Origin of the sequence: Micromonospora sp. NPDC001898, assembly GCF_042891255.1 — a bacterium.
Taxonomy (GTDB): Bacteria; Actinomycetota; Actinomycetes; order Mycobacteriales; family Micromonosporaceae; genus Micromonospora.
This window is the reverse complement of sequence record NZ_JBIATC010000013.1, coordinates 117569-167189: the sequence shown is the minus strand read 5'-3', so window position 1 is coordinate 167189 and position 49621 is coordinate 117569. Positions and strand designations below refer to the sequence as shown.

The window sequence follows — 49621 nt, the reverse complement described above, 5'->3', positions numbered from 1 at the left end:
CAACGACGTCCACGTCGCACTATCCACCGGCACCACCTTCACCCCCACCACCAAATGGCACGACTTCTTCGGCCTCCCCGGAGAAACCACCCTCTGAACCCCCCACCACCTGAATCGCCTCGCCGTCTTTCCCGGGGAGGCACCGAGTGCGCCCGGCCGGACCGGCCGGGCGGGAAGGAACTGACATGGCACTGGACCGTCGTGCATTCCTCGGCAGGGTCGCCGCGGTCGCCACGGCCTCGGCCGTCGCGCCGGCCCTGGCCTTCCCCGGCCCGGCCCAGGCCGCCGCCTGGAAGAAGCGCCTCACCGGCGCCGACCTGGACACCAACAGGCGGTGGCAGGTCGCCGGCACGGACCTGGGCATCCCGTACGTGCTGGAGAACGGCTCGATCGGGTACCTCTTCGGCGACACCTTCAACACCCCGTGGCCCGAGGGTCCGCCGCTGCCCAACGACTGGCGGTCCCCGGTGATGCTGCGTTCCAACGTCCACCCCGGTGCGCCCGGGGGGATCGTCTTCGACAGCGCCGCGCGAGTGGCCGGCAACGGCCGGGCCCCCGAGATCATGCACAACGGTCACCACGGGATCGGGATCGACGGGCTGTGGGAGGTCAGCGTCATCCCCAACGACGGGATCAGCTTTCCCGAGACCGGCCGCCAACTGATCTCCTACATGAGCATCGAGAACTGGGACTCCGCCGGTCCCGCCGGCCCGCACTGGCGTTCGCGCTACGCCGGCCTGGCCTATTCCGACAACGGCAACGACTTCGTCCGGACCCCGCTGAAGTGGTGGAACAACGGCAACAACACCGACCCGTTCCAGATGTGGACGATGCAGCGCGACGGGGACTGGGTCTACGTCTTCTCCGTCCGCGCGGGTCGTCAGGACGGCCCGATGATGCTGCGCCGGGTCCGCTGGGACCGGCTGTTCTACCCCGAGTCGTACGAGGGTTGGGGCTGGAACGGCAGCAACTGGGGCTGGGGCAGGCCCTGCACCCCGATCCTCAACGGCCGGTTCGGCGAACCGTCGGTACGCAGACTGCACGACGGCACCTGGGTCATGTCCTACGTCAACTGTGTGACCGGCTGCATCGTCACCCGCACCGCAGGCGGGCCGGACCAGGTGTGGACCGCCGAGAAGATCCAGGTGTTCCCGTGGCAGGAGCCCGCGCTGTACGGCGGCTTCATCCACCCCTGGTCCGGCAGGAACGCCAACGAGCTTCACCTGATGGTCTCGAAGTGGACCAGGGGGCCCGACAACCGCAGCACCGCCTACCACGTCAGCCAGTTCGTCGGATCCCTCTGAACCATCCGAGGTCGCCGGGCGGCGACGGTGTGCCGTCGTCCGCCCGGCGGCACTCGACGCGGGACCGGATCGCGGTGGTCGGTCAGGAGGCGCCTTCCGGCGCGGCGAGGGACCGCAGCGCCGGCCTGAGGCGGATCTGCTCGACCGCACGGTCGTAACCGGCGAGCATCAGGAACGAGTCGTCGCCGACGCCGACCTGGCACATCGACCGGATCCAACCCGTCGAGCCGGTCAGCAGGCCCAGCAGCGACGCGGTGCCCAACGAGCCCCGGCGCGTCCCGCTCGCCGGATCCCACAGGGTGACGCCGATGCCGTCCCCGGCTGCGGCGAGGAGCACCTCGCCGTCCATTTCCACCACGCAGAGCGCGTAGCGGGGGGCCTCGTCGTGGAAGGAGCCGAGGCGCTCGCCGCCGTCGGGGTCCCACAGGACCACGGTGCCGTCGCCGGCCGCCGAGGCGAGCCGGGTCGTGCCGTCGACGGTGACCGCGCAGACGGCGTTGACGCCGCCCTGCTGGGCACCCAGGTGTCGGACCAGTCGCCCGTCGGCCGGGTCCCACAGCCGGACGGTGCCGTCGGCGTATCCGGCGGCGAGCAGGATCCGACCGTCCACCGGCACGGTGCACAGCGCCCGGACGACCCACCGCGCCTGCCGGCCGACGACCCGCACCTGGCGACCCGTCTCCGGTTCCCAGATCCGGATCCGGCAGTCGTCCCCGCCGGAGGCGAGCAGGACGGTGTCGCCGACCGGCACGGCGCACAGGGCGTTGACCGGGCCCAGGTGTCCGGCGAGGGCGTGTACCGGCTGGCCGGTCTCGGGGTCCCACAGGTGCACGGCGTCGCCGTAGCCGGCGGAGGCGAGCAGCACCCGCCGCGGCGTCTCGATCGCGCAGGCGGCCCGTACCAGGCCGGGGGTGAGGCGGTCGAGGAACTGGCGGAGCCTGTCGGGGGCCGGGTCCGGCAGCATGCCCGACAGGTCGGCGAGCACGCCGCCGGAGCCCATCGTCCGCAGGTGCTCGCGGGCGCCCGGGTCGCCGATCCCGACAAGGTGCCCGATCCCGCCGTACGCGGCCCGCTCGCGGCCGCCCACGGTCACCGGCGTCACGCAGGCGTGCCACGGCCTGGTCCACGCCAGGGTCGTGCCCGCGACGAGGGTGCCTCCCGCGACGAGGCCGCCCAGCAGCGCGCCGGGCCACCGGTGCGCCGACTGCACGCCCGGCATCACCTCGACAGCGGCGAGATACCAGGCCGCCGGCACCACGAACCGCGCCGCGAGCCGGGCCACGCCGAGCACGTCCGGCGGGAACGGCTCCGCCCGCAGCGCGCGACCACCGCCGCGCAGCAGCGAGAACAGCACCGCCAGCGTCACCAGGATCCCACCGACGACCGCCGCCGGACCGGGCTCGCCGGTGAACGCGGCCAGCAGGACGAACGCGACGGCGGTCGAGAGGAACCCGCGGATCCACGGCGCGGCCCGGGAGAAGGCGACCCGGGACAGGCCCAGGGTCAGGGCCGAGCCGACGGCCGTCACCACCGCGACCGCCGCCAGCGGCCAGAATCCGTCGACCCGCAGGGCGTCCGGTTGCGACCATCGCACCGCGATCAGCACCAGCAGCGTCGCGACGACCGGCAGGATGAGTCGCACCATCGGATGACCTCACAGTCCGCGTCCCCGGCCCGTCCGGGGATCGATGAGCTTTGAGCGAATGCCGGTCCGATTGTGCCGAACGGCCGCCACCGTGCGGTGCCGGCCGGTCGCGCTACGCGAAGCGGGACGGGTCCCCCGCGCCGACGCGGACGACCTCGGGTTCGCCGTCGGAGAAGTCGACCACCGTGGTCGGTTCGGTGCCGCAGTCACCGGAGTCGACGACCGCGTCGACGACGTGGTCGAGGCGCTCTTTGATCTCCCAGCCCTGGGTCATCGGTTCGGCATCTCCGGGCAGCAGCAGCGTGCTCGACAGCAGCGGCTCGCCCAGTTCGGTGAGCAGCGCCTGGACGACGGAGTGCTCGGGGATGCGGACGCCGACGGTCTTCTTCTTCGGGTGCAGCAGCCGGCGGGGCACCTCCTTCGTGGCGGGCAGGATGAAGGTGTAGCTGCCGGGGGTGGCCGCCTTCACGGCGCGGAACACGGCGTTGCCCAGGTGGACGAACTGGCCGAGCTGCGCGAAGTCCCGGCACACCAGGGTGAAGTGGTGGCCGCTGTCGAGGTGGCGGATCTCCCTGATCCGGTCCATGCCCTCCTTGTTGCCCAGCCGGCAGCCCAGGGCGAAGCACGAGTCGGTCGGGTAGGCGATCAACCCGTCCCCCCGGACGAGGTCGACCACCTGGCGGATCGTCCGGGGTTGCGGGTTGTCGGGGTGCACGTCGTAGTACTTCGCCATGGCGGCAGCTTAGGCCGACGCCTGGCGGTGTCGTCTTCCTGACAGTGCTGGATCCCCCTGCGGGTAGACCTCCATCGTTGTTCCATGGTGCTTCGACCGCCCCGCGCCGGTGGGTACGACGGCGTGCTGCGCCGCCCCCCGATGCCCGGCCCCGTGCTGGCCACCGTGCTCGCCTTCGCGCTGCTGGCGCTGCTGTTCGCGCTGGCGACGGTGCACCGGCTGCTGGCCGAGGACGGCTCCCTCGGCGCCGCCGTGTTCTTCGCCGCCATGGCCCTCACCTGCGCCTTCGTGGCGTTCAGCCTGTCCGGCCGCCGCCCCTGGGCGGCCTACCCCGCGTATGCGTCGTCCGGGCTGTTCGCCGTGGCCTCGCTCGGGATGTTCGGCGCGATCACCATCGTCGGGGTCGGCCTGTTGGCCTGGGTGCTGTGGGCCCTGAACTCCCGGTCCGCCCGGGAGTGGCTCAGCGGCCGTCACCGGCTGCGCTGACCACCGCCCCCGCGTCGTGCGGGCGGGCCGCCTCGACGACCGCCACCAGGTCGTCGAGGGTGTCCAGCCGGTGGCCGGGTTCGGTCAGCTCGACCTCCACGCCGTACTCCAGTTCGATCGCGTCGACCAGGCGCAGCAGGCCGAGGGAGTCGACGCCGAGGGCGACCAGCGACCCTCCGCCGAGGATGTCGGCGGCCGGCACGTCACCCCCGGTGGCCTCGCTGACCAGTGCGGCGACCCGCGCGCGCAGCTCGGTCGTGCCCATCAGAGTTCCTTTCCGGACTGTCGGACGATCTCGGCGATCTCCGCGATCGTGGGGGTGTCGAAGAAGGCGTCGAGCGGCACCTCGACGCCGAGCCGCTGCTGGATCCGGCCGCTGATCCGGGTGATGGTCAGCGAGTGCCCGCCCAGGTCGAACAGGTCCTCGTGCACGCCGATGTCGGGGATCTTCAGCACGTCCTGCCAGATCTCGCGCAGCGTCGCCACCACCGGGTCGTCGTCGGCCGCCGCGTTCCCGGCGACGATTCCGACCGGCGCGTCCCGGGGCGCCGGCGCGGGCAGCGCCGCCCGGTCGACCTTGCCGTTCGGGCTCATCGGGAGCCGGTCCAGCAGCACCCAGTCGGTGGGCAGCACGGCCGTCGGCAGGCTCAGCGCCAGGTGCCGGCGCAGGTCCGCCGGGTCCGCGACCGCGCCGGCCCGGGCCACCACGTACGCCACCAGGCGGGCCTCGCCGTCGCCGTCGGCGCGCAGCGCCGTGGTGGCCTGCGCCACCGCCGGGTGCTCCAGCAGGCGGGCGTCGACCTCGCCCAGCTCGATCCGGTACCCGCGGATCTTGACCTGGTCGTCGGCCCGGCCGAGGAAGTCGAGCCGGCCGTCCGGCCGCCACCGGCACCGGTCGCCGGTGCGGTAGAGCCGCCCCTCGCCGTCTCCGAACGGGTCCGGCACGAACCGTTCGGCGGTCAGGTCGTCGCGCCCGAGGTAGCCGTCGGCCAGCCCGGCGCCGGCCAGGTACAGCTCGCCGGGCACCCCGACCGGCACCGGCCGCAGCGCCTCGTCCAGCAGGTACGCCCGCACGTTCGGCAGCGGGCGGCCGATGGTCACCTCGGCCGGGTCGGCGGGGACGTCGGCGGCGGTGGCGTAGATCGTCGCCTCGGTCGGGCCGTACCCGTTGACCAGCTGGGTGGTGCGGGCCCGCAGCTCCCGGGCCAGGGCGACCGGCAGGGCCTCCCCGCCGGCGAGGGCGACCAGCGGGCCCGCCGTGTCCAGGCCCGCCTCCAGCAGCACCCGCCACCCGGACGGGGTGGCCTGGACGTGGGTCACCGCGGCATCGCGGACCAGCCGCAGCACCCCGGGGCCGTCCAGCGCGCTCACCGCCGAGGCGACGACCACCCGGCCGCCGGTGACCAGCGGCAGGAACACCTCCACCGCGGAGATGTCGAACGACGGCGAGGTGAGGTGCAGCCAGCGGTGCCCGGACCGGCTGTCCAGCAGGTCCCGCATCCCCAGCAGCAGGTTGGTCAGCGCGCCGTGGCGTACCGCGACGCCCTTCGGCCGGCCCGTGGAGCCGGAGGTGTACAGCACGTACGCCAGGTCTGCGGCGGTCGGCGCGTCGCTGTCCCGGGTCGGGACCGGGCCGGCGAGCAGGTCCACCCCGTCCAGGGCGAGTTCGGGCCGGGCGTCCTGCGTGCCGCGGGACGCGGTCACCACCAGCGCCGGGTCGGCGTCGGCGAGGACCAGGTCCCGCCGGGCCGGCGGGTGGCCGGGGTCGACCGGCAGGTACGCGGCCCGGCGGCGCAGCACCGCCAGCATCGTCACCACCGTCCGCCAGGACCGGTCCAGCGCGACCGCGACCAATGACCCGGGGCCGACGCCGCGCTCGCGCAGCAGCACCGCGAGCCGGGCGCTGGCGGCGTCGAGCCGGGCGTAGCTGAGCGTGACGTCGCCGTCGACGACGGCCACCGCGTCCGGGTCCGCCGCGACCCGGGCCGCGAACAGTTCGGGCACGGTGTCGCCGGGGTACGCCCGCGCGGTGTCGTTCCAGCCCCCGGTGACCCGGTGCAGCTCGTCGGCGGGCAGCACCGGCAGGTCGCCGACCTGCCGGCCGGGGTCGGCGACCACGGCGGCGAGCAGGGTGCGCAGGTGGGCGCCGATCCGGGTGACCGCGTCGGTGTCGATGGCGGCGGGGCTGTGCTGGAGGCTCACCGTGATCCCGGTCGGGCCGTCCACGATCTGCACGTGCAGCGCGTTGCGGGCCGCGCCGCCGAACAACGTCCAGTCCACGTCGGTGGCCACCCCGGGGAAGGCCGGCTCGGCGCCGCGCCGCCGGTAGCCGACCGAGACCCCGGTCAGCGCGGGCGCGGGGCGCAGCCCCGACACGGCGTGGGCGAGGGGCACCGCGCGGAACCGGTACAGCTCGCGCAGCCGGGCCCGCACGGCGCGGGCGTGGTCGGCGAAGGTGCCGGCGACCGGGTCGGCGGCGACGGGCAGCTCGTTGACGAACAACCCGATCCGGTCGGCCTGCGCGGCCGTGCGGGTGGACAGCGTGACCCCGACCGGGACGCCCCGGTTGCCGTACCGGGCCAGCAGGGCGTGCACCGCAGCGAGCAGCAGCTCGAACCGGGTCACCCCGAGCGCCCCGGCGGCCCGGCCCACGCCGTCGGCCAGGTCGGCGGGCAGGTCGACGTCCACGGCGGCGCCCGGTTCCGCGCCCGTGGGCAGCCGGCGCAGGCCGGGCAGCACCACGTCGCCCGGGCCGGACCAGTGCCGCGCCCAGTACGCGCGGGCCGCCGGCAGGTCGACCGCGACGCGTTCCCGCTCGGCGGACGCGTCCCCGGCGTACCCGTCGAAGTTGGGCGCGGCCCGCGCCGGGAGGTCGGCGAGCGCGGCGGCGTACGCGTCGGCCAGGTCCCGGGCCAGCACGTCCTTGGACATCCCGTCGAACCCCAGGTGGTGGACGGTGACCAGCAGCAGGTGCCGGCCGTCGGCGGCGGTGAGCAGCGTGAACCGGGACAGCGGGCCGACCCGCAGGTCGTGGGGGCGGGCCAGCTCCCGCGCGACCCGGTCGTCGGTCCACTCGCCGAAGGCGACCGCCGGCCGCACGTCGGCCGGCGCCAGCCCGGGGGTGCCGTCGGCCTCGGTGACCACCCGGGTGCAGAGGACCGGGTGCCGGTCGGTCACCGCCGCACACGCCTCGACGAGGGCCCGGCGGTCCAGGTCGGCGGCGAACCGGACGCCGAGTGCCATGTGGTACGCCGTGCCGGCGACCCCGGCCTGCTCGGTGAACCAGACGGCGTGCTGCGCGTATGTCGCCTCGGCGGTGCCCACATGCTCTCCCATGAATCGCGGTCCCGTGCTGGTGGTCAGTTGTCGAACAGGCCGGCGAGCTGCCGCTTGAGCACCTTGCCGCCCTCGTTGCGGGGCAGGCCGTCGAGCAGCAGCAGCCGGGCGGGAAGCTGGTGGTCGGCGAGCCGGTCGGCGAGGAAGCCGCGCAGCACCGGCAGGGTCAGCCCGTCGGTGACGGCCTGCGGCCGGGGCACCACGGCGGCGGCGACCGCCGACCCGAGCACCGGGTGCGGCACGCCGACCACGGCCGCCTCGGCGACCAGGGGGTGCTCGTGCAGCGCCGCCTCCACCTCGAGGGAGGAGATCTTGAACGCGCCGGACTTGATGACGTCCTGGTGCCGGTCGGTGAGGTAGAGGAAGCCGTCGGCGTCGATCCGCCCGACGTCGCCCATCCGCACCCACCCGTCGCGGAAGGTGGCCCGGTTGGCGACCTCGTCGCGGTAGTAGGCGCGGGGGTACGGGGCCCGCAGCCACACGTCACCGGTCGTCCCGGGCGGCAGCGGGGCGCCGTCGGCGTCGGCGACGCGTAGCTGCCCGCCGACCGGGCGGCCCACCGCGTCCCGACGCGCCGGGTCGTAGATCATCGTGGTCTGGGCCGGTGCCGCCTCGGTGGAGGTGTAGTAGTTGACGATGGTGGCCTGCGGGAACGCCTCGGCGAGCCGGGCCGCCACCGCCGGCGGCAGCGCCGCCGCGGTCGACCCGATCAGGTGTACGCCGGCCAGGTCGCGGCCCCGCAGCGCCCCCGAGTCGAGCAGCTCGATCGCCATCGACGGGACGACGAACAGCGTCCCCGTGCCCGGGGTCTCGACCAGCCGGGCGAACCGGACCGGGGTGAACGCGGGCAGGGTCAGCGCGCCGGCCTTCGCGGTCAGCGCGTTGAACAGCATGGTCTGCCCGGCGTTGGTGCCGATGGGGAACGCGTGCAGGAACCGCTGCGAATGGCCCAGCGCCAGCCGCCGCGGGTTCGTCGACACGCCGACGGTCAGGTTGGCGTGGCTCGCCCCGACGCCCTTCGGGCGGCCGGTGGTGCCGGAGGTGTAGAGGATCTGCGCGAGGTCGCCGGGGCGTACCGTCGGCAGGTCGGCGTCGGTCGCGGGCCCGGCGGCCAGGTCGCCGGCCCGCCACACCGGCAGCCCGGCGGGGGCGTGCGGCGCGGCGGTGTCGTCGCCGTGCACGACGGCGGCGGCCGCGCAGTGGGTCAGCGCGTGGCCGAGCTGCCCGGCGGCGAGCCGGTCCGACAGCGGCACCGCGACCCCGCCGGCCCGCAGCACCCCGCAGTACGCCACGGCGAACCGGGTCCAGTCGCGGGCGCCGAACACCAGCCCGACCCGGTCGCCGGGGCGCAACCCCCGGCGGCGCAGCCCGGCGGCGACGGCGGTCGTGCCGGCGGACCACTGGGCGAAGGTCAGCGCGGCCACCCCGGCCACCTCCACCGCGACCCGGTCCGGGTGCAGGCCGGTGCGCCACGCCAGCAGCTCCGGCACCGTCCGGGCGGCCGGTGGGCCGCTCGTCGTCGCGGTCACCGCCGTCCACCCCCGGTCCCGGCGACCTCGGCCCGGCGCTCCCGGCCACCGCCGGTGACGGTGGCGCGGGCTTTCGTCCCCCCGACGTCGACGGTGGCGCGGGCCTGGCGTTCCTCGATGCCGACGAGGTCGTCCGGCGGCGCGTCGGGCACCTCGTCGTCGAACCGGGACAGCACCGGCGTGGCCAGCGCGACCAGCGCGGTCAGCGCGATGCACACCCCGAACACGACGTACAGCAGGCCGTGGCCCCGGCCGGGGCCGACGCCGATCACCGCGCCGACCGTGCCGGCCAGCGCGCCGCCGGGCAGCAGCAGCGGCTCGGTCACCTTCGCGGCGAACGGGGCGATGAGGCCCCAGCCGAGGGGCATGGTCGACCAGGCGATCATCTGGTTGAGCGCGAACACCCGGCCGTGGAAGCGCGGCGGCACCTTGGTCTGGATGATCGTGTTGTAGACGCCGTTGACGATGCCCAGCGACAGGTACATGCCGAACGCGCCCGCGCCGACCAGCAGCGGGTCCGGCCGCAGCCCGGTCAGCACGGCGGCCACCGCGATGCCCAGGGTGCCCAGCAGCACCGCCCGCATCCGGCGGCGGCTCGGGCCGCCCCAGACCAGCATCACCAGGCCGCCCACGGCCGCGCCGACGCCGCCGGTCAGCGCGATCCGCGCCACCTGGTCCAGGTCGGCGAAGCCGAGCACCAGCGGGGAGAGCAGGTACAGCGCCGGGAACAGGAACAGGTTCAGGGCGGCGAAGAAGGTCAGCATGGCGCGGAACTCCCGGCGGCGTAGCGCGTAGCGCAGCCCGGCGACCATCTCCTCGCCGAGGCCCTCCCGGCGTTGCAGGGCCAGGGTTCGGGGGAACCTGATGAGCCCCAGCACCCCGATCGCGAACACGTACGACGCCACGTCGATGAGCAGGATGCCGCGCAGCCCGACCGCGTCCAGCAGGGCGACCGCGACCAGCGGGACGGTGAACTGGGTCAGGCCCATCGCGGTCTGGGTCACCCCGTTGGCGTGGCCGAGGAAGCGCTTGGGCACCAGCTGCGGCACCGCCGAGACGAACGCGAGGCGTTGGAAGGCCAGCGCCACCGACAGCCAGGCCACCAGCGGGTAGAAGTGCCACACCTGCGCCCGGTCGGCCAGCACCAGGGCGGCCAGCACCGCGTTCGCGCCCCCGGCGGCGACGCCCGCCGCCAGCAGTACCCGCCGCCGGCTGGTCCGGTCGATCAGAGCGCCGGCCAGCGGGGCCACCAGCAGGCCGGGTAGCAGGCCGAGCACCGCGAACAGGGCGAACCGGGCCAGCGACCCGGTCTCCAGGTAGATCCACAGGGGGATCGCGAAGTTGGTCAGCGCGGTGCCCATGCCGGAGACGACCTGCCCGGCCGCGACCAGCCCGAAGCGGCGCATGCTCGGCTCCGGCGCCGTCGCCGGCCCGGCGGTCGGGGCGTCCGGCGTGCCGGGTGGCCCGGCCGGCTGGCGGGAGACGGCGACCAGTTCCCATGCGGGCTCCGGCCCGACCGCCCCGCCGGCCGGCTCAGGGCCGGTCGGGTCGGCGGTCCCGGTCCGTCCGGAGGCCCCGGCCAGCCCGGCGGGCGGTGCGGGTGGGACGGGCGAGTCGACCTGCCGGTGCACGGTCGTGACGATCTCGGCCAGCTCGCCGGCCCGGTACTTCAGGAAGTAGTGCCCGCCCTCGTCGATCACCGCGAGCGCGGTGCGGTCGGTGAGGAAGTGCCACTCCCGGAACCGCTCACTGTGATAGTCGGTGCTGCGGTCCCGCTCGCCGACCACCGAGACCACCGGCGCCCGCAGCGGGGTCACCCGCTGGCGCATCAGCTCGGTGAAGTACTCCTCGGAGACCCGGGCGTCGTGGCGCATCGCCCGGATCAGGAACGCCACCTCGTTCGGGTCGAGGGAGCCGACGGACGTGCCCTGCGCCTGCAACCAGGTCCGGTAGATCCGGTCGCTGCGCATCCGCTCGGCCAGGCGCAGCCGCAGCAGCGGCCCGAGCAGCCCGTCGGCCGGCCGGCCGAACGGGAACACCGCGCCGAGGTACACCGCCTCCAACTCCCGGCCGGCGGCCTCCAGCAGCCGGGCCACCTCCACGGCGAGGGCCCCGCCGGGGCCGCAGTGCCCGTACAGCACCAGCGGGCCCTCCACCCGGGACAGGATCTCGGCGGCGACGTCGGCGGCGACCTCCTCGACCGGCGCCGGGTCGTCGGCCAGACCGATGTCGTGGCCCGGCATGGCCACCGACAGCAGCCGGTACCCGGCCGGCAGCGCGTCGGCCAGCGGCTGGTACACCACGGCGCTGCCGCCGCCGTACGGGACGCAGACCAGCGTGGCGACCCGGTCCGCGGCGGCCATCGGCGGGGTCAGCTCGTGCAGCAGCCCGTCCGGCCCGGCCCCGCCGCCGGTCGCCAGGACGGCCAGCTCGCGGACGGTCCGGTGCCGGAACAGGTCCATCACGCTGACCGTGCCCGTCGCGCCGCCGTCGACGCTCGGCAGCTCCCGGCGCAGCCGGGCCACCACCTGGGTGGCCAACAGCGAGTGCCCGCCGAGGTCGAAGAAGTCGTCGGTGGCACCCACCTCGGCCACCCCGAGCACGGCCTGCCAGATCCCGGCGATCAGCGTCTCCACGGGCCCGACCGGCGGCACCCGCTCCCCGGCGGGGAGTTCGTCGGTCGGCTCCGGCAGCGCCCGCCGGTCGACCTTGCCGTGCTCCTGCAACGGCAGCCGGTCCAGCACCACCCAGCGGCCGGGCACCATGTGCTCGGGCAGCCGGTCGGCCAGGAGCCGGCGCAGCCCGGCCACATCCGGCGGCTGCGCCCCGGGCGTCGGCTCCAGGTACGCCACCAGCCGGTCGTCGCGTAGCAGCACCGCCGCCTGACACACCCCCGGGCAGTCCCGCAGCGCGGCCTCGACCTCGCCCAGCTCCACCCGGTACCCGCGGATCTTCACCTGGTGGTCGCGGCGGCCGAGGAACACCAACTGCCCGTCGGCGCGCCACCGGCCCAGGTCCCCGGTGCGGTAGAGGCGTGCGCCCGGCGGGCCGTACGGGTCGGGCACGAACCGCTCGGCGGTCAGGCCGGGCCGGTTGAGGTAGCCGCGGGCGAGGCGGTCCCCGCCCAGGTACAGCTCGCCGGGCACCCCGACGGGCACCGGCCGCATCCGCTCGTCGAGCAGGTACACCCGGGCGTGCGGCAGCGGCCGGCCCGTCGGCACCGGGCCGGTGGCGGGCCCGCCGGCGCCCACCTCGTACGTGGCGACGCCGACGGTGGCCTCGGTGGGACCGTAGTGGTTGAACACCCGGGCCCCGCCGGCGGCGGCCAGCGGCACGATCCGCTCCAGGTCGGACGCCTCGCCGCCGAGGATCAGCCCGCGGGCCGGCAGCAGGTCGCCCGGACCGGTGTCGGCGGCCAGCGCCGCCAGGTGCGACGGGGTGATTTTCAGGTAGTCGATCCGATGGGCGCGCAGCTGCTCGGCCAGCTCCGCCCCCGTGCACCGGCGCTGCACCAGGTGCACGGTCCCGCCGGTGGCCAGCGCCAGGTAGAAGACGGTGACGGCGAAGTCGAACGACATGGACTGCATCAGCGCGTACCGGGCGGCCGGGACGACGGCGAACCGGTCGGCCACCCCGTCGAGGTAGCGCAGCACCTGCCGGTGCGCCACCGCCACCCCCTTCGGGGTGCCGGTGGAGCCGGAGGTGTAGATGACGTACGCCAGGTTCCCGCCGGTCGCGCCGGTGGGCGGCGGCGTGTCGGGCCCGGCGGCGACCTCCGCGGTCACGGCGTCCAGGGCGGTTGCCTCGACCCCTTCGGGCAGCCGGTCGCGCAGCTCGGCGCTGGTGAGCACCACCGCCGGCCGGGCGTCGGCGAGCATCAGGCCCAGCCGGGCCGGCGGCTGCTCCGGATCCAGCGGCAGGTACGCCCCGCCGGCCCGCAGCACGCCGAGCAGCGCCACGGCCAGCTCGACCGACTGCTCCAGCAGCACCCCGACCAGCGCGTCCGGGCCGACGCCGCGCCCGCGCAGCCAGTGCGCCAGCCGGTTGGCCCGCCGGTCCAGTTCCCGGTAGGTCACCGCGTCCGCGCCGCACACCACGGCGGGGGCGTCGGGGGTCGCGTCGACGTGCGGGGCGATCAGATCGGCGAGGGTGACCGCCGCCCCGGTGACCCCCGGGCCGCCGGCCCCGGCCCCACCGGCCCCGGGCTCGGCGCGGCCGGCCTCGTCCTGGTCGGGCCGGGCCAGCGCCAGCACCTGGTCCCGCTCGGCGGGACCGAGCAGGTCCAGGTCGACCACCGGCAGGTCCGGCTGCGCGACCGCCGCGCGCAGCAGCGTGTCGAGGCTCGCGGCCAGCCTGGCGATCGTGTCCGCGTCGAACAGGTCAGTGTTGTAGACGAACATCCCGCGCAGCCCGTCGGCGGTCTCGCTGACGTACAGCGACAGGTCGAAGCGGGCGGCGGCGGCGTCCGTGCCCAGGCTCTCGGTGCTCAGCCCCGCCGGCCACCGGCCGCCCGTGCGGGCGTAGTTCTGCAGGGTGAACAGCACCTGGAACACCGGGGAGCGGCTGACGTCCCGGGGCACGTTCAGCTCCCGGACCAGCCGCTCGAACGGGATCTCCTGGTGGGCCAGGCCCTTCACCACGGTGCCACGGGTGCGCCGCAGCAGCGCCGCGAAGCTGGGCTCCGTGCCGGGTGAGTCGACGCTCGCGCCCACCGGGGAGAGGTCGACCCGCAGCGCGAGGGTGTTGACGAACAGGCCGATCAGGTTCTCCAGCTCCGGCACCACCCGGCCGGCGACGGGGGATCCGATCGCGAAGTCCCGCTGCCCGCTGTGCCGGAACAGCACCGCCTGCAGGCCGGTGAGCAGGGTCATGTAGAGGGTGGCCCGGTGCGCCCGGCTCAGCCGGCGCAGCCCGTCGGTCAGGTCGGCGTCGACGGCGAACCGGTGGGTGCCGCCGGCGTACGACTGCACGGCCGGTCGCGGCCGGTCGGTGGGCAGCTCCAGCGGCGGCACGCCGGCCAGCGCCCCGGCCCAGTAGGCGAACCCGTCCCCGGTCGCCGGGCCGTCGAGGCGGATCCGCTGCCAGGCGGCGTAGTCGACGTACCCCGTCGTCGGGGCCGCCGGCGCCGGCCCGCCGTCGCGCAGCGCGGCGTAGCCGGCCGCCACCTCGCCCAACAGCAGGTCCAGCGACCAGCCGTCGCTGACGATGTGGTGCATGGCCAAATGCAGGACGTGGTCGTCCGCGCCCAGGCGGACCACCGTCGCCCGCAGCAGGGGAGCGGCGCCGAGGTCGAACGGGGTACGCACGGACGCGGCCACCAGCTCGTGGGCCTCCGCCAGCGAGCTCGCGCCGGTGACGGTGACCGGCACCCGCACCTCGGGCAGCACCTCCACCACTGGCTCGCCGTCGGCGTTCTCGGCGAAGCGCATGCGCAGGCTGTCGTGCCGGGCGGCGGTGCCGTCCAAGGCAGCAGACAGCAGTTCGATCTCCAGGGGCCCGCGCAGCCGGGTCGTCGACCAGACGAGGTACGCGGCGGTGCCGGGCGTCAGCTGCTCGGTGAACCAGATCCGCTCCTGACCGAACGACAGCGCCGGTCCCGCGGCGATGTCGGGCGGCGTCGCGGGCGACGGGAGGGGGATGGCCCGCGTCGGTAGGTCGAGATTCGTCACGCGGAAGCCTTCACACCGGTGTCGGACAGGAGCCCGTAGTCTGCATGCTGCAAACGGGGCATCGCGTCGTCTGATCGGTCCACGGTGGAGAATCCGATCGACCGACCCCGGGCGGCACGGCCCGTCGTACGGTCGGGGATGCGATTTGCCGATGCCGTGGTGCCCGCCGAATGGGCGGACGAGATGCTGGTTCACGCGCCCTTTTCCGGTGCCGACGCCGGCACGGCGCCGCTGACCTGGGCCCAGCAGGTGACCTGGCGGGCGAACGCCCGACACGGCTCCAACCACCACTTCCTCAACCTGCGTCGCACGGTGCCGGTCTCCGCCCGGGCCGGCGCCGACACCGAGCGCGCCACCCGGGCGCTCGGCGCGCTGGTCGGCCGGCATGGGTCGCTGCGCACCCGGGTCCGCACGGTCGACGGCGAGCACCGCCAGGAGACCGCCGCCACCGGGCACCTGCCGCTGCTGGTGCTCGCCGGCACCGGTGACGGCGCGCGGGACGCCCGGGACGCCGCGGACCGTCTCGGCGGCGTGGCGTTCGACCATGCGCGGGAGTGGCCGGTGCGGGTCGCCCTGGTCACCGTGGACGGCCGGGTACGGCAGGTCGTGCTGGTCTTCAGCCACTCGACCGTCGACGCCCATGCCGCAGAGGTGGTCCTGCGGGACCTGCGGCTGCTCCTGCTGCGCGGGCGGATCGACACCCCGCCCGGGCCTCAGTCGGTGGACGTGGCCAGGCTCCAGCACGGCGCCGAGGGACGCCGCTCAGAGCGGGCCGTGGCGTACTGGCTGCGGGAGTTCGCGGGGCTGCCCACCGAGCCGCTGCCGCCGGGCGGCCCCGGGCTCACCCCCCGGCTGCGCCGGGGAGTGCTGGTCTCCTCGGCCGTCGACCTGGCGGCCCGGGCGATCGCCGCCCGGCACCGGGTCAGCACCTCGGCGGTGCTGCTCGCCGGCGTGACGGCGCTGGCCGCCGCCCGGTCCGGGCGGGACCGCTGCGGCCTGTTCCCGATGGCGCACAACCGGTTCCCCGCCAGGTACGCGAACGCGGTAGCGAACCTCGGGCAGATCGGGTTCGGCGTTGTGGACGTGGCGGACCGCCCCGCGTTCCCGCTGCTGCTGTCCCGCGTCTGGCAGGCGTCGCTGAACGGCCTGCGGAACGCCTTCTACGACCCCTCCGCGCTGCGCCGGGGTTTCGTCGACGCCGACCGCGACTACGCGACCGCATTCCTGCCGCACTACTATTTCAACGATGTCCGGCTGCCCGCCGGCACCGCGGTTGCCGCGCCGGAGGTGACCCGTCGCGACCTGCGGGCCGCCATGGCGCGCACCGGCTTCTCCTGGGCCAGGGGGCTGGACCGGGCGTCCTGGCACCTGCTGACCCACGTGGTCGACGAGCCGGGCGGGGTGGGGTTGACCCTCACCGTCGACACCCGTCACGTCGCGGTCGACACGGTCGAACCGTTCCTGCGCGAGCTGGAGGAACTGCTGGTGGAAGCGGCATTCGCCGAGGTGTCCTGGCCGTCGGCGGTCCCGTCGGCGGCTCCGGTGGTGGCGGCGGGGCCGCCCGTGGTGCTCCGTGCCGAAGCCGGCGAGGAGGTGGCGTACGCCCGGTTCGCGGGCGGCCGGGTCGGGACCGGCCCGCTCACCTGGGGCCAACGGGCGATGTGGCGGGCCGTCGAGGAGTTCGAGTCCCCGAGCCACAGCGTGCTGAACCTGCGCCGCGTCCTGGCCGTCTCCCGGCGGGCCGACGTCGACGTGGCGCGGGCCGTGCGGGCCGTCGCGGCCCTGGTGGACCGGCACGAGTCGCTGCGTACCCGGGTGTGCTCCGTCGACGGCGAGTTGTACCAGTCCGCCGCCCCGGCGGGCCGGCTGCCCGTCCTGGTACACCCGGTCCCGGACGCCGTGGTCGATCCCGACGGCCGGACCGCCGCCGCGGCCCTGGCCGACCGGCTGGGCGCCCCCCGCTTCGACCACGCCGCCGAGTGGCCGATGCGGGCCGCGCTGGTCACCGTGGACGACCGGGTACGGCGGGTCGTGCTGGTATTCAGTCACTCCACCGTGGACTTCCACGCCACCGAGACCGTGCTGCGGGACCTGCGGATGCTCGTGCTGCGCGGTTCGCTGCCCACCCCGCCCGGACCGCAGTCCCTCGACGTGGCCGAGCGGGAGCGGGACGGGGAACGGCGTCGCGGCGACCGGGCGGTGGCGTACTGGACGCGACAGTTCCCCGGCCTCACGGTGGGCCTGTTCGACCAGGTAGGACCCGGGCTCAACCCCCGGTACCGTCGGGGCTCGCTGGTTTCCGAGGCAGTGCATCACGCGGCCCGGCTCGTCGCCGCCCGGCACGGCGTCAGCAACGCCTCAGCCCTGCTCGCGGCGACCGCCGCCGTGCTCACCGCCGACAACGGCGGGGACGTCTGTGGCGTGTTCACCATGGCGAACAACCGGTTCCAGCCCGAGTACGACGTCGCGATCAGCAAGCTCAACCAGATCGGGCTCTGCCGGCTCGACCTGGCCGACCGGCCTGGGTTCGCCGAGTTGCTCTCCCGCGCCCGTGGGGCGTCGCTGGACGCGTACCGGCACGCCTACTACGACCCGGCCGAGCTGGATCGCGCGTTCGCCGAGCGGGGGCTCGACTACCGCACCGCCCTGGCCCCGTTCTGCTACCTCAACGACATCCGGTTGCCGCACGCCACCGACCCCGAACCGGTCGGCCCGGACGAGGCTGCCCTTCGGGCGGCGGCGGGCCGCAGCACGTTCCGCTGGCTGGAGGAGCTGGACCGGTTCGCCTGGCGCTGCCGCCTCCAGGTCATCGACGCACCCGGCGCGGTCGAGCTGGCGATCACCGTGGACACCCGCTACCTGCCGCCGGAGCGCGCCGAGCGGTTCCTGCGGGCCGTCGAGGCCCTGCTGGTCGAGGCCGCCTTCCGCGACGTGCCCTGGCCGTGGTCGCCGTCGCCGGCCCCCGCCTTTCCCCGGCAGGGCTGACGGGTGGCGCGGGTGTGGCGGCGGGTCGCCGGCATGCCCGCGCGCCTGGGCCGGCAGCCCCGGTGGCCGAGCTGTCGCCTTGACGAGGTCTGATTGATCCGGCCTGGCGTCATCTGTCAAAGACCGGTGCCCGCGACGGTATCTCCGCTCGCCGCTCCGGCTCCTGAAGCCATGACCACACCGACGCGGGGCCGGAAAACCCCCGGGCCGGTCACCTCCGTCGATGGGAGACAGTTGTCATGGCTTTTCTGGGTAGCCGTGCCCGCCGCGTGGCGGTGGCCCTGCTCGCCGGCACGGCCCTGGCGAGCCTGTTGGCCGCCACCGCCACCGCCGCTCCACCGGCTGTGAAGCCGGACCGGGTCATGGCCGTCACCGACGTCTGGATGCGGGACGTCGCCACGGACGTCGGTCTCCAGCCGCACTCGGGCAGCCCGATCTGGGCCAGCCCCGACGTCAAGATCTGCCCGACGGCGGTGGAGTGCGCGACCAGCGGGAACGCGATCGTCGGCGTGACCAACTACATCTCCGTCACGCTGCGCAACCCCGGCCCGTACGGCTCGGGCATCGACAGCGGGGTGCTGCGGTTCTACCGCACGACCCCCGGCGGCAGCCTGGCCTGGCCGATGGGCTGGCTGCCGGTGGCGGCGGTGAGCGTCGTCGCCGCACCGGGCGTCACGACGGTGAGCGTTCCGTGGGGCGGCGTCCCCGGCCCCGGCCACTTCTCCCTGCTGGCCGTGTGGGAGTCCCCGAACGACCCGTTGCCGTTCCTGACCGCCGACATTCTGACCAACGTCCGGAACAACAACAACATCGCCTGGCGCGACCTCAACTCGATCAACCCGTTCACGGGTGGGCCTCCGGCCCCGGCGTCTGATTGATCCGGCCTGGCGTCATCTGGACAACCGCCACCCCCGGTGTCGGTATCTGCGGTCGGTCGGCCGGCTCCTGAAGGCATGACCACGCCGGCGCGGGGCCGGAAAACCCCCGGGCCGGTCACCTCCGTCGATGGGAGACAGTTGTCATGGCTTTTCTGGGTAGCCGTGCCCGCCGCGTGGCGGTGGCCCTGCTCGCCGGCACGGCCCTGGCGAGCCTGTTGGCCGCCACCGCCACCGCCGCTCCACCGGCTGTGAAGCCGGACCGGGTCATGGCCGTCACCGACGTCTGGATGCGGGACGTCGCCACGGACGTCGGCCTCCAGCCGCACATGTACAACCCGATCTGGGCCAGCCCCGACAACAAGGTCTGCCCGATGGTACCGCCGTGCGCGACCAGCGGGAACGCGATCGTCGGCGTGACCAATTACATCTCCGTCACGCTGCGCAACCCCGGGCCGTACGGCTCGGGCATCGACAGCGGGGCGCTGCGGATCTACCGCACGTCCCCGGGCGGTGGGATGGCTTGGCCGACGGACCTGACCTGGGTCGCGACGGTGCCCGTCGTCGTGCCGCCGGGGGCCACGACCGTGGTCGTTGCGTGGGGCGCCGTACCCGGCCCCGGGATCTTCTCGTTGCTTGCCGTGTGGGAGTCCCCGGACGACCCGTTGCCGCTGCTCACCCCGGACCTACAGGCCAACGTCCGGTACAACAACAACATCGCCTGGCGCGCCCTCCAGTCGGTCTAGCCTTCGCGGGCGGAGCGCCGGCAGGTGCCACCGGGTGGAAACCCGGCGTCATCCGGTGCCGGGAGGGGGCGCCGGCTCGATGCGGAAGACCTGGCCGCCTCTGCCCACGCAGCGTCCCAGCACCGCCTCGGTCCCCACCGTGGTGCCGGAGTCGCTGATGCCCACACACCCCTGGCCCGGAAGGCGGAGGACGTAGGTGTTGCTGTCGTACGAACCCGACGGCTCGATCCGGAAGCGGCTGCCGCGTACGCAGTCGTCCCAGGGCTCCAGGAGCCCGGCGCCGGGCCCCGCGGTCAAGCCCACCAGACAGCCCGGACCGTAGTCGGGGTGGTCCCACCTGATGCGGTAGGTCCCGTCTTCGGTCGGCTGGAGCACGGTCGTCTGCGGCCACACCTCGCCGCACGACCGCTGCACCGCCACCAAGGGGGTGTACCGGCGGTCCAGGACACGGCCGTCCGTCAGGCACAGGTCGGGTGCGGTGACGGGGCGGATCCGGACCTCCCGGAGGAGGTTCGTGGGCAGCGGCGGGGCCTGCCGGACGGCCGTGCCGGTCGACGCCCGGCCCGTGATTGCCGTCGGGTCGGGCCATGTGTCCCGGGCCGACGTCGTCGCCAGCAGCGCTCCGACACCGATGGCCAGCAGGCTCGCCAGTAGTGGCGTGACCAACGGCGGAGGGAACCAACGTCCCGCCGGCCACCACCGGGCCGCCGGTGTACGACGGCGGGTGTAGCCGCCGGAGCGACCATCCGTGGTCGCGGTCGGGCCGTCGTCCGGGGCCGGGTCGGGCCGGTCACCGGCGGGGGGCGCGGGCGGACCCGGTGGCGGTTTTCCGGGCGGCACGGGTTGACCCGGTTGCTCCCCGGCCGCGTCGAGCCGGTCCCGTGCGCACCGCCACTGTCGCAGGTGTTCCTCTGCCCCACACGCCCGCACCAGGGCATCGAGCAACTCGGCGCGTGGCGGGGAGTTGCCGCGCAGGGCGGCGGCGGTGGTGCTCCGGGGCAGGACGTCGCCGCGTGCTGCCGCCCGCCGTTCCAGCTCCCGGTAGGTGTGGCCGGACCGGTCCTTGAGTTCCCGCAGCAACGCGAGGAACTCGGCCGTCGTGCCTGCCTGGTCCGGCCGAAGGTCCGCTCCGGCTGTCGTCACGTCCCAAGCATATAGATCATGACCGATTCGACGCCGTCGGCGATCTGACAGATACCAGCTGCTGGGGGCCCCGGTATCCGGTCATGTCCCGGCTCGCGTCACCCCCGGAGCGGGTTCCGGCCGCCCGACAGCACCGCGCCGAGGACGCGTTCCGTCGGGAAGAGGCCCAGCTGCCGCGAGTCCACACTGTCCGCGCGATTGTCGCCGAGCAGCACCAGCCGGTCCCGGGGCACGCTGCGCCCCCCAGACCCGTCCGGCGGTGCCGGCAGGCCAGTCGGCATCGGATCCCCGGCCACCGCGGCGACCCTCTTGATCATCCAGATCCGGTTGGCGATCACCGCCGCCGAGGCGCCTCGGGGCAGCGGTGGCAGACGCCAGCCGTGCGCGGGCCGTTCGATCACCACCACCTGTCCCACGGCGGGTGTCCCGGCCCGGCGTACCAGGACCCGGTCGCCGTCGCCGTAGGCGGGAAGCATGCTCGTGCCGCGCACCGTGACGGCGACGAAGTGCCGCCGCAGCGCGACCGAACCGGCCCCGACCAGCGCGACCGCGAACAGGCCGCCGGGGAGGGCCGCCCACGGTGTTTCCAGCGCCCCGAGTGCGACGACGGCGCCGAGCCCGCCGGCGGCGAGTCCGGGCGTCGCCCGTCGCCACCTGATCCGGCGACGGATGCGGCGGGCGTCCGTGGCGGTGGGCGGCCGGGGTCGGAGCTGGTGGGTCTGCCCGCCGGTCATGCCTCCTCCCTGCCCACGGCCGACGCCTGGTAGCCGGCGGCCTGGAGGGTGAACAGCCGGGCGTACTCCCCGCCGGTCGCCATCAGCGTGACGTGGTCCGCCTGCTCCACCACCCGCCCGTCGCGGAGCACGACGATCACGTCGGCGTCCCGCACCGCACCGAGCCGGTGCGAGATGAGCAGACTCGTCCGCCCTCTGCGATGCCGGCGCAGCGAGGTGTGGATCCCGTGCTCGGCCTCGGCGTCGAGCCCGGACGACGGCTCGTCGAGGACCATCAGGTCACGCTGGTCGCGCAGGAACGCCCGGGCCAGGGCGAGGCGTTGCCACTGGCCGCCGGAGAGGACGGTACCGGTCGTCTGGTCCTCCCTGTCCCGCTCCGAGAAGAAGATGCGGGACAGCATGGTGTCGTACCCCTGCGGCAGGGCCGCGACCTCGTCGTGGATGCCGGCGCGCTCGGCGGCGACCCGCACCCGGTCGTGCTGTTCGCGCAACGCCAGGTCACCGAGGCCGATGTTGTCCGTCGCGGTCAGGTCGTAGCGCATGTAGTCCTGGAACACCGCGCCGATGCGCTGCCTCAGGTGCGTCACGTCGAACTCCCGCAGGTCCACACCATCCCAGAGGACCGCGCCGCGGGTCGGGTCGTAGAACCGACACAGCAGCTTGACCAGGGTGGACTTGCCGGCGCCGTTGAGCCCCACCAGCGCGACCGACCGGCCTGCCGGGATCCACAGGTCGACGCCCCGGAGCACCCATGGGTGCTCCTCCGAGTAGCGGAACCACACGTCCCGCACCTCGATGCCGTGACGAAGCGGCGGCAGCGGACGCGGCGGCGTGGCGGCGACCAGGTCGTTGCCGGCCCCGGTCACCGCCGTGTAGTGCTCGAAGACGAGCAGCGCCTGGTGCGCCCGCGCCACCTCGCCCGCCAGGGCGGTGAGCGCGCCCTGCACCCCGGCCACGCCGGCGACGAGGACGGTCAGGTCGCCGACCGACAGCCTGCCCGCATGCGCGGCGGCCACCGCCCACAGCAGGCCACCGCCGGCCACCAGCGCCGCGAGCAGGCCGAGGCCGGACTGGATCCAGCTCTCGCGCCGGTCGACGGCCCGCTTCGCGGCGTTGGCGGCACGCCGCTCGGCGATCATCCGGCCGCGCAGGTACCCGCCCGTGCCGAACAGCCGGATCTCCTTGGCCGCCTCGGCGCTGGACAGCAGGTCGCTGTAGAAGAACTCGCGCCGTTCGATGCCGCCCACGGTCCAGAACATCCGGGCCCGTCGACGTGACAGCGCGATCTCGGCCACCAGGACCGGCACGCCGGCTCCCAGCACGACGAGCGTCAGCAGCGGGCTGAGGACGTACAGGGAGCCGAGGAAGCCGACCACCGTGATCGCGCTGCGGACACCACCGAGCACGCCGTCGACGATCTGGCCGGGTGTCCCTCCGGCGGCCTGCTGGGCCAGGCGGAGCCGGTCGAGAAACCCGGGGTCCTCGAAGCGCCTCAGCCCCGCGAAGTCGTCCACCGCCGCGAAGAGCCGGTCCTGGGCCACCAGCCCGACCGACCGGTCCAGCTCCGCCCGCAGGTACGTGGTCAGTTGCGGCGTCACTGCGGCGAGCGCGCCGGCCCCGGCGAGCCCGAGCGCGAGCCCACCGAGCCCACCGAGTCCACCGCGCGGGCCGCCCCCGACCAGCCCGTCCAGGATGAGCTTCGTCAGCCACGCGGCGAGGACCGGCAGCGCCCCGCCGGCCAGCATCACCACCACGTACACCGTCAGGGTTCCGGGGGCGGTCCGGGCCGCCAGCGCCCAGGCGGGACGGATGCCCCGCGCGGCCCTGGTCGGCCCGGTCGCCGCCCGGTCGGTTCGCCCGCTCATACCAGGGCGGCTGGCTGGTCTAGGGCGAAGTGGTCGTCGGTGACGACGAGCCGGCCGTCGTCGTCCGGTGCCACCGCGAGCACGGTGGGGAACGCCCGCGTCTTGAACGCGAGGCTCATCGGGCCGTCCGGGTTCTCGAGCACCACCCGGACGACCGGGGAGAGCCGGCTGACGAAGTCCGCGGCCTGTTCGGCGTCCCCGACCACCACCGCCAGCGCCCGCCGGTCACCACCGGTCCGGGTCCGCGCGTAGTCGATGAAGGTCGGCAGCTTCTCCTTGCACGGTTGGCAGGTCGGTGAGAAGAATCCGACGACCGTCTCGCCGGTCAGCGACTCCCGGTCGAGCGGCCGGTCGTCCACGGTGACGGTGCTGAACTCACCGACCGCCTCGCCGGCGACCAGGGACGCCGGCCCTCCGCCGAGGTTGCCGAGCAGTTCAGTGTGCTCGCGGAGTCGCTTGATGATGCCCATGCTGAGCAGCAGGTTCACGGTGGCGATCAGCCCGACGAGGGTGAGGGCCGCGACCAGTACCGGCATTCTTGGTACCCCTTCTGTGCGGTTGCGGCCCGCGGCGAAGGTCGGGGGCCGGGGACATCGGGTGGAGCAGTTCGGCAATGTCGTCCCCGGCCGCCACCAGGAGTCCCAGGACCGTGCCGGCGACGGCGGCCAGTGCGGCTCCGCCGAGGTGCGTCGGCGTCGGTTCCAGCGTGGCCGGCGCGGCGGCTGCCGCGAGGGCGGCGAGGACGGCGTTGCGGACCACGTGGGGGAGACCGAGGGCGACGGTGGAAGCGCCGAAGCAGCGGCAGGCGGTCCGGGTGCCCCGCCGTAGCGAGACCGCGATGCCCGCGCTGAACACCAGGAGCAGCGCCGCCGCCACCAGCAGGCCGGCCACGCCGGTCACGGGCAGCGGAACAGCCAGCAGCGTCCAGACGGCGAACTCGACCGCGACCACGGTGCCGGCGAGGGGTCGTACGGTGCGGGTGGGCGCCAGCCCCAGGTCGCGGATCGACGCGGCGAAGGTCTCGAACGCCCCGCGACCGGTGACCTTGCTCAACGAGGAGACCAGGAAGACCGTGCCGAGCAGGAACCGGATCCCGATCGTCAGGTACTGCACCGAACCTCCTGAGCCGTGGGACGGATGGGCCGGGCCCGGAGGCGTACCGGTGCCCGGGTGGGCCGTGCCGGCGGATCGCAGAGCCCGCCGGCACGGCCCGCGCGATCAGCAGAAGCAGCTGTAGGAGCCGCCGTTGTTACACGTCGAGCACGGGGCGTTGTAGGAGCAGTTGCCTCCGTACGCCTTGTTGCACTGCCAGCAGGCGGGCCAGGACTTGCAGGCCGCCGTCGTCGCCGCAGCCGCCTCGACCCGAGGGACGAAGAGGCCGAGGAGCCTGCCGCCCAGCGCTTCGATCTGTCGGTACATGTTCACCTCCGTGGTGATTTCGGGCTGTAGAGCCCAGGTGCCGGTTATGTGGATAACCTTCATGCACGGCGGCATCGATCGTCTTGGAAAAACCCGACCGGCTGCCGGGGCGGCGTGCGCCGTCAGGGCCGGGCGAAACCCGGGTCGGCGCCGCGTTCGAGGAGGTACCGCGAAATGCTGCGATCGGTCATGCGGGAGAACTCACGGGTGAGGTGTGGCTGGTCGTAGTAGCCGCACACTGCGGCGACCTCGGCCGCGGGGCTGCCCCCGACCAGCAGCCGGAGCGCCCGCTGGAACCGCACGACCCGCCCCGCCGTCTTCGGCGACAGCCCGATCTGCTGGCGGAAGCCGCGCTCCAGGTTCCGGGTGCTGCAGTTGATCGAGGTGGCCAGGCCGGAGACGGACGCCGTGCCGCCGCTGCCGGTGAGAAGCTGCCAGGCGCGGAGCACGTACGGGTAGCACCGGGGCCCCCGGTCCAGCCAGCGGCCGAGGGCCTGGTCGAGGCCGTGGAGGCGCCGCTGCCAGTCGGGCGCCGTGCTGATCGCGGCGGTGAGGACGACCGTCGGCACGCCGGGCAGGTCGGCCAGGTCGGTGGCGACGTCTGCCAATTCGTGCATCGGCACGCCGAGAAGGGTGAACGCCGCCCACGGCTCGAGGGCGATCTCCAGGGTGTACGGCCGGATCCCGCGTACCCGTTGCCGGGGCCGGGTGTGCAGGCCGTAGACGGTGTAGGCGAACGAGCCCGGATCGGCCGTGGTCCCGTCCCCGAGCCCGGCCGGGGCGAACTCGGCGACGAGGGTCACGGCGTCGGTGGGAACCGCGAGGTAGTCCTTCGGGCGGTCGGGATGGCGGCCGAAGCGCCGGTATCCCCGGATGCCCGGCGGCCGTCCGTCGGCGTCTGTTCCTTCCATCGATCGGTGTGTCGGGCGCGGCTGGTGTGCCGTGACCATCGAATCCCCCGATTCGTCTGCGGCGCAGTGCCGCAACGTTGGCACCCGGCTGCAGGGCCGGGCGGGCCGTGTGGCGCGGCTGCCTCCACCCTGTAGAGGCGGTCGGGAGACTGACAAGGCACGTCGTTGTCCAGGACACCTGCCCGGTTGTCCTGGCTGTTCAGGCCACTGTCCGGCACCGTCCGGGACAGCGTCGGACCGCCGCTTCGGGTGGCGACGGGCCCGGCCGCGTGTCCCGGACATCGGTGTGCGGGCCGGCGCTGTCCCGGACGGGTGGCGCACGGGCGCGTCCCCGGGCGGCGGTGGGCGGGCGGCGGCCGCGCGCCGCTCGCGATGTCGGATCCGAGGGAAGGACGCCGCCGGCGTGGACAGGCCGGCCGGCCTCAGCCCAGGCTGACCCAGTCGGTGGCCACCGCGTACCCGTCGGCGCGGGCGGCGAGCCGGACCGGGCCGGCCGGGGGAGCACCCAGCGAGAAGAAGCCCACCTCGTCGACCGGCGACTCGTCGTACTGGCCGGTGGCCGTCCGGGCGGTGACCCGGCCGCCGCGGGCCGGGGAGAGCTGGCCGACGATGCCGGCGTCGCTCACCTCGATCTCCAGCACCACGGCGCCGCTGCGGAAGGACAGGGTCCGCGCCGCGCCACCCGAGCGGGTGAGCCCGGCAGGCTCGGCGTCGCACGCCGAGTCGAACGTCAGCTCGGCGACCGCCAACTCGGCGTCCACGGTCCGCCAGGCGAACGCCGCCCGCGCGGCGGTCAGGAACTCCTCGGGGACGGGCCCGGCGTCCCACAGCGCCGCGCCCAGCTCCACGGTCAGGGCATCGTCATCGACCGGCGGCCACGGCGCCATCGCGGTCACCCCCGTTCCTGTTGGGGCCGCGGCGGGCCCCGAGGAACGGGGCGAGCGCCGGGCAGTTACGCAGCTTGTGTAGACAACGGCCCTGAGTGGGGCCGATGCTACCGACCGGCATCCCGAGTCGTTCGCCGATCTCCCGGTAGCTGACCGGGGGATCGGCCGTCAGCAGGGCCAGCAGCTCCTGGCAGCGGGGCGGGAGCTGGGCGAAGCCCTCCCGCAGCGCCTGGCCGCGCTCGGCCCGCAGCAGCCCCTCGTCCGGCGCCGCCACGTCCACCGGCGGCCCGTGCCGGGCGTCGAGCGCGTCGTCGTGCGGGTCGACCGGCTGACTGCGCCGGCTGAGGCGGGACAGCCGGTAGCACTCCCGCCGGGCGGTGGTGGCCAGCCAGGCGGCCAGCGCCTGCGGGTCCCGCACCTGGTCCAGCCGCTCCACCAGGCGCAGCCAGACGGTCTGGTTGACGTCGGCGGCGTCGGCGCGGCTCATCCCGTGTGCCCGGATCACCGACACCACCAGCGGGGTGTAGCGGCGGACCAGCTCGGTCCAGGCTGCCTCGTCCCCACCGGCGGCGGCGACGACCAGGCCGGTGGCGGTCGGGTCGCTCACCGGCGGGCCCCTTCGCCGTCCGGGCCGGGTCTCACGAGACCAGCACCCCGTAGTCGGGGTGCCAGCGGGGGCTCGCGAGCAGCGCGATCCGGGCCGCGTCGGCGCTCAGGCCCCCGGCGACCATCATGGCCGCCAGCCGGCCGGAGACGTACGCCGTGGCGAACGAGGTGCCGGACCACCCGGCGAAGCCGTGGAACACCCTGGTCGGCCGCCCCGGCAGCGGCAGCTGGCCCACGACGTACGTGCTGTCGCGCTCGCCGACCGCGCAGGCATCGGTCCACGTGCCGAAACCGCTGTACGCCGCCGGCACGATGCCGGTGCCGGCCCGGCTCACCGCGGCCACGCCGAGCACCCGGCCCAGGGCGGCCGGCCAGGCCGGGCGGCTGGTGCCGGCGTTGCCGGCGGCGGCCACCACGGCGGTCTGCGCCGGCAGCGCGGCCACGGCGTTGACCAGGGGCAGCGGGGGCAGGTCGTCCTGGGTGAAGCCGCCCAGGGACAGGTTCACGATGGAGACCTGCGGCCCGAGGCGGGACATGGCGGACACCAGCATCGCCTCGTCGCCGACGCCGGTGGGGTTCAGCGCCTGCTCCGGGTCGACCTTGACTCCCGGCGCGGCCTGCCGGACCACCCCGGCGACGAAGGTACCGTGGCCACCCTGCGCGGCCAGCACGGTCCCGGAGACGTAGAGCGCGTCCTCGTCGTCCGGCTCCGGGAGGTAGCTGCCACCGAGCCACTGGGGGTGGTACGCGCCGGCCTGTTGCCAGATCCCGGTGTCGCAGACGCCGACGGTCACCCCGGCGCCCTCGCCGAGCCGGGCCGGGTCCGGCGGGGCCAGCGCGGCCACGGCCTGGGGCGGGCTGCCCGGGTTACCCATGATGTTGCCCAGGCCCAGCAGCACGTGGTGCGGCTGTACCGCCGGGACCGGCTGGCCCGGCCACTGCTGGGGGTTGCGCAGCGTCGTCACCACCGTGGGGATGTCGGTCTCCTTGCCGAACAGCAGCCGCGTGACCCCGGCGAAGCCGGCGCCGACGGTCACCTGGTGCCCGCGCGAGCGCAGCCAGGCGGTGACCCGTTGGGCGTCGGCATTGGACGCGAGCAACTGCCGGGGGCGGTAGAGGAACTCCCGGCCCACGACGGTGTGCCGGCGGACGTTCGGGTCGGCGGCCAGGGCGTCGGAGAAGGCGCGCTGGTACGCGTCGTCGTCGCCGGTGTCGCCGGCGGCGGCGGCCGGTCGCAGCGAGCTGCCCAGGGGCGCCGCCGCGGCGAGCGCGCCGAGTGCCAGCAGCCGCCGACGGGACAGCCGGCCAGCCGGCTGCGGCGTGCGGGGGAGGTCAGGCGGCACCGGTCCTCCAGGCGGTTGCGGTGGCGCGGTCGGCGGTGTCCCCGGTGCGGTCGCCACAACGCATACCGGGCGTGCTCGATTCTTCCAAACCATTGTTGAATGTCAATGACGTGAATGGTCGCCCGATCCGTGGAATTCCCACCTGCCCATCCGCATTGACGCTGGACGGTTCATCGGGAACGCTGATCGGCATGGCCGACAGCGCCGGTTCCGGTGCCGGGGCGGCCCAGGCCGCGCTCGACGCGGTGCAGCGCTATCCCCGCGAGGCGATCACCCTCGCGCAGCGGGTGCTCGCCGCCGGCCGCGCCGGCACCGGCGACGAGCGCTCCACCGCCGAGCGGGCCGTCGGCCTGGCCCTGCGGGAGCTCAACGACCTGCCCGGCGCGCTGCGTCACCTGCGCCGGGCGGTGCGGGTCGCCGTGACGCCCCGGACCCGCGCGCTGGCCCGGATGAGTCTCGGCTACGTGCTGGCCAACGCCGGCCGCACCGGCGCGGCCCTGCGCGCGGTGACCGCCGCCCTGCCCCCCCTCACCGGGGCCGACGCCGGGCGTGCCCGGATGCAGCGGGGCGTGGTGCTGCACTACCGGGGCCGCTACGACGAGGCGGTGCGCGACTACTCCCTCGCCGTCGAGATCGCCCAGCGCGAGGACGACCCGCTGCTGGAGGCCCGGGCCCGCAACAACCGCGGCCTGCTCAACGCCCACCGGGGCACCGGCCGGGGCCGCGACGACGACCTCGCCCGGTCGGCGGCGATCTTCCAGCGGCTCGGGCTGGAACTCGCCGCCGCCGACGCCCGCTGGAACCTGGGCATCGCGGCGGGCCAGCGCGGCGACACCGTGGGCGCGCTGCGCTGCTTCGCCGAGGTCGAGCAGGAGTACCGGCGGCTGGCGGTACCGCGGCCGGCGCTGCTGCTCGACCGGTTCGAGCTGCTGCTGTCGGTGCCGCTGCTCGACGAGGCGGTCGAGGTGGCCGGGGCGGCCGTGCGGGAGCTGGGCCGCCGGGGGATGGCCTCCGACCTGGCCGAGGCGCTGCTGGCCCAGGCCCGCGCCGCGCTGCTCGCCGGGGACCTGGACACCGCCACCGACGCCGCCGCCCGGGCGCGGGTCCGCTTCCGCCGCCAGGGCCGCCGCACCTGGGCCGCCTTCGCCCGGCACGTCGAACTGCGCGCCGAGTTCCGTCGCGGCACCCGCTCGGCGGCGCTGCTCACCGCGCTGGTGCGTACCGCCGACCAGCTCGACGCCACCGGCTGGCCCGGCCCGGCGCTGACCACCCGGATCGACGCCGGCCGGCTGGCCGCCGCGCTCGGCCGCACGGAGAGGGCGGCGACCCTGCTGGGCCGGGCGGCGCGGGCCCGTCGGCGGGGCACCGCGCCGGGCCGGGCCCAGGGGTGGTACGCCCTGGCGCTGGCGCGTCGGCTCGCCGGGGACGACCGCTCCGCCGCCCGGGCGCTGCGGCGCGGACTGGCCGTGCTGGACAGCCACCGGGCCTCGCTCGGCGCCACCGAGCTGCGGGCGCACAGCGGAGCGTACGGGCAGCAGTTGGCCGCCGAGGGACTGGACCTCGCGGTCCGGTCCGGCGCCCCCGGCCGGGTCCTGGCCTGGGCGGAGCGGTGGCGGGCCAACGCCCTGCGTACCCGCCCGGCGCTGCCGCCCGAGGATCCGGACCTGGTCGCGGCGCTCAGCGAGCTGCGCCTGGTCAGCAGCCTGTTGGAGGACACCCTGCTCGCGGGCCGGCCGACGCACGCGCTGCGGGGCCGACAGGCCCGGCTCGAACAGCGCATCCGGGACCTGGCCCGGCGCGTGCCCGGCGGCGGCGACGTCACGGCCCCGCCGGGCGTCGCGGCGCTCGCCGCCCGGCTCGGCCCGCGCGTGCTGGTGGAACTGGTGGCGCACGGAAACCACCTGCGGGCGGTGCTGGTCCGCGACGGCCGGGCCAGCCTGCACGACCTCGGTCCGCTCGCCGAGGCGGTGGAGCAGGCCCGGCGGCATCGCTTCGGTCTGCGCCGGCTGGTCACCACCGGCGACACCGCGGCCGCCCGCGCCGGCGTCGGGCACGCCGCGGCGGTGCTGGACCGGCAGCTGTTCGACCCGCTGCGCCGGCGGCTGGGCGACCGCCCCCTGGTGCTCGTTCCGACGGCGGCGCTGCACGCGGTCCCGTGGTCCGGCCTGCCGACCTGCGCCGGGCGCCCGGTGACGGTGGCCCCGTCGGCCACGGCCTGGCTGCGCGCGGACGGCCGGGTGGCGCCCGACGGCGCGCCGGTGCTGGCGGCGGGCCCGCGCCTGCCGGCCGCGCGGACCGAGGTCGGGCTGCTCGCCCGCGAACTGCCCGGCTCCCGGCTGCTCGCCGGGGCGGACGCCACCGCCGACGCGTTGACCGCCGCGCTGGACGGCGCCGGGTTGGCCCACATCGCCGCGCACGGCACGTTCCGGGCCGACAACCCGCTCTTCTCCGGCCTGGAGCTGGCCGACGGGCCGCTGCTCGCGTACGAGTTGGAACGGCTGCCCCGCCCGCCGGGCTGCGTGGTGCTCTCCGCGTGCGACTCGGGGCTGTCCGGGGTGCGCCCCGGCGACGAGGTCCTCGGCTTCACCGCCGTGCTGCTGGCGCTGGGCACCCGGTGCCTGGTGGCGACCGTGTTGCCGGTGCCGGCCGACCTCACCACCGCGCTCATGCTGGACCTGCACCGGCGAATGCGCGCCGGCGTCCGGCCGGCCCGAGCCCTCGCCGACGCCCAGGCCGCGTTCGTGGCCACCGGCGACGGCTCCGCCGCGGCCACGGCCGCCGCCTTCGTCTGCTTCGGCGCCGGCTGAGTGGCGCCCGCAGTGCCCGGGCCGGCCCGGACGGCGCGGACGGCCCGGTCGCGCCGCCCGCCGGAGGACCTGGCCCGACGGGTGGATAGCGCCGTCGTATGACCCGGAGAGGATGATCAGAAATCCATATCCATCAATAGAATTTCCGTCATCTCGAACACGGTGCGTCCACCGGCGCGCCGGTCTTCCGATGCGGAGGAACATATGGTTCGCTGGCGCACCCTCACCGGCCTGTTGGCCGCCGCGCTCGTCGCGGTGACCGCGAGCAGCCTCACCCTCACCGCACCCGCCGCCGCGGCGCCCGACGACACGATCACCCCCAACGTCGTCGGCGGCACCCCGGCCACCCAGGGCGAGTTCCCGTTCATGGTGCGGCTCTCGATGGGCTGCGGCGGGGCGCTCTACAGCCCGCGGCTGGTCCTCACCGCCGCGCACTGCGTGGGCTCCACGGGCACCAACACCAGCATCACGGCCACGCTCGGCGCGGTCGACCTGCAGTCCAGCAGCCGGATCACCGTCCGGTCGAACTACGTCTACCGCGCCCCGGGCTACAACGGCGCGGGCAAGGACTGGGCGCTGATCCGGCTGGCCACCCCGGTCACCACCCTGGCCACCCTGCCGATCGCCACCAGCGGCGCGTACGACAGCGGCACCTTCACCGTCGCCGGCTGGGGCGCGGCGCGGGAGGGCGGTGGGCAGCAGCGCTACCTGCTCAAGGCCACCGTGCCGTTCGTCAGCGACTCCGTCTGCAACTCCAACTACGGCGGCGACATCATCCCGGCCGAGGAGATCTGCGCCGGCTATGCCAGCGGCGGCACCGACACCTGCCAGGGTGACTCGGGCGGCCCGATGTTCCGCCGGGACGCCAGCAACGCCTGGATCCAGGTCGGCATCGTCAGCTGGGGCAACGGCTGTGCCCGCCCCAACTACCCGGGCGTCTACACCCAGGTGAGCTACTTCGCCTCCGCGATCGCCGCGGGCGCCGCGAGCCTCGGCGGCTGACCGGACGACCCACGGGTGCGGCCCGGCCGGACGATCGGCCGGGCCGTACCCGTGCGCCGGGCCTACTGGACGGCCGGCGGCGTCCAACCGGTCGGTACGTGGCCGATCCGGACCCGCTGCGGGTGGTCGCCGACGGGCACGCTGGCCACCTTCTGGCCGGTGGCGAAGCTGATCGCGGTGACCCGGTCGGAGCCCGCCTCGGAGATGACGCAGTCGCGGCCGTCCCCGCTCACCGTCGCCCAGTACGGCTTGCCGGCCGCGACCAGCGGCCCGGGGGCGAGGGTGACCCGGTCGACGACCGTGGCGTAGTCGTCCATGGTGCCGGCGACACAGAGCTTCCCGCCGTCCGGGCTGACCGACATGCCGTGGTGCCGGGAGTCGTTGACCCAGGTGGTGCGGTCCTCACTGGTGTTCGGGTTCTTCGGCAGGGTGGCGATCCGGGTGACCTTGTCGGTGACCACGTCGTACTCGACGAAGCCGTTGAAGAACGACACCTGGAAGTAGAGCCTGCGCTCGTCGGGGGTGAAGACCGCGGGCCGGACGGCGTCGGAGAGGTCGCCGCGGCCGAAGGCGTCCAGCCGGGGCCGCATGTCGATCTCCTTCACCGTCTGGAAGGTGGCGGCGTCGGCGATCGTGATGTGCCGGTCGCCCTTGGTCCAGTCCTGCGACGGGTCGTCGAGGGAGGTGTTCACCTCGCCGATGGACATGTTCCAGATGTGCCGGCCGCCGCCGGTGAAGAGGTTCTCGTGCGGCTTGTCGCCGGTGTCGAACGAGCCGACCTGCCGGCCGGTGACGATGTCCAGGACGTGCACCTTGTTCGAGGTGGAGGCGGAGACCGCGACCCGGGTGCCGTCCGGCGACACCGCCATGTGGTCGGAGCGGAACCCGGAGACCGGGAACCGCCACCGCACCGCTCCGGTGCTCAGGTCGATCGAGACCACGTCGGCGAAGCTGGGCCTCGACGCCACCAGCGCGGTCCCGTCCGGGGTGGTGTACATGTCGTCGACGAGCTGGTCGTGCCCCTCGCCGGGCCCCTGCTGGATGCCCAGGTAGAACGCGAGTTTGAGGGGGTTGAGGTAGATCTCCCAGAGCCGCTGCTGCTTGTCCGGGACGACGTTGATCCGGCCGAGGCGGGCGTAGTCGCCGCGCGGGCGGATGACGTCCACGGTGCCCTCCCAGTTGTTGCCGACGAACATCACCTCCGTCAGCCCGGCGGCGGCCGGGACGACGGCGGGGGCGGCGACGGCGGGGGCGGGCGCGGCGGCGAGGGCGAGGGCGAGGGCGGCGAGGGCGCCGTACCGGCGTGGGCGGGGACGGTGGGCGCGCGGGGGCGCGGACGGTGCTGCGGTCATGGACTGCTCCTGGACGGTGGGGCGGCCGTGGTGTGGCGTTCCGCGGCGCGGAACGCGGTGTTACTTTGCGGTAACAGAAGGAAACCAACCGAAGCCGGACTCCCGGTAGGCGACGGGGGCCAAAACCGGGCCGGGTCGTTGTGGACGGGCCACAGTGGCCGTGGCGAGGGGAGCGGGCCGATGGCGTTGACGGAGCGGACCGGGCCCCTCGGTGCGCTGCTGCGCGAGCTGGCCGCGGACCGGCAGGTCGTGGACGAGATGGTCGAGGCCGCCCGGGTGCACTCACCGGAGGTGGCGCGGCTGCCGCCGGCGGAGAACCGTCGGCACGTGGCGGCCCTGTTGGCCGCCGGGCTGGCCTCCTTCCAACGTCTGGCGGAGCCCAGCGAACGGGACTTCGCGGAGGCGCGGCGGCTCGGCGCCGACCGGGCCGGGCAGGGCGTCTCCGTCGCGGGTCTGCTGCGCGGGGTGCAGGCGGGCCGGCAGAAGGTGGTGGAGATCGCGCTGGACCGCGGCCGGGCCGCCGGGATACCCGACACCGCGCTGCTGGAGACCCTGTTGGAACTCGGCCGGTACGCCAGTGCCCTGGAGCGCGCCCTGGTCGACGGCCATCACACGGCGGAGCTGGAACTGGTCCGCACCCGGCGGGACGCCCGTAACCGGCTGCTGCGGCGGCTGCTGCTCGACGAGGCGGCCGACGGCCGGCCGGACGAGCTGGCCGGGTTCGGGCTGCGCCCCGACGGCCGGTACCACTGCGTGGTCACGGACCTGACCGACCCGGCCCGGATCCCGGCGGTGCGGCGGCGGCTCTGCGGGGGCGGGGGAGTCTTCGGCACGGTCGACGACCGGCTCACCGGCCTGTCCCCGCGGCTGCCGTCCGCCGACCTGGCCGACGCCGCCGTGCTCGTGGTGGCCGCCCCGGCCCGACCGCTGGCCGAGGCCCCGGCCCTGCACCGGCTGTGCGTGGCCGCGCTGCGCGTCGCCGCCCGGGCGGGGCTGCGCGGCCTGCACGGGGTGGTCGACCTGGCCGGCGAGACCGCGTTGGCCGCCCAGCCGGAGCTGGCGGGGCTGGTCAGCGGGGAGTTGCTCGGCGCCCTCGACCCGGCCGACGACTTCCACCGCCAGCTCGCCTCGACCGCGCTGGCCTACCTGGATCACGGGCAACGGCTGGACCTGACGGCCGCCGCCCTGCACCTGCACCCGAACACCGTGCGCTACCGGCTGCGCCGGTTGCAGGAGCTGGCCGGGCTGCCGCCGACCCTCGCCGAGCCGGGCGGCCGGTGGCCGGTCCCGCAGACCCTGCGCTGGTGGTGGGCGCTGCGCACCTGGTTGGGGCAGGAGTGAGGCGTGCCGCCGGTCCGGGCCGCACGCCTCACCCACCCCCCTGCGGTGGCCTCAGACGATCCGGGTGAGCCGGATCGCGTCGGCGATGACCAGCCCGGCGGCGGTGGTCCACCGGCTGACCCCGACGCGGTTGGCGTCCCCGGCCGGCAGGGCGAACGTGCCGAGGGAACGCCACTGCCCGCCGGTGGCGCGCTGGTCGACGTGGACGGTCCGGTTGCCGGCGGTGGTGGCCACGATGTACGGCGTGGCGCTGTTGTAGCCGGCGTTCGCCGGCCACCAGGCGTCGACCCGGTAGCTCCCGGCCGCCGGGACGTTGACCCGGTACCAGGCGACGTCGCTGGACTGCACCGGATCGGCGTAGCGGTAGTCGGCGCCGTACCGCTGCCCCGAGTACGACGAGACGCCCCAGTTGGCGCTGGCGGTGAACCGCCCGGTGGTGGAGTTGTCCACGATCGCGCTCCACGCGCTTCCGCCGGACATCCGGGCGGCGACGTCGGCGCGCATCACGTCGAGGTCGATGAACGACGGGTCGATCTTCCCGGAGGTGCTGGTCTCGCGGTGGCCCCGGGCGTGGCTGGCGTCCCGGCCCAGGCGGGTGAGCACCGCGGCGGTGGCGGCGACGCACGCGTTGTACTGGGCGCTGGTCATCTCCTGGCTGACGCCGTTGTAGTCGATCTCCCAGCCGATCATCAGGGTGTTGCCGTCGCCGGCCGGGATCGGGCCGCTGCCGCGGCTGGCGCCGGCGTGGTTGCACCGGCCGGCGGAGATCAGGTGGAACACGCCGTGGTAGTCGACCAGGGCCTGGCAGAGCGGGCCGGGCAGGTCGGAGCGGCCGTTGATGCAGATGTTCAGCGCCGGGTGCGGGTTGGCGGCGCTGGAGGTGGACGCGGTGTGGTGCCACAGCACCCCGATCGGGGCGAAGTCGCCCGGGCGCGCCCGGTTGCGCCAGTCGCCCTCCTCGACGACCTGCACGCCCGCCGCCCGCAGCACGTCGGCGAGCCAGGGGACCGTGGCCATCAGGATGTCTGGATCAAATCGGCCAGGCACTCGGCCTGCCCGGCGGCGCGGGCCGGGGCGGGCCGGGCGGTGGCGGTGACGGTGAACGCGGCGGCCAGCAGGGCGGGTAGGCCGAGCAGGCGGCGACGCCGCAGGGTGACGGAGGGAGAGGTGGCCACGGCACTCCTCGGTGAAGGACGGGGGCCCCGTCGATCGACGATCACGATGACGGGCAGGCTATACCGTCACGAGAGTCGATGTCGATACCCTTCGACCCCTCAGCTCATCCTGAGGCTTTCTGCCCGATCCGGCTCAGCCGGCCGGCGGTGCGCAGTGGTCGGCCTCGAACCGGGCCCGGGTGAGAGACCGCGCCAGCGCGGGCCCCACGGCGCGGGTGACCTGGTGTGTCACGGGTGGCTCGTCTCCTGCTCGGGGGTGAGCTGCGCCCAGTCGGTGACCACCGGGATCAGCTCGCCGGCGGCCCACCGGGTCAGCTGGTCGTCGAAGTGCGGGTCGCCGGGGCGGCCGGAGGCGCCGAAGGGCACCACCCACCGGCTGTCCGCCCGGTCGGTCAGGTCCCAGACGTAGCGGGCGACCGGGCCCCGCCAGCAGGCGTCGGAGAGCCCGGGGACGCTGCTCGTGGCCAGCACGCAGTCGGCGTCGCCCGAGAGCGCCACGCGCTCGCGCATCTCCTCCACCGCGACGCCGACCTCCTGGGCCACCGACAGGTGCACCGGATGCAGGACGTGCCGCCGCCCCCAGGTGCCCGGCGGGTCGCCGTGCGCCACCTCCTCCAGCGCGGCGACGGCCACGGGCCCCACGTCGACGCCGAGGTGGTCCAGCCCCGCCACCACGGCGTCGAGGGCGTACCCGATGCGGCCCAGGGGATTGGTCCACGCCGCGAACAGCTCGTCGTACGCGCCCTCGGCGCGCAGTGGGCGCAGCCGCGGGTGCTCGTGCAGCCCCCGGGCCAGCGCCGCCCGCCAGGCGGCGAACGCGCCGGCGTCGGCGCTGTCGGCGCGCATCCGCCCGTCCCAGGCGGTCAACCGGTCGCGCAGCGCCCGGGCCGGCGCGCTGAGGGCATCGGCGTCGAGGCGGTCGAGCGTGCCGCGCAGGACGGCGGCCTCCAGCCGGTCGTCGGTGTGCACGGTGGACGGCTCGGCCCCGGCCGCCAGCAGCGTACGGATGCGCCGGGCGCGGTGCGGCGGGGCGAAGTCGACGCCGAGGGCCGCCACGTCGGGCCGGCGGTCGTTGGCGCAGACCGCCGGCCCGGTCACCGCGGTTCGGGACATCGGGGCGTACTCGCCGGTCCAGTCGTAGCGTGGCTCCCAGCCGGGCACCGGTTCCCGCCGGCACCGCTCGTCGCGGGCCGGGACGAGGCCGGTGACGAGCTGGGCGATCGCCCCCGACCGGTCGGCGACGAGCACGCTGTTGACCGGTTCGACCCAGTGGCGCAGCGCTGTGGCGACGTCGTCGACGGTCCGCGCCCGCAGCAGCGGCAGCAGCGCGTCGAAGCCGAGGCGCTGCTCGACCCGGGCGGGGGTGCGCAGGCTGATCGCCTCGCCGGTGTGCCGGTCCTCGTCGATGACGGGGCCCCGGGGCGTCTCGATCACCTCGACCTGCACCGGGTCGCCGCCGCGTACCCCGATGCGCTCGACGTGGCGGCGGGCCGGCGCCCAGCCGTCGGCCTCGCGCACCAGGACCCGGTCGCCGTCGCGGCGCAACTGCTCCCGGTAGAGGTCCTGGTAGTCGGCCATCGCGTTGGTCACCGCCCAGGCCACCTCGCCGGCGTGGCCGAAGTGCGGCAGGCCGGGAACGCCGGGGAAGGCGAACCCGAGCACGTCGAACTCGGGGCAGGCCAGCCGCACCTGGTGGTAGATGCCGGGTAGTTCGAGGATCCGGTGCGGATCGCCGGCGATGACCGGGCCCCGCCCGGTGGCCGGGTCGGCGGGCACGGCCCAGGCGTTGCTGCCCGAACCGGCCGGCGGCTCGGCGCTGAACAGCCCGGCCGCCGCCGGCCCGAGGGTGGCGGCGACGTGCGCGTGCCACAGCTTGTTCGGGAAGGTCGCGAACAGCACGTGCTGCACCAGGAAGACCCCGAGCGGGGACCACGGCCGCCACCGGCCGGGGGCGCAGCCGGCCGCCGCGAACTCCGGGGCCCCGGCTGCCCCTTCGGCGAGCCCGTCGTTGACCCCCTGGGCGTAGGCGGCGGCCCAGCGCCGGGTGGCGGGGTCGAGCCCGGCGTAGCAGCGCCGGGCGGTGTCGTCGAGGCGGGCCCGGCGGGCGAACCGGTCCCAGCCCACCTCGGCGGGCCCGACGTGCTGGGCGAGCCGGCCCTCGGAGCGCCACCGCTCCACCTCGATCTGCCAGGCCCGGTCGAGCGCCGCCGCCCGGCCCTGGAGCCGGGCCAGTTCGTCCACGGTGTCCGCCCACAGGTGCGCCACGCCCCAGGCGTCGCGACGGATGCCGGTCGTCCGGGCGTGCGGCGCACCCGGCGAGGCAGGGTCCCACAACAGTTCCAATTTAGGTTAACCTTCCCTAACTTGGGTGGACCTTACTGGAGGGGTGCGTGAAACGGAACTGGGAAGTCCCGGTGCTGCGCGCGATCGGCGGACGGACCTTCCGGCTGACCGTGCGGGGGACCGAACTCGGCCCCGCGCCACCTCTGGCCGGTCGGCGACGCCGCGTCCCTGCCCTCCACGTCCCGGTGCTCGCCGCGAGCTGAGCGGTCCGACCGCGTCCCTTCCGCCCAGGAGCGCCATGAGCCTGTCCGAACCCGCCGTCCGGACGCTGTCCGTACCCGCCCGTCCGCTGCCCACCCGGTGGCTGATCCTCGCCGTGCTCTGCCTCGCCCAGGTCACGGTGGTGCTCGACAACACCGTGCTGACCGTGGCGGTGCCCGTGCTCACCGCCGAACTGGGCGCCAGCACCGCCGAGGTGCAGTGGACCATCAACGCGTACGCGCTGGTCCAGTCCGGGCTGCTGCTCACCGCGGGCAGCGCCGTCGACCGGTACGGCCGGCGCCGGCTGCTGCTGGCCGGCCTCGTCCTGTTCGGGGCCGGCTCGCTGGCCGCGGCGCTGGCCCAGTCCACCGGGCAGCTCATCGCGGCCCGGGCCGGCATGGGCATCGGCGGCGCCCTGCTCGTCACCGCCACCCTCGCGGTGGCGATGCAGGTCTTCGACGCCGCCGAGCGGCCCCGGGCGATCGGCATCTGGGCGGCGGCCAGCGCGCTGGGTTTCGCGGCCGGGCCGCCCGTCGGCGGGGTCATCCTCGCCCGCTTCCCGTGGGAGGCGATCTTCCTGGTCAACGTTCCGATCGTGGTGGTCTGCCTGGTGGCCGCCGGGCTCCTGGTGCCGGAGTCCCGCAACCCGTCCGGCGGTCGCCTCGACCTCGGCGGGGTGGTGCTGTCCACGGCCGGCCTCACCGCCGTGGTGTACGCGATCATCGCCGGCCCCGACCGGGGCTGGCTCTCCGCCCCGGTGCTCGGCACAGCCGGCGGGGGAGTGCTGATGCTCGCCGCGTTCGTGTGGTGGGAGCGGCGGATCGCCCATCCCATGCTGGACATGGGCTTCTTCCGGGATCGCCGCTTCGTCGGCGCGGTCTCCGGGGTCGTCCTGATCACCTTCGGCGCCACCGGCGCGCTGTTCCTGCTGACCCAGCACCTCCAGTTCGTGCGCGGATACCCGGCCTGGGAGGCCGGACTGCGGATGGTGCCGTTCGCGCTGTCCATCGTGGTGCTCAACCTCGCCGGCATCGCCGCCCGGCTGATCCACCGGCTCGGCACGGCCGGGGCCATCGCCGTCGGCATGACCCTGCTCTGCGGCGGTCTGCTGTTCGTCACCCATGCCCCGGGAGACGGCTACGGCGTGCTGCTGGCCGGCCTGCTCACCATGGGCGCCGGCTGCGCCCTGGCCAACCCGGCGATCGTGGAGGCGGTGATGAGCGCGATCCCGCCGGAGAGGGCCGGCGCGGGCGCCGGCGTGGACGGCACGATGACGGAGGTCGGCAGCAGCCTCGGCGTCGCCGTCCTGGGCGCCGTGCTGAACGCCCGGTTCGCGGCCCTGCTGCCCGCCGCGCTGGCCGGTGCCGGGTCGTTCCCCGCGGCGCTGGCCGCCGCCCGGACCGACGCGGAGCGGGCCCAGGTCGCCGACGCCTTCCGTGCCGCGTCGGAGTCCGGGCAGACGGTGGGCGCGGTCGCGGTCCTCGCCGGTGGCCTGGTCGCCGCCTGGCTGCTGCGACGGGCGCACCGCACCGGCTGAGGCGCACCTCGGAGGGCGCGACGCCGGCCGGAGCGTGCGGCGTGGCGGCGACGGGGTCGTGCAAGATGATCGCAAGTGCTGGAAGTTGTTGCGGCAAGGTTGCGCCGATCCCCCGGGCATGTCAAGGAATTCCCTCCAGCGCGAGGGCGGTCCCCTCCGAAATGGGCAGCTGGGAGCGCGTGGGAGGGCCCCTGCGGGTGGCGTATTGCCGGCATGTTTCAAAAATCTTGCCGAAAAGTCTTGCAAACTCTTTCATCCATACCGCATCGTCTTGCTACCTGGACGGCCGTCCATCCACCAGCGCCTCTTCGCCCCCACGGAGGAAGGTTCACCCGTCATGGAACGTCTGAAGTCACCCCTTGGTAGCCGCGCCGGCGGCCTGCTGCTCGCCGCCGCCGTCGCCGCGGTGGTCCTGCCGGCCGCGATCGCGACCGCCACCACCACCGCCACCCCCGCCCAGGCCGCCGCCGGGCTCAACAACAGCGAGGTGACGGCCAACCTGTGGGAGTGGAACTGGCCGTCCGTCTCCGCCGCCTGCACCAACCACCTTGGCCCCGCCGGGTACGGCGCGGTCCAGGTCGCGCCGCCGCAGGAGTCGGTCAGCCTCCCCAACAGCAAGGACGGCGCGTACCCCTGGTACGAGGTGTACCAGCCGGTGTCGTACAAGCTGGAGAGCCGGTTCGGCACCCGCGCGCAGTTCGCCGCGATGGTCACCGCCTGCCACAACGCCGGCGTGCGGGTGTACGTCGACGCGGTCGTCAACCACATGGCCGGCGCGAACAACGACGAGTCCATCGTCGGGTACGCGGGCACGGACTTCTCCGGCCCCGGCTACAGCTTCCCGGCCGTGCCCTACGGCAACGGGGACTTCCACCGGCCGGGCGACAACTGCCCGACCAGCGGCGGCATCAACGACTGGAACAACGAGGCCCAGGTCACCAACTGCGAGCTGCTGCAGCTGACGGACCTGTACACCGAGAAGGACAGCGTCCGTACGAAGATCGCCGCCTTCCTCAACGACATGATCGGCCTCGGCGTCGACGGCTTCCGGGTCGACGCGGTCAAGCACATCAAGAAGGACGACTTCGCGGCGCTCCTCGGCAAGCTCCACAACACCGTGGCCGAGAACAAGCGACCGTACATCGCGCAGGAGATCTTCGACGGCGCCAGCAACGACGCGCTCAAGGCGCGGGCGTTCACCGGCAACGGCGACGTGCTCGACTTCGCGTACGCCAAGGGCCTCAAGTCCGCCTTCCAGGGCTCGATCTCCACGCTCGCCAACATCCCGAGCTGGAATCTCGACGCCCCCAGTGCCAACGTCTTCGCCATGGTCACCAACCACGACCTTGAGCGCGACGGGGTCGTGCTGTCCTACAAGAACGGCACCGACTACACCCTGGCCAACTACTTCGCCCTGGCCTACCCGCACGGCAAGCCGTCGGTCTACGACAGCTTCTCCTGGAACGCCCGCAACCAGTCCCCGCCGGCCAACGGCAGCGGCTACGTCACCGACACCGCCTGTGGTGGCGCCTGGAACTGCCTGACCCAGTCCACCGGCGTCAAGGGCATGGTCGGCTGGGCCAACGCCGCCCGGTCGGTCAAGACCATCTCCGACTTCACCGCCGTCAACAGCAACGTCATCGGCTTCCACCGGGGCGACCGTGCCTGGTTCGGCGTCAACGACTCCGGCAGCGCCACCACCGCCACGTTCGTCACCGGCCTCGCCGACGGCCAGTACTGCGACGTCGTCTCCGGACCCGCCACCGCGTCCGGCTGCGCGGGCGGCACGGTGACCGTCTCCGGCGGCCGGGCCACCGTGTCCATCCCCGCCAACAACGCGGTCGCGATCCACGTCAACGCCCGGCCCGGCGGCGCCACCCCGTCGCCCACGGTCACTCCGACGGTCAACCCCACCGACAAGGTCGCCACCACCTTCACCGTCGCCGCGACCCCGGCCGCCGACCAGGAGGTCTACGTCGTCGGCAGCATCCCCGCCCTCGGCTCCTGGGCCCCGGCCAGCGCCGTCAAGCTGACCGCGCAGGGCGCCAACACGTACCAGACGGTAATCGACCTGCCGCAGTCCACGGGGGTGGAGTACAAGTTCCTCAAGAAGACCGCAGCCGGCGCCGTCACCTGGGAGAGCGGCGCCAACCGCTCCTTCACCACCCCGGAGGGCGGCACCTACACGGTGAACGAGACCTTCCGCGGCGACGCCGACACCGGCGGGCAGGTCGCGGCCTCGTTCCACGCCACCGTCACCACCTCCTACGGCCAGAACGTCTACGTCGTCGGCAACATCGCGGCCCTTGGCGGCTGGAACCCGGCCAACGCCGTCGCGCTCTCCTCGGCCGACTACCCGGTCTGGCGGGCCACGCTGAACCTGCCCCCGAACACGGCGGTGGAGTACAAGTACATCAAGAAGACCGCGGCCGGTGCCGTCACCTGGGAGAACGGCGGTAACCGCACCTTCACCACCCCGGCCAGCGGCACCCGGACCAGCACCGACACCTGGCGGTAGGCACCCCACCGCCCCCTGCGACGACGGGGTGGCCGGCTCCCCGGAGCCGGCCACCCCGTCGGTGGTCGAGGGCCAGCCGGGCGGGAGACTGTGGACCGTGGCGCGCGCCCGACGGTCTAGGCTGGCGTGTCCTGATTTACCGTCACGGTGCCGCGCCGCAGGCGGTGACGGCGGTGTGGCAGGCCGCCGGCCGGACGGCGGCCCATCGAGGAGAGACATGACGACTGCCCCGACCTCCTTCTCGCGTCACATCGACGGCTTCGGCGAGGTGGCCATCCGGCCCGTGCGGCCGGCCGAGGACATCGACGTGATCCACGACTGGGTCACCCGGGAGCGCTCGCGGTTCTGGGGCATGCTCGACGCCAGCCGCGAGCGGGTGCTGGAGATCTACGAGTACCTGGACTCGCTCGCCACGCACCACGCCTACCTGCTCCACCGGGACGGCCGGCCGGTGGCACTGTTCCAGACGTACGAGCCGGCGGCCGACCCGGTGGGGGAGTGCTACGACGTCCGGCCCGGCGACTTCGGCATCCACCTGATGATCGGACCGCCGGACGGTGGCACCGAGCGGGGCTTCACCGCCGTACTGCTCGACGCCTTCCTCGCCTTCGTGCTGGCCGAACCGGGCCGCCGGCGCATCGTGGTGGAGCCCGACGCGCGCAACGACAAGGCGATCGCCCGGCTGACCCGCGCGGGCTTCGTGCCGGGGCCGCAGATCGACCTGCCGGAGAAGCGGGCCCAGCTGCTCTTCCTGGAGCGAGACGCCGCGCTCGGGTGACCCGCCGAGGCGGGCGCCGTCCGGCCCGGTCAGGGCGGCGGCCGTCGCCCGAAGGGGGTAAGGCCGGACCGCCCTGAGACCCGACCGTGCCGTTAGGTTAGCCTAACCTCGTGTCGATTGATCACGTCCAGCCGCAGCCGGCGCAGGGTGTCATGACCGAGACCCTGCCCATCGCGCCGTGGCGTCTGTTCGCCGTCGAGGTCCGCGCCGTACGCCGACTCAGCCCGTCGTTCCTCCGCGTCACCTTCACCGGCCCCGACCTGGACCGGTTCGCGGACAACGGCTACGACCAGCGGGTCAAGCTGGCGCTGCCGCTGCCCGGGGAGCGCGGGGTGCAGCTCCCCGTCGGCGCCGACTGGCACGTGAGGTGGCGGGCCCTGCCCGAGGACCGGCGCTGCCCGGTGCGCACCTACACCGTCCGGGCGGCCCGGCCGCACCTGGCCGAGGTCGACATCGACCTCGTCCTGCACGGTGACGGCGGTCCGGCCAGCCGGTGGGCCCACCGGGTCCGGCCCGGGGACGAAGCCGCCCTGCTCGGCCCCGACGCCGGCTACCCCGGCGAGCACGGCGGGATCGAGTTCCGGCCCCCGGCGACGGGCCACCTGCTGCTGGCCGGCGACGAGACGGCCGTGCCCGCGATCTGCGCCATCCTGGAACGGCTCCCACCCGACGCCCGGGGCCGGGTGCTGCTGGAGGTGCCGGAGCGGGCCGATGCGCTGTCCGTCCCGGCCCCGGCCGGCGTCGAGGTCGCCTGGCTGCCCCGCGACGGGGGTCCGCACGGCAGCCGCCTGGTTCCCGCCGTCGCCGCGGCGGCGGCGAGCCTGCTGCCCGGCCGGACACCCGCCCTGGCGGGCCTGTCGTTCGGGCGGACGCCGATCCCCGACGTGGACGTCGACCGGGACTTCCTCTGGGAGGTGTCGCCCTCGGTGGCGCCGGGGCCGCTGTACGCCTGGCTGGCAGGCGAGGCCGGTGTGATCCGTACGCTGCGCCGGCACCTGGTCGCCGAGCGGGGGATCGACCGGCGGGCGGTGGCGTTCATGGGCTACTGGCGGCTGGGCCGGGTCGACCCGATCTGACCATGACCGGCGTTGCCGCCACCAGGGCGAGGCGTGCGGCTTGATGGGGGTCGGGCAGGCGTTTGGCGGGTTCTACCGATAATCGGCGAAAATTCGACGTTCCACGCCATCAACGGTGATGGCTCCGCCGTGGGGAAGGATCCACTGCGGTCGGGTGTGGCCGAAGGGTATGCCGACGCAGACGACTGCCTCCGGGTTGTAGCGGGCCACGACGTCGACGACCGTGTCGCGCTGCTGCTCGCGTAGCCGTGCCCGATCCGCGGCAGCGGGCCTACGGGTGTGGTCGGAGACCGGCGGACGGGCGAGCAGGACCGCGTCGACGGCGCTGAGGATGCCGCGTTCACCGAGTGAGCGGACGATGAAGCTGACATCGCGCGCGGGGAGGAGTTCTTCCGACGTCTCGATGATCAGCACCCCGCCTTGCAGAATCTCCGGGGGAAACGGGAAGCGTCCCGCCGTCAGGATCCACTGGATGATTTCCAGGCAGCCGCCCCAGGTGGTGCCGGTGACTGCGCGGCGCGGCCCGTACCAGCTCCACGGCTCCGTCGGTTCGCGTTCTCCGGAGTATTCCAACGCTTGCGGATCGGCCCAATCGATCCCGACATCCTCGGATTCGCCCGGATCGCTGATCTCCAGCCGCTCCCCGGTGAGCAGCGCCGCTCGCAGCGACCGGGCGTGGATGTCGTCCACGGCCGGCCCGGGGCCAAGGTGTACCTGGGAGGACCCACCGTAGAAGCTGGCGATGCCAAGGCCCCAGAGCCAGTGGTGCAGGTTGGTGTTGTCGCTGGTGCCGAGGAACGGCTTCGGATCGGCTCGGGCGAGGTCGGCGTCCAGATGCGGGATGACCGTGATCTGGTCCTCGCCTCCGACGACGGCGAGAATGCCGCGCACCTCGGGATCTGCGAAGGCGGCGTTGATGTCCGCTGCGCGCGCTGCCGCGGTCGCACCCACCTTGCGGGTGGTCGGGTATTCGACCGGAACGAGGCCGGTCACGTCAGCAAGCCGTCGCATGGCCTGCTCGTGGATTTCGGGATAGGCACCTGCCGCAGCGAAGGACGGGGAGAGAACCGCGATGTGCTCCCCTGGGCGCGCCTTCCGAGGAAGAACAAGATCGTGCGTCATGCCGAGATCCAACAGGTGCGCCAGTCCGTGCGCATCCCATTTTGGGGTGTATCACCGTGTTGGCCTGGGGCGATCGGGACGTGTGCCGCGCCTTGGCCGGGACGGCCGGTGACCAACCTGGTTGGGTTCTGCGGCGGGGCGGCCTATGGTGGCCCCATGCCATCGGCCGCCCCGCTCGCCCGCGTCACCGTCACCGCCGTGACGGCGTCGCCGGCTGCCGCCGGCCGCCGGCGCACGTGGGTGGCCACCCGCCCGGCGGGCGCGCCGTCGCTCGATGCCGCCCCCATCCACGGGCTGCCGAGCCCGATCCCCAGCGGGCGTGGCCCCCCGCCGGGAAATCTCCGACGGGTACGGCCACCAGGGCGAAGCTTCCGGCTTCGGCCCTTTTCTTTTACCTTTTTCCGGAAGGACGCGACATGAGTACCGACATCCAGCAGGCCAGCGACCGGCAGTGGCTCGCCGACCTCCGCACGACACTGACCGACGATCACGCGGCGCAGACGGTCCGGCTGACCGAGCTGACCGCCGACACCGGCGACCCGGGTGAGGCGCACACCCGCGCCGCGCTGATCGCGGCGACCCGGATGAGCCTGGAGCGGATCGTCGACGCGCTGCACCGCATCGAGGACGGCCGCTATGGCGCGTGCGAGAAGTGCGGGGCGCAGATCCCACCGGAGCGGCTGGAGGTCGTCCCGCACGCCCGCTTCTGCGTGCCCTGCCAGCAGAAGCACCACGGCTGACCGAGATCCGCGGGTGGCCGTCGCCGGTCAGTCGTCGGCGACGGCCACCGGCTCGCCGGCCACGCACCGCAGCTTCAGCTCGTGCTCGCCGCCCGACCCGACGAAGGTGACCTCGACGTCGTCGTCCGGGCCCTGGTCGGCGTCGGCGACCCGGTAGCCCTGCGCCGGCGCCCAGGACACCAGCCGCACCCCGCCCGAAGTGCACTCGGCCACGGCGCTGCCGCCGGCGGTCGCGAAGGCCCGGCGCGCGCCGGGCCCCGGCGACGCGGTCGCCGACGGCGCGCCCGGCCCGGTGGCCGGGCTGCCGCCCGGGGCCGCCGTGCTCGCCTGCGGCGAGGCCAGCGCCCGTTCGACGTCCCGCTGGCTGTGCACCCCGCCCGGGGTGCCGGTGATGCTCTCCCCGACCAGCCGGATCGCGGCCACCCCGACCAGGGTGGCGAGCGCGGCGGTGGCCAGCCACCCGGCGAAGGCGAGGGCACGGCGACGACGCATCCCCCGACTATCCCCGATCGAAGGTTGGCGGGAGCGCCGGTCGACGCTAAGAGAGGGTTAAGGAACCGGCCGGCGGCGGTCCCGGCGGCTAGCCTGCATCCTGTGCCCCGCCTGCTGCTCATCGAGGACGACCTGACCATCCGGACGCCGCTGGCGCGGGCGCTGCGGGACCGGGGTCACGCCGTGGCCGCCGCGTCCACCGCGATGGAGGGTCTGCGCGACGCCCTCGACGACCGGCCGGACCTCGTCGTACTGGACCTGGGCCTGCCCGACCTCGACGGGCGGGACCTGCTGCGGATGCTGCGCGCGGTCAGCGCGGTGCCGATCATCGTGGCGACCGCCCGCGACGACGAGACCGAGATAGTCCGGGTCCTCGACGCCGGAGCCGACGACTACGTGGTGAAGCCGTTCACCGCCGCCCAACTGGACGCGCGGGTCCGCGCGGTGCTGCGGCGCGGCGCGGCCCAGGCGGCGCAGGACCCGACCCTGGCGGTGGGCGGGCTGCGGGTCGACCCGCGCTCACGGCAGGTGACCCTCGACGGCACGCCGGTCGAGCTGACCCCGCGCGAGTTCGACCTGCTGCACCACCTCGCCGCCCGGCCCGGCGAGGTGGTCACCAAGCGGGAACTGCTCACCGAGGTCTGGCAGATCCCGTACGGGGGCGCGGACAAGACCGTCGACGTGCACCTGTCGTGGCTGCGCCGCAAGCTGGGCGAGAACGCCCAGCAGCCCCGCTACCTGCACACGGTGCGGGGGGTGGGGGTCCGGCTGGAGTCCCCGGGCGGCGCCGGGTGAGGGCGCGGCTGGCGCTGCTGTCCGCCGCGGTCAGCGTGCTCACCCTGGTGGCCTTCCTGGTCCCGTTGGCGCTGCTGGTGCGGGACGTGGCCGAGGACCGGGCCACGGTCCGGGCGACCGCGGACGCGCAGAGCCTGGTGCCGGTGGTGGGTACGGCCGATGCCGCGACCATCCGGCTGACCGCCGAGCAGCTCGCCGCGGAGTCGGGCCGGCCGGTCAGCGTGTTCCTGCCCGGCGACACGGTGCTGGGCACGCCCGTCCCACGTACCCCGGCGGTGGCCCTGGCCGAACGGGGTCGAAGCCTCACCGCGGAGTCGGACGAGGGACGCGAGGTGGTCATCGCCGTGCAGGGCCGGCCGGACGGCACGGGTGTGATCCGGACGGTGGTGCCACGCGCCGAGCTGACCGCCGGGGTGACCCGGGCCTGGCTGGTGCTGGCGCTGCTCGGGGTGCTGCTGGTGCTGCTCGGGCTGCTGGTCGCCGACCGGCTGGCCCGTACCCTGGTCCGGCCGATCGCCGAGCTGTCCGCGGTGTCGCACCGGCTGGCCAACGCCGAGCTGGATGCCCGGGTGACGCCCGCGGGCCCGGCCGAGCTGCGCGAGGTGGCCGGTGCGCTCAACCACCTGGCGGGCCGGATCCAGGTCCTGCTCGCCCAGGAACGCGAGCAGGTGGCCGACCTTTCGCACCGGCTGCGCACCCCGCTGACGGCGCTGCGGCTGGAGGCCGAGTCGCTGCGCGAGCCGCCGGAGGCGGCGCGGATCGCCGCCGCGGTGGACGGGTTGGAGCGGGCCGTGACCGGCCTGATCCGCCAGGCCCGCCAGGCCCGCCGGGACCGGTCGCCGGCCGCCACCGGCGGCGACGCGGCGGCGGTGGTCGCCGACCGGGTGGCGTTCTGGTCGGTGCTGGCCGAGGACACCGGGCGGGAGGTCCGCTGCGACCTGGATCCCGGGCCGCTGCCGGTCGCGGTGCCCGCCGAGGAGTTGGCCGCGGCCCTCGACGCGCTGCTCGGCAACGTGTTCGCGCACACCCCGGACGGCACCGCGTTCACCGTCCGTCTCGCCCGCGACTCCGACGGGGTGGTCCTCGTCGTGGCCGACGAGGGCCCCGGCATGCCGGCCGCCACCGTACGTCGGGGAGCCAGCCCGGCCGGGTCCACCGGATTGGGCCTGGACATCGCCCGCCGGGTGGCGGAGGCCGGCGGCGGCCGGCTGGAGCTGCGCACCGGCCCGGCCGGCGGGGCCGAGGTGCGCCTGTGGCTGGCCCCGCGGGCGACCTTAACCGGGCCTTAGCGTTCGTGCAGCGCGCCGCTATCCCGCCACGGCCGATCCTCGACGTAGTAACCGAGGAAAGGTGCACCGAGATGAAGCGCAACTCCCTGATCAAGGCGTCCGTCGGCGGCGCGGCGATGCTGGCGGCGGCCGGGGTCGCCCTCGGCGTCACCGCCGCCGACGACCGCGCCGCACTGACCGCCCTGGTCGCCGCCACCGTGGCCCCGGCGGCGACCGGCAGCCCGAACGACGCCCCCAGCTCGGCGCCGGCGACCGGTGCTCCCGCCACCGGTTCGCCCGCCGGCACGGCGACGCCGCCCCCCACCGGCTCGCCCGCCGGCGGGAGCGTCGACGAGCGGCGGGCCGGCGAGATCGCTCTGGCGCGCGCCGGGGGCGGCCGGATTGTCGAGGTCGAGGCCGAGGACGAGGACGGCCGTCAGGTGTGGAGCGTCGAGATCGTCGACGGGCAGACCGAGCACGAGGTCGACGTCGACCGCAACGACGGCGCGGTGGTCAAGGCCGAGCAGGAGCCGGTCGACGCCGATGACGACGACGATGACGACCGTGACGACAAGGACGATGACGACGACGACCGCGACGACGACTGAGGGCCGGCACCCCGTGCCCGGCCCGGCGTCGCCGGACCCGGAGACGGGGGGGGGCCCCCCCCGGCGCGGCCCCGCCCCCCCGGGCCCCCCCCCCCCCCCCCCCCCCCCCCCCCCCCCCCCCCCCAACCCCCCCCCCCGGGGGGGGGGGGGGGGGGGGGGGGGGGGGGGGGGGCCGCCCCCCCCCCCCCCCCCCCCCCCGGCCGGGCCACGAAAGCCGGCCCGGGTCGCGTACCGTTGCGGCTCATGGGTG

38 protein-coding genes are annotated in these 49621 nt (G+C 74.8%); 16 read left to right on the top strand and 22 right to left on the bottom strand.

What is annotated here, in order from left to right:
• Positions 1 to 185: 185 nt before the first annotated feature.
• Positions 186 to 1304, top strand: coding sequence for a DUF4185 domain-containing protein (locus ACFYZF_RS23935; RefSeq protein WP_387024232.1), 1119 nt, complete (start codon positions 186 to 188; stop codon positions 1302 to 1304).
• A gap of 82 nt (positions 1305 to 1386) precedes the next feature.
• On the opposite strand, the gene ACFYZF_RS23930 is transcribed toward ACFYZF_RS23935, so the two are convergent.
• Positions 1387 to 2949 (bottom strand): WD40 repeat domain-containing protein, encoded by a 1563-nt coding sequence (locus tag ACFYZF_RS23930; RefSeq protein ID WP_387024231.1) that lies wholly within the window; start codon positions 2947 to 2949, stop codon positions 1387 to 1389.
• Between the two features lie 112 nt (positions 2950 to 3061).
• Positions 3062 to 3682: an L-threonylcarbamoyladenylate synthase gene (locus ACFYZF_RS23925; RefSeq protein WP_387024229.1), complete on the bottom strand. Its 621-nt coding sequence runs from the start codon at positions 3680 to 3682 to the stop codon at positions 3062 to 3064.
• A gap of 84 nt (positions 3683 to 3766) precedes the next feature.
• On the opposite strand from ACFYZF_RS23925, the gene ACFYZF_RS23920 reads away from it, so the two are divergent.
• On the top strand, positions 3767 to 4168 hold the full coding sequence (locus ACFYZF_RS23920) for a hypothetical protein (protein ID WP_387024227.1): 402 nt from the start codon (positions 3767 to 3769) through the stop codon (positions 4166 to 4168).
• On the opposite strand, the gene ACFYZF_RS23915 is transcribed toward ACFYZF_RS23920, so the two are convergent.
• Genes ACFYZF_RS23915 through ACFYZF_RS23900 form a run of 4 tightly spaced genes read right to left on the bottom strand, consistent with a single transcriptional unit; the run spans position 4143 to position 14702 of the window.
• Complete coding sequence (locus tag ACFYZF_RS23915) at positions 4143 to 4433, bottom strand: acyl carrier protein (RefSeq protein WP_387024225.1); 291 nt, start codon at positions 4431 to 4433, stop codon at positions 4143 to 4145. The two genes, ACFYZF_RS23920 and ACFYZF_RS23915, sit on opposite strands and share 26 nt — an antisense overlap.
• The gene (locus tag ACFYZF_RS23910) at positions 4433 to 7504 is read right to left on the bottom strand and encodes an amino acid adenylation domain-containing protein (protein WP_387024223.1); all 3072 of its coding nucleotides are present in this window, start codon (positions 7502 to 7504) and stop codon (positions 4433 to 4435) included. Before ACFYZF_RS23910 ends, ACFYZF_RS23915 begins: the two co-directional genes overlap by 1 nt.
• A 23-nt stretch (positions 7505 to 7527) precedes the next feature.
• Positions 7528 to 9033: a class I adenylate-forming enzyme family protein gene (locus ACFYZF_RS23905; protein WP_387024222.1), complete on the bottom strand. Its 1506-nt coding sequence runs from the start codon at positions 9031 to 9033 to the stop codon at positions 7528 to 7530.
• Positions 9030 to 14702, bottom strand: coding sequence for an amino acid adenylation domain-containing protein (locus ACFYZF_RS23900; RefSeq protein WP_387024220.1), 5673 nt, complete (start codon positions 14700 to 14702; stop codon positions 9030 to 9032). The genes ACFYZF_RS23905 and ACFYZF_RS23900 overlap by 4 nt, the downstream gene beginning before the upstream one ends.
• Positions 14703 to 14840: 138 nt before the next feature.
• On the opposite strand from ACFYZF_RS23900, the gene ACFYZF_RS23895 reads away from it, so the two are divergent.
• The 3 genes from ACFYZF_RS23895 to ACFYZF_RS23885 all read left to right on the top strand — a co-directional run bounded on the left by ACFYZF_RS23895 (position 14841) and on the right by ACFYZF_RS23885 (position 19308).
• Positions 14841 to 17687, top strand: coding sequence for a condensation domain-containing protein (locus ACFYZF_RS23895; RefSeq protein WP_387024218.1), 2847 nt, complete (start codon positions 14841 to 14843; stop codon positions 17685 to 17687).
• Positions 17688 to 17926: 239 nt separating this feature from the next.
• Positions 17927 to 18565 (top strand): hypothetical protein, encoded by a 639-nt coding sequence (locus tag ACFYZF_RS23890; RefSeq protein WP_387024216.1) that lies wholly within the window; start codon positions 17927 to 17929, stop codon positions 18563 to 18565.
• A gap of 143 nt (positions 18566 to 18708) precedes the next feature.
• Entirely contained in the window at positions 18709 to 19308 is a 600-nt protein-coding gene (locus ACFYZF_RS23885) for a hypothetical protein (protein WP_387024214.1), read from the top strand.
• 48 nt (positions 19309 to 19356) lie between these two features.
• Here the strand turns inward: ACFYZF_RS23885 and ACFYZF_RS23880 are convergent, their stop codons facing one another.
• The 10 genes from ACFYZF_RS23880 to ACFYZF_RS23835 all read right to left on the bottom strand — a co-directional run bounded on the left by ACFYZF_RS23880 (position 19357) and on the right by ACFYZF_RS23835 (position 28216).
• Positions 19357 to 20451, bottom strand: coding sequence for an RICIN domain-containing protein (locus tag ACFYZF_RS23880; RefSeq protein ID WP_387024212.1), 1095 nt, complete (start codon positions 20449 to 20451; stop codon positions 19357 to 19359).
• Positions 20452 to 20549: 98 nt separating this feature from the next.
• Positions 20550 to 21185 (bottom strand): S26 family signal peptidase, encoded by a 636-nt coding sequence (locus ACFYZF_RS23875; protein ID WP_387024210.1) that lies wholly within the window; start codon positions 21183 to 21185, stop codon positions 20550 to 20552.
• A complete protein-coding gene (locus ACFYZF_RS23870) occupies positions 21182 to 23050 on the bottom strand; it encodes an ABC transporter ATP-binding protein (RefSeq protein ID WP_387024208.1) in 1869 nt (622 codons plus the stop codon). Before ACFYZF_RS23870 ends, ACFYZF_RS23875 begins: the two co-directional genes overlap by 4 nt.
• Positions 23047 to 23586 carry a TlpA family protein disulfide reductase gene (locus tag ACFYZF_RS23865; protein WP_387024206.1) on the bottom strand — a complete coding sequence of 180 codons (540 nt, stop codon included), beginning with the start codon at positions 23584 to 23586 and terminating at the stop codon, positions 23047 to 23049. Before ACFYZF_RS23865 ends, ACFYZF_RS23870 begins: the two co-directional genes overlap by 4 nt.
• On the bottom strand, positions 23486 to 24163 hold the full coding sequence (locus ACFYZF_RS23860; RefSeq protein ID WP_387024205.1) for a MauE/DoxX family redox-associated membrane protein: 678 nt from the start codon (positions 24161 to 24163) through the stop codon (positions 23486 to 23488). The genes ACFYZF_RS23865 and ACFYZF_RS23860 overlap by 101 nt, the downstream gene beginning before the upstream one ends.
• A 105-nt stretch (positions 24164 to 24268) precedes the next feature.
• Positions 24269 to 24469, bottom strand: coding sequence for a hypothetical protein (locus ACFYZF_RS23855; RefSeq protein WP_387024203.1), 201 nt, complete (start codon positions 24467 to 24469; stop codon positions 24269 to 24271).
• 122 nt (positions 24470 to 24591) lie between these two features.
• On the bottom strand, positions 24592 to 25380 hold the full coding sequence (locus ACFYZF_RS23850; protein WP_387024201.1) for a helix-turn-helix domain-containing protein: 789 nt from the start codon (positions 25378 to 25380) through the stop codon (positions 24592 to 24594).
• Positions 25381 to 25802: 422 nt separating this feature from the next.
• Positions 25803 to 26267 (bottom strand): hypothetical protein, encoded by a 465-nt coding sequence (locus ACFYZF_RS23845; protein ID WP_387024260.1) that lies wholly within the window; start codon positions 26265 to 26267, stop codon positions 25803 to 25805.
• Entirely contained in the window at positions 26242 to 26874 is a 633-nt protein-coding gene (locus ACFYZF_RS23840; protein ID WP_387024200.1) for an RNA polymerase sigma factor, read from the bottom strand. The genes ACFYZF_RS23845 and ACFYZF_RS23840 overlap by 26 nt, the downstream gene beginning before the upstream one ends.
• 31 nt (positions 26875 to 26905) lie before the next feature.
• The gene (locus ACFYZF_RS23835) at positions 26906 to 28216 is read right to left on the bottom strand and encodes a S8/S53 family peptidase (protein ID WP_387024198.1); all 1311 of its coding nucleotides are present in this window, start codon (positions 28214 to 28216) and stop codon (positions 26906 to 26908) included.
• 191 nt (positions 28217 to 28407) lie between these two features.
• Here ACFYZF_RS23835 and ACFYZF_RS23830 point away from each other — a divergent pair, with 191 nt between their 5' ends.
• Positions 28408 to 31023 (top strand): CHAT domain-containing protein, encoded by a 2616-nt coding sequence (locus tag ACFYZF_RS23830; protein WP_387024196.1) that lies wholly within the window; start codon positions 28408 to 28410, stop codon positions 31021 to 31023.
• Between the two features lie 204 nt (positions 31024 to 31227).
• Positions 31228 to 32025: a S1 family peptidase gene (locus ACFYZF_RS23825; RefSeq protein ID WP_387024194.1), complete on the top strand. Its 798-nt coding sequence runs from the start codon at positions 31228 to 31230 to the stop codon at positions 32023 to 32025.
• Positions 32026 to 32087: 62 nt separating this feature from the next.
• Here ACFYZF_RS23825 and ACFYZF_RS23820 read toward each other — a convergent pair whose 3' ends face one another.
• The gene (locus tag ACFYZF_RS23820; protein ID WP_387024192.1) at positions 32088 to 33377 is read right to left on the bottom strand and encodes a YncE family protein; all 1290 of its coding nucleotides are present in this window, start codon (positions 33375 to 33377) and stop codon (positions 32088 to 32090) included.
• Positions 33378 to 33557: 180 nt separating this feature from the next.
• On the opposite strand from ACFYZF_RS23820, the gene ACFYZF_RS23815 reads away from it, so the two are divergent.
• On the top strand, positions 33558 to 34718 hold the full coding sequence (locus ACFYZF_RS23815; RefSeq protein WP_387024190.1) for a helix-turn-helix domain-containing protein: 1161 nt from the start codon (positions 33558 to 33560) through the stop codon (positions 34716 to 34718).
• Positions 34719 to 34769: 51 nt separating this feature from the next.
• Here ACFYZF_RS23815 and ACFYZF_RS23810 read toward each other — a convergent pair whose 3' ends face one another.
• From ACFYZF_RS23810 to ACFYZF_RS23800, 3 genes are all read right to left on the bottom strand, one after another.
• Entirely contained in the window at positions 34770 to 35735 is a 966-nt protein-coding gene (locus ACFYZF_RS23810) for an N-acetylmuramoyl-L-alanine amidase (RefSeq protein WP_387024188.1), read from the bottom strand.
• The gene (locus tag ACFYZF_RS23805) at positions 35735 to 35893 is read right to left on the bottom strand and encodes a hypothetical protein (protein ID WP_387024186.1); all 159 of its coding nucleotides are present in this window, start codon (positions 35891 to 35893) and stop codon (positions 35735 to 35737) included. The genes ACFYZF_RS23810 and ACFYZF_RS23805 overlap by 1 nt, the downstream gene beginning before the upstream one ends.
• Before the next feature lie 228 nt (positions 35894 to 36121).
• Positions 36122 to 38227: a penicillin acylase family protein gene (locus ACFYZF_RS23800; protein ID WP_387024258.1), complete on the bottom strand. Its 2106-nt coding sequence runs from the start codon at positions 38225 to 38227 to the stop codon at positions 36122 to 36124.
• A 247-nt stretch (positions 38228 to 38474) separates the two neighbouring features.
• Between ACFYZF_RS23800 and ACFYZF_RS23795 the strand changes: the two genes are divergently transcribed.
• The 4 genes from ACFYZF_RS23795 (at position 38475) to ACFYZF_RS23780 (ending at position 44346) form a co-directional block, all read left to right on the top strand.
• Entirely contained in the window at positions 38475 to 39974 is a 1500-nt protein-coding gene (locus ACFYZF_RS23795) for an MFS transporter (RefSeq protein WP_387024184.1), read from the top strand.
• 337 nt (positions 39975 to 40311) lie between these two features.
• Positions 40312 to 42492 carry a carbohydrate-binding module family 20 domain-containing protein gene (locus ACFYZF_RS23790; protein WP_387024182.1) on the top strand — a complete coding sequence of 727 codons (2181 nt, stop codon included), beginning with the start codon at positions 40312 to 40314 and terminating at the stop codon, positions 42490 to 42492.
• 217 nt (positions 42493 to 42709) lie between these two features.
• Positions 42710 to 43270 (top strand): GNAT family N-acetyltransferase, encoded by a 561-nt coding sequence (locus ACFYZF_RS23785; protein WP_387024180.1) that lies wholly within the window; start codon positions 42710 to 42712, stop codon positions 43268 to 43270.
• A gap of 152 nt (positions 43271 to 43422) precedes the next feature.
• Complete coding sequence (locus tag ACFYZF_RS23780; protein WP_387024256.1) at positions 43423 to 44346, top strand: siderophore-interacting protein; 924 nt, start codon at positions 43423 to 43425, stop codon at positions 44344 to 44346.
• 72 nt (positions 44347 to 44418) lie between these two features.
• On the opposite strand, the gene ACFYZF_RS23775 is transcribed toward ACFYZF_RS23780, so the two are convergent.
• Positions 44419 to 45468 carry an LD-carboxypeptidase gene (locus ACFYZF_RS23775; RefSeq protein WP_387024178.1) on the bottom strand — a complete coding sequence of 350 codons (1050 nt, stop codon included), beginning with the start codon at positions 45466 to 45468 and terminating at the stop codon, positions 44419 to 44421.
• 416 nt (positions 45469 to 45884) lie between these two features.
• Here ACFYZF_RS23775 and ACFYZF_RS23770 point away from each other — a divergent pair, with 416 nt between their 5' ends.
• Positions 45885 to 46208: a TraR/DksA family transcriptional regulator gene (locus ACFYZF_RS23770; RefSeq protein WP_387024176.1), complete on the top strand. Its 324-nt coding sequence runs from the start codon at positions 45885 to 45887 to the stop codon at positions 46206 to 46208.
• Between the two features lie 27 nt (positions 46209 to 46235).
• Here the strand turns inward: ACFYZF_RS23770 and ACFYZF_RS23765 are convergent, their stop codons facing one another.
• Complete coding sequence (locus ACFYZF_RS23765) at positions 46236 to 46700, bottom strand: septum formation initiator (RefSeq protein WP_387024174.1); 465 nt, start codon at positions 46698 to 46700, stop codon at positions 46236 to 46238.
• Between the two features lie 102 nt (positions 46701 to 46802).
• On the opposite strand from ACFYZF_RS23765, the gene ACFYZF_RS23760 reads away from it, so the two are divergent.
• From ACFYZF_RS23760 to ACFYZF_RS23750, 3 genes are all read left to right on the top strand, one after another.
• Positions 46803 to 47495, top strand: a complete 693-nt coding sequence (locus ACFYZF_RS23760; protein ID WP_387024172.1) for a response regulator transcription factor — start codon at positions 46803 to 46805, stop codon at positions 47493 to 47495.
• Complete coding sequence (locus ACFYZF_RS23755) at positions 47492 to 48784, top strand: sensor histidine kinase (protein WP_387024170.1); 1293 nt, start codon at positions 47492 to 47494, stop codon at positions 48782 to 48784. Before ACFYZF_RS23760 ends, ACFYZF_RS23755 begins: the two co-directional genes overlap by 4 nt.
• A gap of 71 nt (positions 48785 to 48855) precedes the next feature.
• Positions 48856 to 49371, top strand: a complete 516-nt coding sequence (locus ACFYZF_RS23750; RefSeq protein WP_387024168.1) for a PepSY domain-containing protein — start codon at positions 48856 to 48858, stop codon at positions 49369 to 49371.
• The last annotated feature ends 250 nt before the right edge of the window (positions 49372 to 49621 follow it).

Excerpts from the sequence above, each read along its gene's own strand:
- ACFYZF_RS23935 (WP_387024232.1), top strand. The coding sequence starts at position 186 with ATGGCACTGGACCGTCGTGCATTCCTCGGCAGGGTCGCCGCGGTCGCC.
- ACFYZF_RS23930 (WP_387024231.1), bottom strand. The coding sequence starts at position 2,949 with ATGGTGCGACTCATCCTGCCGGTCGTCGCGACGCTGCTGGTGCTGATC.
- ACFYZF_RS23925 (WP_387024229.1), bottom strand. The coding sequence starts at position 3,682 with ATGGCGAAGTACTACGACGTGCACCCCGACAACCCGCAACCCCGGACG.
- ACFYZF_RS23920 (WP_387024227.1), top strand. The coding sequence starts at position 3,767 with ATGGTGCTTCGACCGCCCCGCGCCGGTGGGTACGACGGCGTGCTGCGC.
- ACFYZF_RS23915 (WP_387024225.1), bottom strand. The coding sequence starts at position 4,433 with ATGGGCACGACCGAGCTGCGCGCGCGGGTCGCCGCACTGGTCAGCGAG.
- ACFYZF_RS23910 (WP_387024223.1), bottom strand. The coding sequence starts at position 7,504 with ATGGGAGAGCATGTGGGCACCGCCGAGGCGACATACGCGCAGCACGCC.
- ACFYZF_RS23895 (WP_387024218.1), top strand. The coding sequence starts at position 14,841 with ATGCGATTTGCCGATGCCGTGGTGCCCGCCGAATGGGCGGACGAGATG.
- ACFYZF_RS23890 (WP_387024216.1), top strand. The coding sequence starts at position 17,927 with ATGGCTTTTCTGGGTAGCCGTGCCCGCCGCGTGGCGGTGGCCCTGCTC.
- ACFYZF_RS23885 (WP_387024214.1), top strand. The coding sequence starts at position 18,709 with ATGGCTTTTCTGGGTAGCCGTGCCCGCCGCGTGGCGGTGGCCCTGCTC.
- ACFYZF_RS23875 (WP_387024210.1), bottom strand. The coding sequence starts at position 21,185 with ATGACCGGCGGGCAGACCCACCAGCTCCGACCCCGGCCGCCCACCGCC.
- ACFYZF_RS23870 (WP_387024208.1), bottom strand. The coding sequence starts at position 23,050 with ATGAGCGGGCGAACCGACCGGGCGGCGACCGGGCCGACCAGGGCCGCG.
- ACFYZF_RS23865 (WP_387024206.1), bottom strand. The coding sequence starts at position 23,586 with ATGCCGGTACTGGTCGCGGCCCTCACCCTCGTCGGGCTGATCGCCACC.
- ACFYZF_RS23855 (WP_387024203.1), bottom strand. The coding sequence starts at position 24,469 with ATGTACCGACAGATCGAAGCGCTGGGCGGCAGGCTCCTCGGCCTCTTC.
- ACFYZF_RS23850 (WP_387024201.1), bottom strand. The coding sequence starts at position 25,380 with ATGGAAGGAACAGACGCCGACGGACGGCCGCCGGGCATCCGGGGATAC.
- ACFYZF_RS23845 (WP_387024260.1), bottom strand. The coding sequence starts at position 26,267 with ATGGCGCCGTGGCCGCCGGTCGATGACGATGCCCTGACCGTGGAGCTG.
- ACFYZF_RS23830 (WP_387024196.1), top strand. The coding sequence starts at position 28,408 with ATGGCCGACAGCGCCGGTTCCGGTGCCGGGGCGGCCCAGGCCGCGCTC.
- ACFYZF_RS23825 (WP_387024194.1), top strand. The coding sequence starts at position 31,228 with ATGGTTCGCTGGCGCACCCTCACCGGCCTGTTGGCCGCCGCGCTCGTC.
- ACFYZF_RS23820 (WP_387024192.1), bottom strand. The coding sequence starts at position 33,377 with ATGACCGCAGCACCGTCCGCGCCCCCGCGCGCCCACCGTCCCCGCCCA.
- ACFYZF_RS23815 (WP_387024190.1), top strand. The coding sequence starts at position 33,558 with ATGGCGTTGACGGAGCGGACCGGGCCCCTCGGTGCGCTGCTGCGCGAG.
- ACFYZF_RS23810 (WP_387024188.1), bottom strand. The coding sequence starts at position 35,735 with ATGGCCACGGTCCCCTGGCTCGCCGACGTGCTGCGGGCGGCGGGCGTG.
- ACFYZF_RS23795 (WP_387024184.1), top strand. The coding sequence starts at position 38,475 with ATGAGCCTGTCCGAACCCGCCGTCCGGACGCTGTCCGTACCCGCCCGT.
- ACFYZF_RS23790 (WP_387024182.1), top strand. The coding sequence starts at position 40,312 with ATGGAACGTCTGAAGTCACCCCTTGGTAGCCGCGCCGGCGGCCTGCTG.
- ACFYZF_RS23785 (WP_387024180.1), top strand. The coding sequence starts at position 42,710 with ATGACGACTGCCCCGACCTCCTTCTCGCGTCACATCGACGGCTTCGGC.
- ACFYZF_RS23780 (WP_387024256.1), top strand. The coding sequence starts at position 43,423 with ATGACCGAGACCCTGCCCATCGCGCCGTGGCGTCTGTTCGCCGTCGAG.
- ACFYZF_RS23775 (WP_387024178.1), bottom strand. The coding sequence starts at position 45,468 with ATGACGCACGATCTTGTTCTTCCTCGGAAGGCGCGCCCAGGGGAGCAC.
- ACFYZF_RS23770 (WP_387024176.1), top strand. The coding sequence starts at position 45,885 with ATGAGTACCGACATCCAGCAGGCCAGCGACCGGCAGTGGCTCGCCGAC.
- ACFYZF_RS23765 (WP_387024174.1), bottom strand. The coding sequence starts at position 46,700 with ATGCGTCGTCGCCGTGCCCTCGCCTTCGCCGGGTGGCTGGCCACCGCC.
- ACFYZF_RS23750 (WP_387024168.1), top strand. The coding sequence starts at position 48,856 with ATGAAGCGCAACTCCCTGATCAAGGCGTCCGTCGGCGGCGCGGCGATG.